This window comes from Paenibacillus sp. DS2015 (genome assembly GCF_050433705.1).
In the GTDB taxonomy this organism is placed as follows: Bacteria; Bacillota; Bacilli; order Paenibacillales; family Paenibacillaceae; genus Paenibacillus_AQ.
Window position 1 is genome coordinate 1 of sequence record NZ_JBNPWS010000015.1, and the last position, 57671, is coordinate 57671.

45 protein-coding genes and 5 pseudogenes (2 of these 50 only partly in view) are annotated in these 57671 nt (G+C 38.1%); 43 read left to right on the forward strand and 7 right to left on the reverse strand.

The window, feature by feature from the left end; genetic code table 11:
• Positions 1–111: 111 nt before the first annotated feature.
• The 18 genes and pseudogenes from J2T13_RS14045 to J2T13_RS14130 form a co-directional block, all read left to right on the forward strand.
• A pseudogene (locus J2T13_RS14045) lies at positions 112–1383 on the forward strand (DEAD/DEAH box helicase family protein); the annotation flags it as partial.
• A gap of 243 nt (positions 1384–1626) precedes the next feature.
• Complete coding sequence (locus J2T13_RS14050) at positions 1627–3864, forward strand: RNase A-like domain-containing protein (protein WP_429372268.1); 2238 nt, start codon at positions 1627–1629, stop codon at positions 3862–3864.
• A 20-nt stretch (positions 3865–3884) separates the two neighbouring features.
• Positions 3885–4166, forward strand: a complete 282-nt coding sequence (locus J2T13_RS14055; RefSeq protein ID WP_429372270.1) for a hypothetical protein — start codon at positions 3885–3887, stop codon at positions 4164–4166.
• A 192-nt stretch (positions 4167–4358) separates the two neighbouring features.
• Positions 4359–4877 (forward strand): annotated as a pseudogene (locus tag J2T13_RS14060) (HNH endonuclease); the annotation flags it as partial.
• 17 nt (positions 4878–4894) lie between these two features.
• Positions 4895–5362, forward strand: a complete 468-nt coding sequence (locus J2T13_RS14065) for a DUF6985 domain-containing protein (RefSeq protein WP_429372272.1) — start codon at positions 4895–4897, stop codon at positions 5360–5362.
• Between the two features lie 198 nt (positions 5363–5560).
• Complete coding sequence (locus J2T13_RS14070) at positions 5561–5815, forward strand: hypothetical protein (RefSeq protein ID WP_429372274.1); 255 nt, start codon at positions 5561–5563, stop codon at positions 5813–5815.
• Entirely contained in the window at positions 5781–6041 is a 261-nt protein-coding gene (locus tag J2T13_RS14075) for a type II toxin-antitoxin system RelE family toxin (protein WP_429372276.1), read from the forward strand. The genes J2T13_RS14070 and J2T13_RS14075 overlap by 35 nt, the downstream gene beginning before the upstream one ends.
• A gap of 281 nt (positions 6042–6322) precedes the next feature.
• Positions 6323–8467 carry an EndoU domain-containing protein gene (locus tag J2T13_RS14080; protein ID WP_429372278.1) on the forward strand — a complete coding sequence of 715 codons (2145 nt, stop codon included), beginning with the start codon at positions 6323–6325 and terminating at the stop codon, positions 8465–8467.
• A 116-nt stretch (positions 8468–8583) separates the two neighbouring features.
• Positions 8584–8997 (forward strand): hypothetical protein, encoded by a 414-nt coding sequence (locus tag J2T13_RS14085; protein ID WP_429372280.1) that lies wholly within the window; start codon positions 8584–8586, stop codon positions 8995–8997.
• A 416-nt stretch (positions 8998–9413) separates the two neighbouring features.
• Positions 9414–12554, forward strand: coding sequence for a DUF3427 domain-containing protein (locus tag J2T13_RS14090; RefSeq protein WP_429372282.1), 3141 nt, complete (start codon positions 9414–9416; stop codon positions 12552–12554).
• Positions 12555–12805: 251 nt separating this feature from the next.
• Positions 12806–13702: a DUF4007 family protein gene (locus tag J2T13_RS14095; protein ID WP_429372284.1), complete on the forward strand. Its 897-nt coding sequence runs from the start codon at positions 12806–12808 to the stop codon at positions 13700–13702.
• Positions 13695–17165, forward strand: a complete 3471-nt coding sequence (locus J2T13_RS14100; RefSeq protein ID WP_429372286.1) for a hypothetical protein — start codon at positions 13695–13697, stop codon at positions 17163–17165. Before J2T13_RS14095 ends, J2T13_RS14100 begins: the two co-directional genes overlap by 8 nt.
• Before the next feature lie 20 nt (positions 17166–17185).
• A complete protein-coding gene (locus tag J2T13_RS14105; protein ID WP_429372288.1) occupies positions 17186–18007 on the forward strand; it encodes a hypothetical protein in 822 nt (273 codons plus the stop codon).
• Positions 18008–18481: 474 nt separating this feature from the next.
• Positions 18482–20323 carry a hypothetical protein gene (locus J2T13_RS14110; protein WP_429372290.1) on the forward strand — a complete coding sequence of 614 codons (1842 nt, stop codon included), beginning with the start codon at positions 18482–18484 and terminating at the stop codon, positions 20321–20323.
• Positions 20316–21854, forward strand: coding sequence for a hypothetical protein (locus J2T13_RS14115; RefSeq protein ID WP_429372292.1), 1539 nt, complete (start codon positions 20316–20318; stop codon positions 21852–21854). Before J2T13_RS14110 ends, J2T13_RS14115 begins: the two co-directional genes overlap by 8 nt.
• Positions 21854–27199 (forward strand): FtsK/SpoIIIE domain-containing protein, encoded by a 5346-nt coding sequence (locus J2T13_RS14120; RefSeq protein ID WP_429372294.1) that lies wholly within the window; start codon positions 21854–21856, stop codon positions 27197–27199. The genes J2T13_RS14115 and J2T13_RS14120 overlap by 1 nt, the downstream gene beginning before the upstream one ends.
• 371 nt (positions 27200–27570) lie before the next feature.
• Positions 27571–29769: an MrcB family domain-containing protein gene (locus tag J2T13_RS14125; protein ID WP_429372296.1), complete on the forward strand. Its 2199-nt coding sequence runs from the start codon at positions 27571–27573 to the stop codon at positions 29767–29769.
• Positions 29741–32158 carry a DUF2357 domain-containing protein gene (locus J2T13_RS14130; RefSeq protein ID WP_429372298.1) on the forward strand — a complete coding sequence of 806 codons (2418 nt, stop codon included), beginning with the start codon at positions 29741–29743 and terminating at the stop codon, positions 32156–32158. Before J2T13_RS14125 ends, J2T13_RS14130 begins: the two co-directional genes overlap by 29 nt.
• A 255-nt stretch (positions 32159–32413) precedes the next feature.
• Here the strand turns inward: J2T13_RS14130 and J2T13_RS14135 are convergent, their stop codons facing one another.
• The gene (locus tag J2T13_RS14135) at positions 32414–33511 is read right to left on the reverse strand and encodes a hypothetical protein (RefSeq protein WP_429372300.1); all 1098 of its coding nucleotides are present in this window, start codon (positions 33509–33511) and stop codon (positions 32414–32416) included.
• Between the two features lie 325 nt (positions 33512–33836).
• Here J2T13_RS14135 and J2T13_RS14140 point away from each other — a divergent pair, with 325 nt between their 5' ends.
• Positions 33837–34598, forward strand: coding sequence for an S-layer homology domain-containing protein (locus J2T13_RS14140; protein ID WP_429372302.1), 762 nt, complete (start codon positions 33837–33839; stop codon positions 34596–34598).
• A 90-nt stretch (positions 34599–34688) separates the two neighbouring features.
• Positions 34689–34862, forward strand: a complete 174-nt coding sequence (locus tag J2T13_RS14145) for a hypothetical protein (RefSeq protein WP_429372304.1) — start codon at positions 34689–34691, stop codon at positions 34860–34862.
• A gap of 245 nt (positions 34863–35107) precedes the next feature.
• Here the strand turns inward: J2T13_RS14145 and J2T13_RS14150 are convergent, their stop codons facing one another.
• Positions 35108–35338 (reverse strand): hypothetical protein, encoded by a 231-nt coding sequence (locus tag J2T13_RS14150; protein WP_429372306.1) that lies wholly within the window; start codon positions 35336–35338, stop codon positions 35108–35110.
• 106 nt (positions 35339–35444) lie between these two features.
• On the opposite strand from J2T13_RS14150, the gene J2T13_RS14155 reads away from it, so the two are divergent.
• Entirely contained in the window at positions 35445–35576 is a 132-nt protein-coding gene (locus J2T13_RS14155; RefSeq protein WP_429372308.1) for a hypothetical protein, read from the forward strand.
• A 122-nt stretch (positions 35577–35698) separates the two neighbouring features.
• Positions 35699–35827 (forward strand): annotated as a pseudogene (locus J2T13_RS14160) (IS3 family transposase); the annotation flags it as partial.
• 126 nt (positions 35828–35953) lie between these two features.
• Here the strand turns inward: J2T13_RS14160 and J2T13_RS14165 are convergent.
• Together J2T13_RS14165 and J2T13_RS14170 are read right to left on the reverse strand one after the other, a co-directional pair.
• Positions 35954–36718 (reverse strand): hypothetical protein, encoded by a 765-nt coding sequence (locus J2T13_RS14165; protein WP_429372310.1) that lies wholly within the window; start codon positions 36716–36718, stop codon positions 35954–35956.
• A 411-nt stretch (positions 36719–37129) separates the two neighbouring features.
• Complete coding sequence (locus J2T13_RS14170; protein WP_429372312.1) at positions 37130–37474, reverse strand: helix-turn-helix domain-containing protein; 345 nt, start codon at positions 37472–37474, stop codon at positions 37130–37132.
• A gap of 87 nt (positions 37475–37561) precedes the next feature.
• On the opposite strand from J2T13_RS14170, the pseudogene J2T13_RS14175 reads away from it, so the two are divergent.
• The 16 genes and pseudogenes from J2T13_RS14175 to J2T13_RS14250 all read left to right on the forward strand — a co-directional run.
• A pseudogene (locus tag J2T13_RS14175) lies at positions 37562–37777 on the forward strand (homing endonuclease associated repeat-containing protein); the annotation flags it as partial.
• Between the two features lie 6 nt (positions 37778–37783).
• Positions 37784–37987: pseudogene (locus tag J2T13_RS14180) on the forward strand (restriction endonuclease); the annotation flags it as partial.
• A 324-nt stretch (positions 37988–38311) separates the two neighbouring features.
• Positions 38312–39133 (forward strand): alkaline phosphatase family protein, encoded by an 822-nt coding sequence (locus J2T13_RS14185; protein ID WP_429372314.1) that lies wholly within the window; start codon positions 38312–38314, stop codon positions 39131–39133.
• Positions 39134–39181: 48 nt separating this feature from the next.
• A complete protein-coding gene (locus J2T13_RS14190; RefSeq protein WP_429372316.1) occupies positions 39182–40315 on the forward strand; it encodes an ABC transporter substrate-binding protein in 1134 nt (377 codons plus the stop codon).
• Complete coding sequence (locus J2T13_RS14195; RefSeq protein ID WP_429372318.1) at positions 40282–41133, forward strand: ABC transporter permease; 852 nt, start codon at positions 40282–40284, stop codon at positions 41131–41133. The genes J2T13_RS14190 and J2T13_RS14195 overlap by 34 nt, the downstream gene beginning before the upstream one ends.
• Entirely contained in the window at positions 41133–41984 is an 852-nt protein-coding gene (locus J2T13_RS14200; RefSeq protein ID WP_429372320.1) for an ABC transporter permease, read from the forward strand. Before J2T13_RS14195 ends, J2T13_RS14200 begins: the two co-directional genes overlap by 1 nt.
• On the forward strand, positions 41981–43012 hold the full coding sequence (locus J2T13_RS14205) for an ABC transporter ATP-binding protein (RefSeq protein WP_429372322.1): 1032 nt from the start codon (positions 41981–41983) through the stop codon (positions 43010–43012). Before J2T13_RS14200 ends, J2T13_RS14205 begins: the two co-directional genes overlap by 4 nt.
• A 10-nt stretch (positions 43013–43022) precedes the next feature.
• Positions 43023–43802 carry a DeoR/GlpR family DNA-binding transcription regulator gene (locus J2T13_RS14210; protein ID WP_429372323.1) on the forward strand — a complete coding sequence of 260 codons (780 nt, stop codon included), beginning with the start codon at positions 43023–43025 and terminating at the stop codon, positions 43800–43802.
• Between the two features lie 2 nt (positions 43803–43804).
• Positions 43805–44809, forward strand: a complete 1005-nt coding sequence (locus J2T13_RS14215; RefSeq protein WP_429372325.1) for a histidinol-phosphatase HisJ family protein — start codon at positions 43805–43807, stop codon at positions 44807–44809.
• Complete coding sequence (locus J2T13_RS14220) at positions 44806–45573, forward strand: MgtC/SapB family protein (protein WP_429372327.1); 768 nt, start codon at positions 44806–44808, stop codon at positions 45571–45573. The genes J2T13_RS14215 and J2T13_RS14220 overlap by 4 nt, the downstream gene beginning before the upstream one ends.
• Positions 45574–45608: 35 nt before the next feature.
• Positions 45609–45755, forward strand: a complete 147-nt coding sequence (locus J2T13_RS14225) for a hypothetical protein (protein ID WP_429372329.1) — start codon at positions 45609–45611, stop codon at positions 45753–45755.
• Between the two features lie 17 nt (positions 45756–45772).
• Complete coding sequence (locus J2T13_RS14230; protein ID WP_429372466.1) at positions 45773–47203, forward strand: ethanolamine ammonia-lyase reactivating factor EutA; 1431 nt, start codon at positions 45773–45775, stop codon at positions 47201–47203.
• Between the two features lie 11 nt (positions 47204–47214).
• Complete coding sequence (locus J2T13_RS14235) at positions 47215–48576, forward strand: ethanolamine ammonia-lyase subunit EutB (RefSeq protein ID WP_429372331.1); 1362 nt, start codon at positions 47215–47217, stop codon at positions 48574–48576.
• Between the two features lie 62 nt (positions 48577–48638).
• Positions 48639–49397 carry an ethanolamine ammonia-lyase subunit EutC gene (gene eutC, locus J2T13_RS14240; protein WP_429372468.1) on the forward strand — a complete coding sequence of 253 codons (759 nt, stop codon included), beginning with the start codon at positions 48639–48641 and terminating at the stop codon, positions 49395–49397.
• A gap of 44 nt (positions 49398–49441) precedes the next feature.
• Positions 49442–51211, forward strand: coding sequence for a glycoside hydrolase family 2 protein (locus tag J2T13_RS14245; protein WP_429372333.1), 1770 nt, complete (start codon positions 49442–49444; stop codon positions 51209–51211).
• Between the two features lie 257 nt (positions 51212–51468).
• Positions 51469–53208, forward strand: coding sequence for an ABC-F family ATP-binding cassette domain-containing protein (locus tag J2T13_RS14250; protein WP_429372335.1), 1740 nt, complete (start codon positions 51469–51471; stop codon positions 53206–53208).
• A gap of 93 nt (positions 53209–53301) precedes the next feature.
• Here J2T13_RS14250 and J2T13_RS14255 read toward each other — a convergent pair whose 3' ends face one another.
• Complete coding sequence (locus J2T13_RS14255; protein WP_429372470.1) at positions 53302–53451, reverse strand: helix-turn-helix domain-containing protein; 150 nt, start codon at positions 53449–53451, stop codon at positions 53302–53304.
• A 46-nt stretch (positions 53452–53497) separates the two neighbouring features.
• On the opposite strand from J2T13_RS14255, the gene J2T13_RS14260 reads away from it, so the two are divergent.
• The 5 genes from J2T13_RS14260 to J2T13_RS14280 all read left to right on the forward strand — a co-directional run bounded on the left by J2T13_RS14260 (position 53498) and on the right by J2T13_RS14280 (position 56506).
• On the forward strand, positions 53498–53701 hold the full coding sequence (locus J2T13_RS14260; RefSeq protein ID WP_429372337.1) for a hypothetical protein: 204 nt from the start codon (positions 53498–53500) through the stop codon (positions 53699–53701).
• A gap of 86 nt (positions 53702–53787) precedes the next feature.
• A complete protein-coding gene (locus J2T13_RS14265) occupies positions 53788–54384 on the forward strand; it encodes a YdcF family protein (protein WP_429372339.1) in 597 nt (198 codons plus the stop codon).
• Positions 54385–54544: 160 nt separating this feature from the next.
• Positions 54545–54955 carry a hypothetical protein gene (locus J2T13_RS14270; RefSeq protein ID WP_429372341.1) on the forward strand — a complete coding sequence of 137 codons (411 nt, stop codon included), beginning with the start codon at positions 54545–54547 and terminating at the stop codon, positions 54953–54955.
• A 28-nt stretch (positions 54956–54983) separates the two neighbouring features.
• Positions 54984–55463 (forward strand): zinc ribbon domain-containing protein, encoded by a 480-nt coding sequence (locus tag J2T13_RS14275; protein WP_429372343.1) that lies wholly within the window; start codon positions 54984–54986, stop codon positions 55461–55463.
• A 458-nt stretch (positions 55464–55921) separates the two neighbouring features.
• Positions 55922–56506 carry a hypothetical protein gene (locus tag J2T13_RS14280; protein WP_429372345.1) on the forward strand — a complete coding sequence of 195 codons (585 nt, stop codon included), beginning with the start codon at positions 55922–55924 and terminating at the stop codon, positions 56504–56506.
• A 128-nt stretch (positions 56507–56634) separates the two neighbouring features.
• On the opposite strand, the gene J2T13_RS14285 is transcribed toward J2T13_RS14280, so the two are convergent.
• On the reverse strand, positions 56635–57671 hold the 3' portion of the coding sequence (locus J2T13_RS14285; RefSeq protein WP_429372347.1) for a HAMP domain-containing sensor histidine kinase. The gene runs 1 nt beyond the window's last position; only the last 1037 of its 1038 coding nucleotides appear in the window; only part of the start codon is in view: it crosses the right edge, with 2 bases visible at positions 57670–57671; the stop codon is at positions 56635–56637.
• Positions 57669–57671, reverse strand: partial view of a response regulator transcription factor gene (locus J2T13_RS14290; RefSeq protein WP_429372349.1) — the end only. It continues 675 nt past the right edge of the window; the window shows 3 of its 678 coding nt (coding positions 676–678); the start codon falls outside the window, past its right edge — the gene reads right to left on this strand; its stop codon occupies positions 57669–57671. Before J2T13_RS14290 ends, J2T13_RS14285 begins: the two co-directional genes overlap by 4 nt.

A 57671-nucleotide genomic window follows, 5' to 3' on the forward strand; every position in this document is an offset into this window, starting at 1 on the left:
CCTCCTTTTTCACTAGATGATAAAGGAAGGCTTGGTGAATGGCACTAAAGGTTTGTAGGATTTGAAAAGCTACCGCGTAGCGGTTTAGTTCAACAAGGACTCTACGAGAAAATCATTAATAATATAACGGCGCAGCAGCTATCTGCCTTGGATCCGGAACGCTATGAGATTGGCAGGGAACCGCTAGATGCGGAAGAAGCGCGGAAGATGTTGTCCAACTATTTAGCTATGGTGACCCGTAGGGCACTTAAAGTCGTGCGAGAACAAAGCAGCGACGAAGAAGCGGTATTCGCGCAGATTCGGACCTGTAATGAGATTATCGACACATTGAAGAACACACTAGGGCAGGAAGAGTACAACGCCCTCTAGTTAGATGAACAAGGTGAAGTACTCACCTATGTGTATTCGAAGTTAAATCATATCCGTGGGATCAAGGAAGAGAAGGTGCTGAGACCGGTCACCCCTCTATCTCAAAGCTCTCTCTTTACCGGGTCTCACGCTGAACCTAATATGCTTCATGAGTTAAAGCGTGAGATTGTAACGGCGGATCGGATTGATCTACTTGTGTCTTTTATCAAATGGAGTGGGTTGCGTTGCCTCATGGAACAGTTCGAGCAGTTTACTGCTAATGGTGGACAGTTACGTGTCATAACAACAACCTACGCAGAATGAACTAAAGCATGTCTTACTGGCTTTAGTTCATTCTGCGTACATGCGTACATGGAAGCAACAGATATCAAGGCCGTGATCGAGCTCAGCAAACTCCCCAATACCGAGATCCAAATTTCCTATGACAGTGATCGGACGCGGTTGCATGCGAAAGCTTATGTTTTCCGAAGAGATAAGGGGTTCACCACCGCCTATGTCGGCTCATCTAATCTGTCCAATCCGGCGCTTACTAGTGGGCTAGAGTGGAACTTGAAGGTAACCGAGAAGGACTCGTACGATGTACTCAAGAAGATCGAGGCGACCTTCGAGAGCTATTGGAATGATAGGGAGTTTAAGAGCTTTTCATCCGAGGATGTGGAGCAGGTTCAACAACTTAAGGAAGCTTTAGGGAAGAAGAAAGAACAGCAGATCCTACAATTTCATTTCGAGATTACGCCCTATGATTATCAGAAAGAAGTACTAGAGAAGCTTGAAGTGCAACGAACGCTATTCGGTAGAACCAGAAACCTGTTGGTGGCGGCTACCGGAGTAGGGAAGACGGTTATTTCTGCTTTTGACTATAAAAGGTTTCTAACCAAGAACCCAAGAGCTAGACTCCTATTTGTCGCGCACCGAGAAGAGATTCTGAAGCAGAGCCAAGATACATTCCGTTTTATTCTAAAAGACTTGAACTTCGGCGATCTGCATGTAGGTCAGCATCAAGCGTATTCTCTGTGAGTGTAGAAGAGCCGATTGTATATGCTGTAGGTTTATATGCTTCATAGAACGGCTCTGATTAATTAATAGGAATGATATAATTTGATGATATTCCCTAAATTTGATAGAATATCAATAATATTCTTGGCTATTGATTACTAATATAAAACAGCTAAGCAACTACCGCGTCCAACCAAATCAGAGCAGAGCGAAATAAGGAACATTCGTAAATGACTATGTCTGAATATATGGAGGTGAAGTATGCTACAGAAGGTTGACCTTGGAAAATTATTAGATTTGGAACAAGGTATGAGACCGCTGAACAGGAAGACCGATGAAGATTGGATTTCTTTGTACAAGGAACTGAAAAGTATGGTAGACGTCATAAGGGGCGATTATTCTGAGTCTAGTGTTGTTCAGTCTTCCGTACGAGAAATAGAGAGTCTTATGCAAGAAATTCATAAGCTTTCGGAGTCTATCAGCAATAAAATAAGCAATAAGCGGTCTGAGTTAAAGAATACGGAGGCGCAGTACCGAAGTAATGAGGAGAAGCTGAAGCTCAGCCTGAATAAACTGATCACGGTCAACTGGAAATACCAGATCCCAGGTCAGTTTACCGGATTTGGAAGTAACGATGGCAAGACACCCGTTATAGATCGAATCAAGACATTTTTGCTCCAGATTAAGGATTCTTCCGTAGTTAACCGTCTAGACCCATTCAAGGACGACCCGAAGATTAGTTCATTGCTACAAATGCTGAACGTGGGCAATGCCCAAGAGCAGAAGTATGCGAGGGAACAGCTCGATATGATTCTTAAAGCATTGGATGAAGTCGCACGAAGTCAAATAGCCTATGGTATTTACAGCCGATACCAGAACGAGAACTATATGCTAGAAGCACATCGTTATGCTGATCTCCAGAGGTCTGAACTCAAGCGATTGGGTGTCTCCGATAAATATTACGATGGTTCTATCAATCTATCAACACATTACAAAGGCTCTCCCTTAGCAGCCTGTTCATATAATCCGCTCAGAACGGATGGTTCAGCGATGCCAACAGAAGGTGAGCTGCGTATGGTCATCGCAGTGGGGATGCTGAATGAGGCGTATCGACAATGGGCCAAGACGAATTATAATCAGATTGAAGCATCGGTATTGAAAGCAGCAGAGCAGAGGAAGGCCATACAGCATACGCTGGACGAATATAACCGAACGATACCAAGGGAAGACATAGAGAAGATGCAACAGTATTTGAAAACGCTGAATATATATCAAGGTGAAGTTACGGGAGAGTACGACCTTGCATTTCTATTGGCGGTTTCAGGCTATCAGCATATATCCAATACGGCAAGTACGCGAGCCGCTTTATGGAAGTACACATTTGAAGTCAATGGTAAAGTAGACAAGAACCTATTGCAGCTGGCATTTGCAGATAGTGCGTCAGGTTATCGAAACAATCCGGATCTGAAGATCAATCCCCATATGACCATAGGTGCAATGACGCTGGTTGGAGTAGGGGATGGGGTGGTCAGCCAATTGGTGGATGACGGAAAAGATATTATCGAATCTGTCTGGAGCACCTCACCAGCTAATCTTAAATTCTGGACCGAAACACTTCCGGAGACATACCAATTGGGAGAAGCGATTGTAAAAGGCGAGATAACGATTACGGATATAAAGGATAGTATAGGAGAAGGATTAGCAGAGCAGTTTGTAACGCCGTTCAAAGATATTGAAAGATTATCTGCAAAAGTGATGAGCGGAAAGGCTACATATGAAGAAAGTGTAGAATATGGACGAGCCCTGGCCAAAGCAGTCCAAGTGGTGATCATCGTGGTTGCCGCTGCGAAGTCAGGCGCACAATTAGCAGCTAAGACAGGCGATAAGTTAGCGAAGTTGGTTCCCGAGTTGTATAAGGGGATCGAGCCGAAAGGATTAAGTACGGTCACCCCAGATGGGGTAAAAATTAAGATGAATGATTCGAAAGTTCCAGACATCGGGGATCTACCAATAACAGATGTACAGAAGAATTATATTGACTTTTATGAAGGGAAAACTGATAAGGGGGTAACTGGGGGGAGGGGTGAAATTGACCCTGATGCAATCCGTAAAATAGATAATAATATTCTTGATAGAATGGAATCTGCTGGAGGGCATACTGTAGATAGGCATGTTTCTAAGACGAACGAGGAATTGATTAAAAGAGCAATACAAGAGGATGTCGAAGCGGCTACTTCATTCACTGATAAAAATACAGCAATTAAAGCCATTCAAGAGAATCTGCGCAAAAATGCAGAAGATATTGCCGAATGGCTAAATGAATCTGATACGGGAAGAAAGATGTTTGATGTTTCACATAAGAATCCAGTAGGTAAAGGGGTTCTTGAAGATAAAAAGCAAGTTATTTATGACCTAAATGATTCTAGAGTAGTTCTGATTAGGGATTCAACTCAGGAATTAGGATTTAAAATTTTGACTAGCTTCCCAATCATTAAATAACAGTAGTAGGTGGTGATATCTTGAATGATGAATTGAACCTTGAAACTTTTGAGTACTTTCTTGAATGTTATTTTAACGTAAGTGCTAACTATGACGAATTGGATAAAATTACGAGTGATTTCAACTCATTTGAAAATCTCAAATATCGTCAAAAGCTCAAAGTAGAGTTAGAATTAATTCTGCAACTAAAGAATTTGGATAATGTTCAGGAATTCGTTAAAAAATATGGTATGAGAAAAATGAATGAAGAGAAACTGAAATGGTTAATTCAATGTATCTTAGATAACTTAGAACTAAGTTAATATCTATTTAGCCCCCTAGAGGCTTGGACAGTACAACAGGCTATCCAGTTTTCGAATAAGGAGATAGGTGGGGGCGATTTGAAGCTCCACCCAGTGTCGAATTCCCACATCATTCAACCAATCACACACTTAACCCATGTAATACCCGTATAATGAATTCGTAATTTCGTTTGAACGCACAAGAAATGCTCGAAATCGAGACTTAATCAAACGCCATCACCTAATAATAAAACGGTTAGTTTTGAGGGGCAAAGGGGCGAAACAAAATGTATTTTAAAACCACCACCAGACCCTGAATTGAAGAAGATATTAGACGAAGCAGGTATTGATGGTATAAATTATAAGAACGGAGTACCTGATTTTTCGCCTGTAGCAAAAGCACAACTGGAAATTGACCATATGATGGGCGGAGTTGGTAGTAATGGAACTAAAGCTAGAGCTGCGAATTTTAAACAAGCAGATATAAAATTGGCTGAGCAACTTAATAACTCACCTGAGTTGGCTAGTTACTTTGGGTTAACCCCAGGAAAAATTAAAGCAGGAGACATTGCAGATATTCGCGAAGAATTAAAGCTAACTTGGCACGAATTAAATGATGGGAAAACAATTCAACTTGTGCCATCTGAAATTAACAGCAAATTCGGACATCTAGGTGGCGTTGGAGAGATAAACGCAGGAGCGTTTGAACCGGGTGGATTTGCAAATAATTAGAAGGGAGATTTCTCAAATTGAAAATTAATGATACAGTTTTCGGTGAACTTGAATTTGATTATGTGTGGAGCAAGGATACTACAATTGAGTTTTTCGGAGGACAAGTCAATATTGCTTTGATGGTAGATGGTGAAGAAGATGGCGAATTTAGTGAAAAACAGTATGCTTCATATAATACTTTGAAAGAAAATTGGGGGGCTATTCAGCAAAGTATTCTGAAACCAATTTTAGATTATTACAAACAGAAGCGATCTGAACTTGGGTATGACGTTTCATATAATGAAAAGTACCCTTTAATTGAAACAAATGATAAACTTCTTGAAAGTATCATGCTAGTTGGGATTTATGTACCATCTGCAAGACGATTTGAAGGCAGATATATTGGACTAACATTTGACTGTACATGGGATGAAGAAAATGGGGTTGGTATACGTCTAATTAATGAAGATGTAGCTAGGGTGGGATACCAAGATGTGGCACTTTGAGTATTTGTGGGGGCTACCCAGTGCCGAATGAACTCAAGGATTATATATTGCGCAACCTCAAGCAAACCAAGAACACTCGTAACAATCTCATTAGCAAAATGAAGTATTTCCAAGAGCACTTGAACCATTAGGTGGCAGATTTAACTATGGAACGCTATAATGAAACTATGAAATAAACTCCACGATGGAGGTGTTTGTATGGCAGTAAATAAAGATAAGATGTTGGAAATGTTCGAACGGTTGCCCGACACCGCGCAACAATCGGCATTTGATTATTTACAATACCTTTCTACAAGGCATACCCGACCTGATTGGGATGAAATTGTAAAGTTAGACCCAGATGATATGCCTCTCAGCAATGAAGAACAGCACCAGTTAACCAGCGATAATGGATTTATGTCTTGGGAGGAAGCGATGAATGAACTCGACTTACCGACTGACACTAAGCCGTGATTCTGTTAAGTTTATTGCTAAACAAGAAAAGGTTATTCAGGAGCGAATAAGGAGAGCAGTACTCGGCTTGTCAACTCGACCACCCATTGGAGATATTAAACTAATGAAAGGTTTTGACAAACGCTTTCGATTGCGAGTAGGAAGTTATCGTATTCTTTTTGAAGTCAATCACCAAGAAAGAAACGTTACCATTCTGACTATCGATAATCGTGGTGACGTATATTGATTTAACAAGGCCTCCCTTCATTGGGAGGTTTTTTCTTGTAATCATATATATACCGTTACTGAAAAGCTGTTGTTGATGTTCTGTATGATGGATGGCAAAGACATTCTAGCTTACTTTGACCATATGATAGCTGCAGAAATACATCATGGAGATGGAAGAAGTGAAGGGGCCGTTCATATGAATTCTGATCTTGTTGTTTAGGTCTATCGATCCATATAATATATCTCCTCAACATGATAAGTTATTTGTATATTTTGTAAAAATTATCTAGAATAAAGCGGGTGAGAAATATCAGCAACAAGAACCAAAGCATAGATATAGACAAGCTCTTACAATTATCTCAAGAAATCAAGCGTCTGGAACGGATGATTGAAGAGCAAACAACACAGATGTACAGTGATTCCAGCGGTATCATAGATGAAGTTAAACGGGGATACCCGGAAGGTGATGTCCAGAGGGCCGCTTATGAAGTCGAGGATATCCTTGGACAGATCCGGAAGGATTCCAAAGTCATTTACGACAAGTTACATGAGCAGAATAAGCTGTTGAATTCAATAGCAGGACAATACATATCAGATGAAGAAAAGCTTAAACAGCTTGTTCGGAAGCCGCAAGTGAAGTTCTCAGTTCGGGGCAGTTCCAATTCATTGTTTACCCAGTATAATGAAAGGGTCATTGGGGATGCCTTTAAGTTACAATCACCGATCGAAATGGTGAAGAGTCTGCTTACTAAGGGACAGGAAGTATCATTAACGCTACGACTAAGCAAATTTAAAGACGATGAACGGATTGGGATGTATCTCGAACTGCTAGAGACAGGAAGCTTAGAGAAACAGCAGTTCGCAAGAGAGCAGTTAACCGCAATTAATGAAGCGTTGGTCCAAATTGCCCGTAACCAAACAGCATATGGACTCTATAGTAAGTATGGCAACCCACTCTATATGGAGGAAGTCCACATAGAAGCCGAGAAAGCCAGAGCTGAATTGGCGGAGTTAGGTGTAGCAGAGAAATGGTATGCTGCAGACGTCAGCTTGATATCTCACTATGTAGGATCGCCCCTGGATGCGTGTCAGTATAATCCACTGAAGCAAGATCGATCCGCCATGCCCACCCTAGATGAGCTTCGCTTCTTCTTACTGGTCGGCTCTAGAAATGAATGGCTTCAAGGTCAGTTAAGAGAGCAGTATGATAGGATGGAGAAGATCGTCATAGCGGCGGACCAATGGCGTACAGAGGTTAAGGCTACACTAGAAGAGTACAATCAATCCACATCTACAGCCCACATCGAGATGATGCAGCAGTTCCTAAAAGACAAACATCTATATGAGGGAGAAGTGACAGGTACATACAGTTTAGCGTTATTAACTGCGGTACAACAATACCAGACCCAATATAATGAAAGTGAACGAGCAACCCAGTTACAGTATACAAGCGAGGTCGATGGTAAAATCGACAACAAGTTAATCAATCTCGTATATATGGATAGAGGACTGATAGGAGAAACTCAGGGAGAACTCGACATGTGCTATGCACCGGAGCAGATGGTGGAGGATACGAGAAATGGATTTCAGAAATCGCTGGATAGCATAGGAGAAATAGGGTCTGATTTCGTAGCGGCTGCAGTAGACCGAAGCAATAAAGCATGGGATTCGCCGGGTGATTTCTTGAATTATCTTACATCGGGTATACCAAAAGGGATCTATGATGCAGCATTTGAGCGTGCGGAAAAGCGAAAAGACTCCGTATTTGATTATCTAGATTACTTATCTATAGGGTTCGCAGGAACAGTCAGAGGTACATTTAATCCCCAAGAAGGGGCCCTGTCTAAAGAACATTGGATGAATAGCTTTGGACTGGCATCTTTATTGGCCGCACCTATTCAGATAAAAATGAAAACATCCAATACAACCACTTTGAGGAATAATGCGGTGTCACCCATAGAAAAGGCAACGCCAGCCGAATTGAAAAAACAAGATGACATAGAGATTAAGACTCAGAAGGTAGATGAAGTTAAACCGCTAAAAGATGAGAATTTGGCGGAGAGCAGTAGGGTTGAGGGGACGGGTGATGTTGGTAAAGTCGTTCCACCACCTAAGACTGTAATAAGTCCAGAAATGGAAACTAAGATATTGGAAGGCCAACGAAAGATTCCAAAGAATGATTTAATAGGTGGACATTCGCCAAGCATTAACAATGCTAACGATATTTTCGTAGTTGAAGTATTATCAACTAATGCTGATGGTACAAAAAATGTAGTTTTTACAAAGCAGTTCCCTGACGGAAATATTTCCAAACTAAAAAGGAGTACCCTATTTCCAGATTCTTGGAGTGATGAACAAATTCTCAAGAACATAACTGATGTTGGTAATACACCTACTATTTCTACAAGAATAAGGGATGGAGCAACTTGGCATAGAGCTCTATAAATGGTGTAGAAATTGATGTAATTAAAGTTGGTGACGATGTAACAAGTGGTTATCCAACAGGTACGATAAATGCGTTTCGCCCATCAGGTTTTTAATTCAAATTGGAGGAATCAAATATGTACAAAGAACTAGATAACCTTCTATCTGCTGATACAACAGTAGATTCGTGGTACGATGATGGCTGTGTCATTGCAAGCGAGATGCTCTCGGAGTTTAACCCAAGTGATTGGGCTGATTTATCTAATCAAGTGCATAATAAACCTATAGAGTGGCAGAGAAAATTAGCGTATTGTTTGGATAATGAGTGCAATGTAAATGAATTCAACATTTTATTATCATTGCTCAGTACGAATGATGAGGAATTATTCGAAATATGTATTGATACACTAAGAAGTTTTGAAAATGAAGAAATTAAGAAAATGATATTAGATAACCCCAAGATACTCGAACGTGTAAATGACTTATTACACACTGCTAGCGTACCAGTAAAGAAAATGCTCCAAGATTTCCTTTCGAAAATCCATTTGTGATTTTGTGTATTAGGATGTTAATTACGTTTTAGACCTTGATTAGCTTAGGTTTTTTAAGGTATTTTCCTCGGTGGGGGCTACCCAGTGTCGAATGAACCCATCACTTAATAAGTAACACATATAACCCATGTAATACCCAGATAAAGATTTCATCATTTCGCTTGTACGTACAGTAATGCTTGACAATGTATAACCTAAATAACGCTATAGCCTTACGTAATACAGGGCAATTATGGTCAAATCCCACCATGATTGCCCTGTTTTTTGTTATCTTCGTTTTCTCTAGTTTTTTCAATGAATGATGATTCCATTGGGGTGAGGACTGTTATTGAATATGCTTAAAGGTTATCCACCCCCCTTGTCGAATCATGACTAAGAGACTTATCACCCTACTCCATCGCAAAAGAGGTAACTTCATGAAACAAGGACTCTACGAGCAAATCATTAATAATATAACGGCGCAGCAGCTATCTGCCTTGGATCCGGAACGCTATGAGATTGGCAGGGAACCGCTAGATGCGGAAGAAGCGCGGAAGATGTTGTCCAACTATTTAGCTATGGTGACCCGTAGGGCACTTAAAGTCGTGCGAGAACAAAGCAGCGACGAAGAAGCGGTATTCGCGCAGATTCGGACCTGTAATGAGATTATCGACACATTGAAGAACACACTAGGGCAGGAAGAGTACAACGCCCTCCAGTTAGATGAACAAGGTGAAGTACTCACCTATGTGTATTCGAAGTTAAATCATATCCGTGGGATTAAGGACGAGAAGGTGCTGAGACCTGTTACCCCTCTATCTCAAAGCTCTCTCTTTACCGGGTCTCATGCTGAACCTAATATGCTTCATGAGTTGAAGCGTGAGATTGTAACGGCGGATCGGATCGATCTGCTGGTGTCTTTTATCAAATGGAGCGGTCTACGTTGCCTCATGGAGCAGTTCGAAGAGTTTACCGCCTATGGTGGGCAATTACGTGTCATAACAACTACATATATGGAAGCAACAGATATAAAGGCCGTACTGGAGCTCAGCAAACTCCCCAATACCGAGATCCAAATTTCCTATGACAGTGATCGGACGCGGTTGCATGCGAAAGCCTATGTTTTCCGAAGAGATACGGGGTTCACCACCGCCTATGTCGGCTCATCTAATCTGTCCAATCCGGCACTTACTAGTGGGTTAGAGTGGAACTTGAAGGTGACTGAGAAGGACTCATACGATGTACTCAAGAAGATCGAAGCAACCTTCGAGAGCTATTGGAATGATAGAGAGTTTAAGAGCTTTTCATCCGAGGATGCGGAGCAGGTCCAACAACTGAAGGAAGCCTTAGGGAAGAAGAAGGAACAGCAGACCTTACAATTTCATTTTGAGATTACGCCCTATGATTATCAGAAAGAAGTATTAGAGAAGCTTGAAGCGCAACGAACGTTATTCGGTAGAACCAGAAACCTGTTGGTGGCGGCTACCGGAGTAGGGAAGACGGTTATTTCTGCTTTTGACTATAAAAGGTTTCTAACCAAGAACCCAAGAGCTAGACTCCTATTCGTGGCGCACCGAGAAGAGATTCTGAAGCAGAGCCAAGATACATTCCGCTTTATTCTAAAAGACTTGAACTTCGGCGATCTGCATGTAGGCCAGCATCAAGCGGAGGCTATGGATCATTTGTTCATTAGTATTCAGAGTTTTAACTCTATGAAGCTAACGGAGAAGACCACGAGCGATTTCTATGACTTCATCATCGTGGATGAATTTCATCATGCCGCTGCGCCTTCCTACCAGAAGCTATTATCCTACTATAACCCGCAGATCCTACTGGGATTGACGGCAACACCGGAACGGATGGATGGCAAAGATATTCTAGCTTACTTCGACCATACAATAGCTGCTGAAATCCGCCTGACCGATGCGATCGATCGTAAATTGCTCTGTCCTTTTCAGTATTTTGGCATAACGGATCATGTAGATCTGTCACGAGTGAAATGGTCTAGAAAGGGCTATGATCTGGCGGAGCTAGAGCAGGTATATACACATAATAAAATACGCACGACGCAAATTATTAATAGTATGAATAAATACGTCACGGATATGGAAGATGTGAAGGGGCTTGGATTCTGTGTGAGTGTAGAACATGCCCTGTATATGGCTAAGGTCTTTGAAGAAGCGGGAATTCCAGCGGTGGCGTTGCATGGGAATTCTAGTGAACAGGAGCGAAGCACCGTTAAAAGTAGACTCATCAGCGGTGAGATCTCCATGATCTTTGTCGTGGATCTCTACAATGAGGGCGTGGATATTCCAGCCGTCAATACGATTCTGTTCCTGCGTCCAACGGAGAGCTTAACCGTATTCTTGCAGCAGTTAGGTCGTGGACTACGATTGGCCGAGGGCAAAGAGTGTCTTACGGTACTAGATTTTATTGGACAAGCTCATCAGGAATATAACTTCCAAGATAAGTTTAGAGCGTTAATGGGCAAGACGAAGCACTCGATTCAGCATTATGTAGAGAATGGATTCTCTTCTCTGCCTAGAGGAACCTTCATTCAACTAGAGAAGCAAGCCAAGGATTATATATTACGCAACCTCAAGCAAACCAAGAACACTCGTAACAATCTCATTAGCAAAATGAAGTATTTTCAAGAGGATACAGGGGTTGAACTGACATTGGCTAACTTCGTTCGCTACCATGGTATGTCTTTGTTCGACTTCTATGGAGGTCGGAGTGGGAACCGATTCTTTAGAGGATTAATGGTAGAAGCAGGGCTACTAGAATCTTTCGAATGGGACCATCCCGAATACGTGAAGCGCATTCCGGCATTGTTGAACTTGAATTCTCGCAGATGGTTGAAGTTCTTAATTAACTATTTGGAAAATGGTGTGCAGCCACATGACGATGAAGAGAACCGGATGTTAGTTATGTTCTACTATACATTTTATCGGGCAGAGCCTGTAAAACAAGGATTCAAAGATATAGAAGAAGGCATTCAAGAAATCCTAGCCTGTCCCCAGTTCCGCGACGAAATTGTGGATATTCTACAATATAATGAGGAACATCTTGATTTTGTGGATAAGAAACACGAGTTTCCCTTCACTTGTCCACTAGATATCCACTGTATGTACAGCATGGATCAGATATTAGCGGCATTTGGCTACTGGAATGGGGATAAAGCGCCTACTTTCCGCGAAGGTGTGAAATATTTCGAGAGTGAGCAGACGGATATTTTCTTCATTACACTGAACAAATCCGATAAAGACTTCTCACCATCGACACTCTATGAGGACTATGCGATTAATGAACGGCTGTTCCATTGGCAGACACAAAGCAGTGTGTCCGAAGATACTAAGACCGCTCAGCGGTATATCCATCATCGAAGCACAGGTAACCGCATTGCGTTGTTTGTTCGAGAATACAAAGAGAGTGATAGATTCACCTCGCCGTTTGTCTTCTTAGGACAAGCGGATTATGTGAGCCATGAGGGGAATAAGCCGATGAGTATTGTGTGGAGATTGAGGGAGGAGTTGCCGCCACAGATGGTGGGGGTGGCTAATAAGTGTATTGTGTAAGACTAATATAAATACAATAAAATGTATTTATATTACACAAAAAAATAAAGTGAAGTTGCTTAAGTATGGTTTATTGAACAAATATATTATGAAGGGTTATAATTAGATATATTTTGAAATTAATATAGTCAGTCTTATAACAAAAATGTTCCTGGAGGATCCTATCCAGGAATATTTTTTATGATATAATAATTAAAAGCGAATATACATTCTCATTATTGAGTAGTAGTCTTAGGAGGTTTACTATAATTATGAAGTACGGACAACATGAAACATTTCACTTACGGTTAAATTGGCTACGGAAGGGTATAAAGATGATTAATTTTGATCCTAGATTTTTCTTCGATAAAAATGCTGCTGAAAAAATAGGACTAGGTAAAAACATGGTTCAATCTTTACGCTTTTGGATCACAGCTACCGACATTGCAATAGAGATAAAGAGTGATGACAATAAGAATATTCATCAGTTAACTCCATTAGGCGAAGTGATAAATACCTTTGATCCGTATCTTGATGTTAGAGATTCACTGTCACTATTACATTACTCGCTAATTGACAAAGGGCATAAGAATCGGCTTTTTGTTTGGTATGGTTTTTTTAATTCATTCTCCCGGACCTCTTTTACGAAAGAAGAAATTGTTGATGAACTTGTTCTTTGGGCAGCTCGTGAAGGTGAAGTAACTTCGGAAAAATCTTTAAAGAGAGACTTAGATTGTATGATTAGGCTATATGTTAAAGATAATAATCTAAAGGATCCTGAGGATGTAACACAAAGTCCATTAGGAAAGCTGAACCTATTATCTGTTTCGGAAGAAAGCTCGAGTGTTTACATAAAACATAATTTAAAATATAAAGATATTGGGATTACTGCGTTAATGTATTCTTTATTAAAGTATGGAGAAAAGAATGAAACTGATAATGTCGCTATAGAAGAAATAGAGAGTAAACCTAATTTGTGGGGGAAAGTGTTCCAACTACAAAGGTCAGAAATTATTGATGCGTTAGAAGAATTATCAGAACACTTAAAATATCCTGTTGTGTTTCAGAGGACTAATCGATTAAATACAATATTATTACCAAGTGTTTCGTCAATTGATTATCTTCGTGAGGATTATAGCAGTAGGATTGGAGAATTAAATCATGTCTAATAGAAATCCCAAATTTCAATCTAGTATTAATATCAGATTTGATCTTGGAGAAGAGGATTTTATAAATAGATTTTTACCTACTACATCTCATATAGCTCCATTTAAAGGTATTTTAAATGGGATATTAGGTGGTACAAAGTCACATATTATTTCAGGACCATACGGATCAGGAAAATCATTAATAAGCACTATCATTACAGCGATTATCTCCAAAAAATATAATAATGATGTATTGATGAATTTAATAGAAAAGTTCAACGTAGTTGACGATCAAATCGGGGTCTCAATAAAAAATGTTGTGAATAATGAAATTAAGTATATACCAGTTATATTAGAAGGTAATGTCCATAATTTTCGTAAAGCACTTATTTCCTCTATTTATAAAGCATTGAAAAATGATGGTACTCCGCTTGTTTTGCCTAGTCTAATTGTTGAAATAATTAGTATGGTGAAAAAATGGGAGATTGAATTTCCTGCTACATATTCTTTATTTATTCAGCAATTAAATAATAAAAATTTTGAATTGGCCTCTTGGATTACACTAATAGAAAACTGTAATGAAGCTGAGATATTGTGGTTTTCAAATATTTATCCTACTCTAACTTCGGGGTCTCCCTTCGTTCCAAGTTTCTCAGGTGAGTTGGTTTCGCAAGTGAACCATATTCTTAGTGAGTTAAAAAAGGTTAATAAAGGTCTGTTTATTGTTCATGATGAGTTTGGTAGATTTCTACAGTCTATTAATCCTAGTGAAGTACATGAGGCTATGCAAGATCTTCAAGATATTGCTGAATTAGCAGATCATAATTCATTCCACAATTTAAGTATATTATTAATTACTCACAAAAATATGAGGCAATATGCGCATCGATTCCATGAAGATTTACAAAAAGAATTTCAAAGAATAGAGAAACGATATTCTCTCTACAGTATAGAAAGTGACCAATCTACATTTGTACGTATCTCTCATATATCTACTCAGCACATGCGTGAGCAATGGGATCCGGAAAAGGATAAAATTAACTTGTGGAACGGTTTAACAAGATATTCGCTTTTTCCAGAACTATCACAGTATGAACAGACTGCACTTATCGTTGAAGGATGTTACCCACTTCACCCAATTTCTTTATTTTGTATGCCAAAGCTAGCGAATATTGTCGCTCAGAATGAACGCACATTATTCACTTTTTTGGAAAGTAACGAAAGTGGAGGTTTGAACAATCATTATGAGATATATAATGATTGGTATACAACTGATGGATTATTTGATTACTTTGAACCTGCTTTTGATGAGTTCGAACAAGATTCAAATATTAAAGAAAGCTATCTCTTATATAAAAGATTGCAAAAACGGCTAATTCCTTCTAAATATCTTAAAGATCAATTGAAAATTTTAAAATTATTGACGTTATGGGATATCGCCAATCTGAACATTCGGGTTATTCCAAACCTTGATTTTATTTCTTATGCTTTATTATTAACTCTAGAGGAAACACAAGATCGATTAGATGAGTTATTCAAATTGAAGGTACTTCGTTATATGAATGATGAAAATCGATTTATACTATACGAAGGTAGTGTGGTAGATGTTAATAAAGAAATAGGGAGTAGACTTCGTTCATCTATATATTCAGTTAAACAAAAATTAGAGATGGGTAATAAGTTATTGGAATCAAAATATTATTTACCAAAACTTTATAATGATGAAAAAAGTATAACAAGGTTTGCAGAAGTAACTCTCGCACATTTATCAGATATTTCTGGAGAAGGAAATCAAATTAAACATAGCAAAGAAGCTGATTTAAATATTATATTTATTGTCACGGATATCGTAGAAGAGGTTGAAGCGATTAAAAAGAAAGTTGATGAGCTGACATCCTCTATTAAAAATGTTATTTTTGTGACTCCTAACGGTCCGTCAAAAGGTATCTTTGGAAATCTCGAGAAACTGCTTATTATTGAAAGTCTAGAGCAAGATAAGGTCTTTTTGATTCAGGATCGGTTTCTAATTGATGAATTAGCATACCTAAAGAGATCATTACTTCATAATATTACAACAGAATTAACTCCATATTTGAATTTCACTAGTGATTGTGAATGGATATATGACGGAAATACTCTTAATATTTCTGATGAACGGTCATTGAGTAGTAGTCTCTCAAAAATTATGTATAAGCTCTATCCCTTTACGCCTGAAGTCCGTAATGAGTCATTTAACAGAAGAAATATTGCAAAGGTTCAAGAAAAAGGTGCATACAAAGTTATTGACAAAATAATAGAGAGCATCCAAACAAATAAAGAAGAGATTGAAATTAGTGGTTTTGGTCCCGACTATTTGATTTATGCAACTGTTCTTAAAAATAACAGGATTCACCCGTTGAAACCAGAAGAGTTACAAGACGAATCTTTACTACAATTGCGTGAGGATCTTCTCACCGTTTTAAACCAAGAGCAGGGTCCTTTTACAGACTTACTTGATGTATTGAGAAATAGGCCATTTGCTGTGAGGCTGCCTATAATCCCACTTCTTTTACCGGCTTTAATCGGATATAAATGGAAATATTTGCTTTTCTATAATAATGATATTTTTATAAAGTCAATCAACGGCGAACTATTGTGGAAAATGGTATCCGATCCAAGTAATTATACTTTTGTATACCAATCGATAGAAGGTAAATATAACGAACTCATTCCATTAGTGGATAAGTGTTTCTCTTCATATATCTATGAAGAAGATAGAGGATTACAAACTCCTGTTTATGTGAGTAACATTCTAGTTCGTTGGTATCAGTCAATTTCTAGATTGTCTCGTATATCCACTAAACAATCATTATTATCCAATCAATTACGTGAAATAATAAGAATATGTGAAGTTCGACCATTAGATGCAATGGAAAGGTTACTAGAATTCACAAATGGTGGACAGGGATCCACAAAAATCGAGAGTGCGAAAGTTGAAAGTGAACAATACATCAGTATGAAGCATGAAAAAATTATAGAAAAAGTGATATTTGCTGCAATTGATATTAAGAGCTATAGTGATCTATTAACTTGGGCAGAAGGGCATTCGAAGATAACTAGAAAAACATCTAAATTGATATCTTCAATATTAACTTCGGATTCAGTGAATTATATAGATGCTATTTCTCAATCATTAGTTGGAGTAAGGAGAGAGGATTGGTCCGATGCAACAGACGAGGTATTTGAGACTGAATTATCAAATGAATTAAATAATATTAAGAATCAAGATACGACAAAAGACTATATTGAGTTTAATCTTAGCAAAGAATCAATTGTTTTATCAAAAGTTGAACTATCTAGGAAGTCTCATATTATCTATGATGATATAAAAAGGAAACTTAAATATACCGGAAGAAATGTTACTTCCGAGGAGTTATTAATTATCCTCTGGAAACTGATGAAAGATATTTCTAAGGCTGATAGTTCTGATGCTGCTGAAGACTAATTGAGAAGGTGGATACTAGTATGAACAGAAAACCAGTACACGTAGCAATGTTCAGTGGTGGCGCTGCAAGTGCGTATGTAACTTATCAAATGGTTCAAACACATGGGAAAGAAAATAGTATATTATTTTTCACAAATACATTGTGGGAAGACGATGATAATTATCGGTTTATGTACGAAGTAGCTGATTATATTGGAATTGAAATCACTGAAAGAGTTGATGGAAGAACTCCGGAAGAAGTTTTTGAAGATACAAGGTTTTTGGGGAATTCAAGGCTTGCTAAGTGTTCTTCAGAGTTGAAAGTTAGACAAACAGTTATTTTTATTGAAGACCTAAGGGACCAAGGCCTTGAACCTATACTTTACTTCGGTATTGGCGCACACGAAAAACAACGTGCAGAGAACCTTAAGGATTTTTACGGACACCAATCGTTAGAATCTGTAGAAACAAGATTCCCGATGTTTGAGGGTAATATAAAGGATGTCGATGCTAAGAGAGTTATTATTGAGGAATGGGGAATCAAGTTACCAAGGATGTATGATTTGGGATTCTCACACGCTAATTGCGGTGGACGCTGCGTACGAGGTGGATTTAAGCACTATGCAGATCTTTATAGAATTTGGCCGCATAAATTTCAAGAGCAAGAAGAGATGGAAGAGCGAATGAGAGAGACATTAGGCGATGTAAGTATATTGAAATCAAAGGATACCGGAAAAGCTTATACCCTTCGTGAATACCGGATGTATTTGGAAATCATTAATAAGGGAATTGATGAAGTAGCTTCAGCTAGCTTAATACCTGAAGAAGATGATATGGTGCCATGTGTATGTGTATACTCATAATTCCGGATATTTAATAGTAGCATAAATGAATTATTGAAATAGAAAGATAATATATGTAGATTTATTCAGTGATATATGTAAGAGCCTAAACTGCAAAATAGTATAGCTACATTTATAGTATCCCCTTTTAAGAAAATAGTAAAATGTAAGAATTACTGTTAACTTGGAGGGGATTTTTCATGGGTAGAATTTCATTAAGCCCATTGTATATAGAATTATTGGGTTGTTTTCATCAGTGTATTTATATTCATGTCATGATTAAACTACTGCCTCTATTAAACGGAAGTTCACATGAATTTGATTTTGATTCTAGATGACGAACCAATATGAATTTATAGATAACAAATGAATTATTTTCCATACTTTGGTATGATGACATTGGTTCTAGTATTTTGCATACAGATATAGAGGTATAAGAATGTGATTGTCGAATAATACTTTAGACTCATTTATAATATAAGGTGGTAGTTCAAAATGACTATTGTTAAGTCTCGCTGGATTAGTTTTCTTCGTCAATATGGCCCCATCCCTAGAAATGACAATATGTACGATGAAGCTATAAGTAGGACGCTAAATCGCAAGAATATCAAACCGATAGTAATAGAGTCTGGTTATTTGAATGAGTTAGTAGAAAATTATCAGGGAACTAATCCTAAATCGATTATATTAACAGGTACTGCAGGGGATGGAAAGACATATAATTGTAGGGAAATTTGGTTGTCTCTTAATGGTTCACTCCAGGATTGGCAAAATGATGACAAGATTAAAAAAATTGTATTACCAAGCTTTAAAAAACTGTATGTAGTCAAAGACTTAAGTGAGCTCAAAGATGAAGAACGGGGAATACTTAAGGACTTTGCAGACTCGGTAATGAATCCTGATGATAGTAGTGTTTTTTTAATTGCTGCTAATGATGGACAACTAATAGAGGCTTGGAAACATATTGATTCTGACAATAATTCAGACTCCGTAAAACATTGTGTAGAGGAATTACTTGTTAATGAGATTAAAGAAATGACCGGCTTTAATCTAAAACTATATAATTTAAGCCGAATTAGTGCGGCAATACTCTTTCCGCAGATTGTGGATGCTGTATTGCAACACCCTGACTGGAGTGAGTGTAATAACTGTTCTCTAAGGGAAAATGAACAAACAGATAATATTTGTCCTATTTGGGAGAATCGCACTAGACTTGAAGGTACCTCAGATGAATATTTAATCCGTTCAAGAGTTACTGATTTATTGAAGTTATGTGAGTTGAATGGGGTACATTTACCCATAAGACAGTTACTGCTCCTTGTCTCAAATATGATATTAGGCCACCCTGAAGCTAAAGACAGACTTATGTCATGTTCTGATGCTGTGAAAATAGTTCAAGATAAAAGAACTTTCTATGCTAGTATTTATCGCAATATTTTAGGGGAAAATCTCACAGAAAGACGACGAGAGTCTACAGACGTGTTCTCCACATTGAGTGGATTTGGAATTGGATATGAGACAAGTAACACAATTGATAATATTTTAATCTTTGGTGAAGATGATCCGGATCTAAATGAGTACTATAATGAGCTAGTTCTAAATGATACATATTACGGAGCAGACCAAACATATCGTGCAAATCAAAAGGATTATTTAGAAGGTGTAATTACAGAGGCTGGAGATTCCTTTTTATATTCTCTACGTTCCCAACGACAGAGACTCTTTTTTGTGATTCCTCGTGAGAAAGAGGAAGAACTAAAACTCTGGAAACTTACAACATTTCAATATGCTGGTGAGTTTTTATCCGAAGTATACATGGTAGCACAGTATGATAGGGTAGCTTCACATATAACGTCTCGAATTGCACGTGGTTTAAATCGTATATTTACTGGTTTACTCGCAAAAAATAACAACGAGTTAATATTAGCTACCTCTGGAAGCCACTCGCAGGCAAAAGTAAGTAGAATTTATGAAGAAAGTATTTCTGTTCCTAAAAAACGTGGAGAAAGTATGCAACTTAAAATAAATGATCTAGGCAAACTTGTGATGGAGGTTAAACTTTCATCTTCAGTGGATGCTGAGGAGTTACCTTTACAATTAGTTAGATATGAATTTCTGTCTCGTGTTGCAGAAGGTGCACTCCCAGGCAGTTTTTCACGAGAATGCTATGAGGATATCTTGGGTTTTAAAAGCAGACTTCTTAAAAAGTTAGAACTTCGTCGTAAAATAGATGAGGAAGACACAGATAATGAAAATGACTTGTCATTTAGAATTATTCGTTTAAATGATGATGGAATTATTACTCATAGACCTGTGGAGGTAAACTATAATGCATAAAAGACTTCCGCGTCCTGTTAAAATTGATGCAGATATGTGGGTGGATGAAGCGATCTGGGGGCATAGATTATACGATGAGCAAACCCCGTGGCTTTGTTTTATGGAGTTTTTAAATGTGCTTCAATCAGAATTTGAAGCAGGTAGAGGATTTATTGAATTAGAAGCAAATAAGTTAGCATATTCACCAAAGTCTAGATTGTATTTGCGCAATATATTATTCAACAACCCGCAGTTATCCTTAATAGCTAGTAGAAATAGGCATGATGACAAAGAAGCTTGGTCACAATGGTTTGAAATTATGGATAAGGGACAAGCAGGTATTGTTAACGCTGACTTTAGTTACCTTGAAAAACGATTCCTGAAGTTTGAAAACTTCGCTGCTGTTGTTCAATTTCTTCGGGAAACCACTATAGAAGGTGAAAATAATAAAAGGTGGAGTTCACAATTCATCTTTCCTTACGGTCCCGATTGTTTGTATGAGGATCTAAAGGTTAAAGAAGGCAGCTACACTAATGATCGAAGATTCTTTGGGAGGACTGGAGAATTATTATATTTAATGTTAACAAGAAGTGGAAAGGGAGACCAAATTCTTCCCTTACTTAACAAAAGCGTGTTGAATCAAGCAAATAAGTTCAATCGGCTAGTTGCAGCATTGGAGCCTAACGAAACAATAACTTCATCTGTTTTTAGGTCTGGAGCGTATTTACCATATTTGGATTTGCCGGAATATCAAGCAATAGCTGATGATTGGTTAGGTTTATTACAAAGCAATATTCCGAATTATGATGCAATACCTCATCTTGTGAACATTACGGGATTACATTTCATCATATATAGTTTGAATCGTGCTAAAGCGCTATTAGGGGAGAACGAGAAGCTAACATTTGTTCTTGAGATTGTCTCTCAAAAGAAAACAGTTATTCGGGATTTATCATCTGAATTATATATAGAACATAACAATTTATCTCGAAGAGCAGTAGAGGTGTATATTAGAGAAGTTGTTGAGACAGATTTGTGGAGACAGATAACAGATATAACTGAAGCAAGGGACATCTTGAAGAAAGAATATGATTGGCCAAAGGATAATAAAGAGAGTGAAGTGGAGTTCGCTAGTACACCAGATGAATTGATAACTAAATTTATTGCAGCTGCTATTAAAAGACATAAACAACATGTAGATAAGTTTCATGGTGTCTGGAGCAAAGAAATCGGACTATCTTCAAGAAGAGGAACTAAAAGGTTAAGATATGCTCCACAGGATATGTTGATTAAATCTCTAGTTCTTAGTGTGGTTCCTAAGAGAATGGAATTTCAAGATTTTTTAGAAAAATTATATGAGAAATATGGTTTTATAATAGGTGATAAGCAGGCTCAAAGGCTAACAGACTCTGGAAGGGCTGATATGGAAGCATTTTCGGATAATGCAAGGAGACTTGAACAACGTTTATCGAGTATGGGGTTATTACGTAGATTATCTGATGCATGTGCATATGTAGAAAATCCCTTTGGAATCCGGGAGGATGGTAACTAATGAATAAACTTGAACTTACAGGACAGGTAGCAACAGAATATCTCCGACGTCAATTACAGACTGGCAACCTTGAGGATGGAGTGGCACGTTTTCTATTAGATCGTCTTACAGCTGATCAGGTTTCATCTATTTGTAATACTATTAGCAAGGATAGCTTATTATCCTCATTATTATCTATTAAGGTCCCAAGAAAGCTAGTTGAAGGCAGGGGTTTGTCTGATGATATGATCACGGATGAGAAGACGACTTATTGGAGAAATGCTTCTTGTGACAAACCGGCTATTCTATTAGCGAATACGAACGATGATCAGGGTCAGTCATTAAGGGATATTGCAAGAATTGGAGCCGGAGATTTAAAAAATCTGCCCGAAGTCTGGGTTCAGGTAGCTAGTAAGGACTTACCCCTAACGGATGATCAAAAAAAATATTGGCAACAATCTTTAAGAGGCTTACAACAAGCAAGTGAATGCAGCCTTGATGAATTTAGTCAGTTCGTAGTTATGGTGCGCGAAGTGATACTTAAGGATAGCGTTCCCGTAGTACGTGCACTGGGGTGGGCATTACCTGCCCTTCGTATACCTCGTGATTCTTATTATTTCGATTCAATTCCAGATAATGCATTAGGACATGCAATTCGCTGGAAAAAAATGTTTTTGGAAGCTTATAGTAAAAGATCATGTTATTTATATAAGCAGCATCCCAACAGACAATTAATAGAGAACAGTGAAATTCAATCATCTTTTGATAAAGTAAGAGATCAAATTGATCCATCTGTTCAACCTATCATGGAATTATTTATAGAATCAAGTATAAACTGGTCTAGTGCAGCAGAAAACCTTTCTAAGTTAGAGTGGGAAGCGGATAAAGTAAATCTTTTATTTTTTGAGTTGAAAGAAATGAAAATCAATTTGGCTGTGAGAACTCGTCAATTATATGATGATGAATTCCCCGAAACTCTCACTGAAGATGAAATAACTTATTTAAGCAACCTAGATGAATTTTTTGAAAAAAAGAAAGCAAAAGAAGCTACGGATGAGGACAAGGAATTCTATGATAAACATAGACAAAACTTAGAAATAGATAAACCTTTAAAAGCTGAGTGGGATCGTTACGTTTATGGAAAAGCGATTGAGTGTAATGAATTTTTAGTAGGATTTCTTGAAGCTATTGAAAGACTTTTTGCACAATGCGATAGCGTTACTGGTGAGAAATCCTTAAAGATACGTACCCAAAAAACTACCAGTAAAAAATCATGGTTGGAGTTAAATGAAGATGTAGCCTTATACTTCTGTAGTGCATATAGAGGGCTGGAAAAATTAACTAACTGGCAAGTCAAGTGGGAAACTCATTACTTATTTAAGTATGACCAACTTGCTGATGAAAGAAAACAAAAAGAAAATAAGAAGAATTCATCAACTGCAAAATCTGCTATTCAAATTGCATTTTACATAGAGCTAACTTATCACAACTTGCAGGGAACGAGACAAACAAATGAGGTTAAGCTAATTTGGCAGGGTAATCCGTCCTCAATTGGACTTGAACTACATGATGACTTAAAAAGACTAGCTGAACATCCTTTTTCCTATTCATCTGTATTTCAAAACCCTGTTAGTAAGAAAGGGAAAATTCAGGGTATTTCATTGAGTGATGTTGGTACTTTACAAGCTGTATTTGGCCAAAACCGAGGATCACTAGTTGGAGTGTATGCTAAAACTACTGATCTTCAAAAAGATTTATTGAGTAACCTAAAAAGGGCATTGGAAGATGGACGGATTTCTCAACGGAATTACGATTATGTTAAAGAAGCTTGGATAGTATTCTCTGAAAAATACAAATTAGCTATAAGTGAATGGTTACATGAAGGAATTAATGCGGATTCTATCATGGAACAATGTGATTTGTATGATAAACTTCTCCGTACTTTACAAGAGTGTGCATTGGGGGATATGAATCGGATTAATATTCTTCAACCTGTTATGAGTATAGGTAATGTAAAGGTTGAAGGGGATAAAAACAAGTCAGTAACTATTATATCTCCTTGGCATCCTATGCGTATGGTTGCAAAGTCCGTTAAGGCACGACAAGTAATAGGATTAGTTAATTATGCCTTAGCTACTGAGAAAGTTGACTTTGGTGATCAAAAATTGTTTTTTATGGATTTGAAAGAGGAGATATTAGATCCATACTATCCGGAAGTAGCATTAGGTTATAAAGGACAAGAACCTATGTTACTTGCTGTTACAGATTCCAAAAATGACTACACTTTAATGGAGTCACCGATTCATGATGATATTGACATGCAGACAAATGAAGATCCTAAAGATGCAAGTGATAAGCTTCTAAAACTTGTTAAACGTTATTTAGATCTTCAACCGCATGAAAAAACTAATCTTAGTTTAGTATTATATAACTGTGATTCAACTAGATTACCAGAGACCATTGTAAATTCACTAGCTACTATGCACGAGACCGAAGAGGAAGTACGATGTCAAGTCATCTTGCGACATCGTGATACTAATAAGTTGAATGACTTGTATATGAAGATGGTCGAAAGCGCAGATAATGATGCGGATTCATTTATAGCAAGTGAAGTAACTCGCGATTTCATGGCGAGACTTCGTGTGGAGGTTATGGCACATGAAGCTTCCGTATCAGATCCCAAGGAAGGAAAGCTTGCTGATATTGTGTTTCTTCAAGATGTTATTTCAAGACAAGCAAGTCTTGAGTGGGAGCAGGTAGAAATTAGACAAATGCCGGAGCTTCTAGATCATTATCCGCCACGGTGGGCAAAAAGACGCTCAACAGCCAAGGATGAATTAAAATCAACTGTTTATCTCGCTTGTCCAAGCCAACCATCTGTTGGGTGGTCTTATCTTACGATAGTTTATTCGGTGGTAAAGGGAAAGGATGTTCCTAATGGGACATTCTACTTACCAGCTAGGCAAATATCATTCCAAAATGAAAAAGTGAAGGCGATATTTGACGAGGCTCATAAGCTTGGAGAATGGGTTGTCAATTATGATGAACTATTGGAACGCAGACAATTAAAGAATTTAGGCGTAAAAGTAATAAAGTATCAACATAATAAATCCCATGGATCTAATATAGTAGTTTCTTCAAAATCAAAGTTGAACTTGCTAAACGTATTAGTAAAAAGACGATTGAATGCATTAAATTTAGGTTTAAATGATGAAGAGTTGGTTCAATTAACGGAGCGCTTCATTGAAGAAGCAAATACAATCTCTGGAGACATTGTTCTGCGTGCTGCTAAACGTGGGGTGTTTGCAGGAGAGCTAATTGGAGTAGTATTAAGCAAAGCGATTCTCCAGTCCGAAATTGATACAGAACAGCCAACTTGCTGGTTTCTCTTGGATGACTATGCAACTTGGCTTGGTCAAAAAGAAGAGCAAATTGCTGATATATTAGCCCTTAGTCCAAAAATGGTTGAAAATAAACCTCATCTTCAGGTATTTGTATCTGAAGCAAAGTATGTTGATGCGAAAGGTGCTTCCGAAGCGAAAAAAAATTCATTAAAACAGTTACGAGATACTGTTTCAAGAATGGAAAATGCTATTTTTGGAAACCCTGGAAGACTTGATAGAGATCTGTGGCTCTCCAGGATAAGTGACATGCTAAATGATGGAATTGAATTACCCCCTAGTTCACCACTTTCGGTAGAAGAGTTACGAGAGGGTGTTCGTAATGGGTCAATCCCAATAGAGATTAAAGGTTATTCTCATGTATTTTTATCTACATTACCCGATTCTTCCTTGGAAAGTGAAAGGTTTCCGATTGCTAATGCTAAAAAGTGCTATCAAGAGATGTTTACTAGAGACTTAGTAAGAGATTTAGTGTTGGCTTATCACAAAGGGGAGTCTATTATCTCGATTCGAGAAAAATTAGATGACAGTAAACCGTGGAATACCTCTGAATCTAACTTGCCTGCTCCAAGAGTTAATTTCGTCTCTGCTAGTAATAATAGTATTACCTCTGTTGTTGATAAATCCACTAGCGGTGCACAATTCGAAGTAGGTTCTACCTCTACTAGTGTCACGGCTGAAGAGAAAATAGATGATGGAGGAGATACTGTTGCTGCAGAAGAAGGAAGTAATTCGGATGAAACAACTTCTGTAACAACTGTAAACAACATAAAAGAAAGGGAGAGCTTTGTTTCTTGGGCTAATCCTTCATTGTCACGTTGGATCGAGAAAAATGCTCAATCTATAGAGGAAAATAATGAGGACAAAACTTGGGTGAATGAAATCGTTAATAAATTGAGAATGGCACTAATAAGTTATAACTTACAGGCTAAAGTTGTGAGCCATCGATTGACACCTAATGCAATCGTAATACGTTTAAAAGGTTCTGACCAATTAAAGGTTGATGATATCGAGAAAAGAAGATCCATTCTTCTTACAACACATGCCCTTGATGTTATTAATATAATGGCACAACCTGGAGGAATTGTAGTCTCATTGGCGCGTCCACATAGGCAAGGTATCTCATTAGCAGATGTGTGGAATGCGAGAAAAGTACAAAACGATGCCTCTGGATTGAATATGAGTTTTGTTATTGGTATTAATGAAATTGACGGTGAAATACTTTATTTAAATCTGGGCGGTGAATTTGAAGGTGGAGCACAGCATGCACCGCATACACTCATAGCAGGAGCAACTGGTAGTGGTAAGTCAGTTTTACTACAGAATCTTATACTAGATATTTGTGTAACCAACAGTAAGGAATTGGCCCATATTTATTTAATAGATCCAAAGTATGGTGTGGATTATATGCATCTTGCCGATCTACCGCATCTCGTAGAAGGGATCATTGATGATCAGAATAAAGCTTCGAAGATATTAGAAGACCTCGTAGCTGAGATGAATAATAGGTATCAGAAGTTTAAAGAGGTCAAAGTTAATAACCTGAAAGACTTTAATACCAATTCAACTTCTGCGGAGAAATTACCTCTTATTTTCTTGATTCATGATGAGTTTGCCGAATGGATGCTTGTAGATGAATATAAGAGTGCTGTATCCTCTATAGTACAACGATTAGGGGTGAAGGCACGTGCCGCGGGAATACATTTAGTTTTTGCTGCTCAACGTCCTGATGCTAATGTGTTGCCTGTACAACTTAGAGATAATTTGGGTAATAGACTTATCCTTCGTGTGGAAAGTGTGGGAACATCCGAGATTGCACTAGGGGAAAAGGGTGCGGAAAAGCTTTTAGGTAAGGGCCACTTAGCCGCGAGATTACAGGGGGAATCAGGATTGATTTATGCTCAAGTTCCATTTCTATCTAGTAATCAATTAACTGAGTTAGAGTTAATTATTAATGAAATGTAAATTAATGGAGCTCATAATCTTGAATGGATTATGAGCTTTTCTTTTTCTGGTTTTTATATTTATGATGAGACTAGTTATAGAAAAACAACATAGCCAGATAGGTAGTCATATTCACCTTCGCACCATTCTGATTCTACCTTAAAATGAATTGAATCTAGGAATATAAGCACTTATATGGCTTGTAATAGCCGACTCTGTAACTCCTGAATGGGGGGCTGATAGAGTGACTTAAGAGCTTAAGGTTAATGGGACTCAGTGGTGTGTATTTCGTTCATTTTCCTAACAACATTTATTTGAGCTATTCTTTAAATTAAAAAGGCAAGGGTATTCTACTTTCGAAAATAAAAAATTAAACTAAACAGGTGACTCCGATGACATTACCTATAGAACTATCCAATATATTTACGAATAAAGAAAAATCTTATAAAATGGTTTTTATTGTGTCTATATTAAATGAAATGTCAGAATATCAAGGTGTAAGAGAAATTTCTCTGGAAAACATAAAGGTTAAATTTTTGGCAAGTTTTAAGGCAAGGGAAGCTAAGGGGTTGAAAGTAGACAAACCACCTGCAGCAATAGCTTCTGAATGGAATCAAATCGAAGTTAATCAAATTCAATCTATTATAATAACTCCAATTAAGGCACTACTAAATATACTAGAATACAACAAAGAACAACAATCCATAGGATTCAACTCAAATATATACAATCAACTAAACGATGAAGTAATTCATGAACTTTATAGCTATGCGGAGCAAGAACTAGAGAACTATTACAATCAGACGGATAGTTCTTTTTCGCTGCATGATGCATTGCATTCGGTGATGTCTAGTTACCTTGGGGCTAAACAGGAGTCTTTCGGTGGGCATCCATTGGGTAACTTGCTTAGGCAGACCATTCCTAATGGGCTTAAGGAATTATCCTTTATTGGTGAGAATCTGAAGGTGCAAGGGTCTGTGGGACAAGGAAATTGGGCAAATATCCCTTGGATTGCTATTATGGATAAAAGAATTACAGGAACAACGCAGCATGGTGAGTATATCGTATACTTATTTGCTGAGGACATGAGTTCTGTATATTTGACACTAGCTCAAGGTGTAACGGTTCCTAAGAATGAAATGGGCAAAGTCCAAGGATATCAATACCTCCGTAATAAAGTAGCTGAAATTCGCAATCTTATCTCGCTAGATGGAATGGTTCAGGATGATCAGATCTATTTAACATCTGGAGGTCTCGGGCAAGATTATCAAGTATCAACTGTGGCGTATTATCGGTATGAAGCAGATCAGCTACCTGATGATGAGCAGCTTGTCGCAGATTTGAATAAAGTGGTTGAATACTATAATCAGTATGTAGATATCACGTTACATTTGGCTAAAGTGATTAAGCCCGAGGAAGTGGAAGCTGTGGATCCAATGACGACGCGAGAACGCTTAGATACAATTAAACAATTTATTAATCGCAAAGGATTTCATTATCCTGATTATCTGATTGAGAACTTCTATCTATCTTTGAAGACCAAGCCGTTCGTTATTCTAGCTGGTGTGTCGGGTACTGGAAAGACGAAGCTGGTTAAGCTGTTTGCGGAAGCGCTTGGGGCAACGAATGAGAATGGACAATTCAATCTGATTCCCGTGAGACCGGATTGGAGCGATCCATCGGACCTCCTCGGATATAAGGATCTATCGGGTACTTTTCGACCCGGGCAACTGGCTGAGGTTCTTGTTGATGCAGTGAAACCTATAAATCGAGATAAACCTTATTTTATTTGTTTAGATGAGATGAATCTAGCGAGAGTTGAACATTATTTCAGTGATTTACTGAGTATATTGGAGACACAGAAATGGCGTGAAGATCGAATTGTTACATCGACGTTGATTCATGCTAAATCTCTCTCATCAGAAGATGATCAGATGCGATATGGAAATATGTATTTACCAGACAATGTGTATATCATCGGTACGGTGAATATGGACGAGACAACGCATCCTTTTAGCAAAAAGGTACTGGATCGGGCTAACACGCTTGAGTTCAATCACATTACCCTTGGGCAGTATCCGGATATGGAGTTAGTGTCCAAGAGTACTGATTCCGTACTGTCTACACCCAATTCATTCCTACGTAGTGATTATCTACAGTTGATTGATGTTTTTAAAGAGAATACTGAATTGGTTAAGAGGAATACGGAACTGTTAGTGAAGATCAATGGCATATTAGAGAATATTCATTCTCATGTGGGTTTCCGTATTCGGGATGCAGTCTGTTTCTATATGATTTACAATGAACGATCGGATTTATTAAGCGAGGATATAGCATTCGATATGCAGCTTCTTCAGAAGATACTACCTAGAATTCAAGGAAGCAGTATATCTGTGAAGCGGGCACTACTTTGTTTAATGGAGATCGCTTTAGGTACTAGCCTAAAAATATCGGAATTAACAGATGATGCTTCGAGTTTATATAAACCTACCAGTCTAGAAGGTGCTAGATATCCGCAAACAGCACGGAAACTAGTATTCATGATCAGGAGGTTAGAAGAAGATGGGTTCACCTCTTTCTGGCTCTCTTAATCAAAGTGTAGAACTTCTGCGTGTAGAGACGAATCTATTTAACTTGTATATTCAAGGTAAGCCATTCCATCCAACGGTGGAAAGATTACAGCTTCATCGAAATGAGCATGCCGAGTGGCTGGATGCTCATTTTGGCGTGGAATCGATTCGATCTTCGGTTCATGTGGAGAACATCTCAATCTTTTCTCCAGAAGAAGGAACGTTGATTCCATGGCAGAGAGGTGATAAGAGTTACCCTATATTTTTCGAGACACAATCTTATGAACTCGTTATGGAGAAGAAGCAGGATGTGGCGATTACATTTCATCATGATAATATGCATCTCAGGAAAGCAATTAAGCCGTTGGGGAAGATGATATTGTCAGGTATCTTGAATTTTCAAAATGAAGTTGGTTATTCAGAGTTAGAGATCCATGTGAGTGGAGAGGCAGCATTTCGTTTACAGCTTGAGATCTTCCCTTCTAAGATGGATTATAAGCAAGATTATCAGATGATTCTGAAGGATGTTAATGAGCAAATATATAATCTTTCATTTGATTTTCTACGTAAAACTTATAATCTAACAGGATTGAAGGAGACCAATCATCAGAGCTTAACTGAATTCTTCACGATTCTTCAACATGTGTTCAGTCAACTCGTGCAAGCAGTGGAACGTATTAAGAACTCGCCCCATTCTAAGCTGCAGGTGGAGAACCGATTAATGGAAGCGGCACGTGTGAAGAAGGTAGGAAGAGAAAATGTGGCCTATTTAAGTAAACATCCTCATCTTCTCTCCTCCGATCCTATAAACGGTGCAATTCAATCAGGAAATGATAGATATACACCAAGTCATCTTCTAGAGAACAGACGATATGTTAGCTATGATACGGCAGAGAATCGATTTGTCCGATGGGTATTGAGCCGGATTCAAGTGAAACTGAAAGATCTGAAGATGCGACTAGCGAGTAAAGAACAAATGACAGATCCACTACTCACTAACAAAATCAATATGATGCAAAGTCAGCTCCAAAGACTGCTCCAGCAAGACTTTCTAAATGTTGGAGAAATGAAACAGATGTCAGTATCGTTAGTATTGCAAATGGCTCCAGGATATCGTGAGGTGTACCGCTATTATTTAATGCTTCTGAAAGGCTTATCTATTCAAAGTGATCTGTTCCATCTCTCTATGAAAGATCTGGCTCAGCTATATGAGTATTGGTGTTTCTTAAAGATTCACGATTTGTTAGGTCGTAAATATGAGCTGCTCAAGCAGGATATTATTAAAGTTGATCGCGATGGTCTTTTTGTTAAATTGAGCAAATCGCAGGCGGCAAGAATGAAGTATCGTAATCCCAAGAATGGTGAGATATTCACGCTGTATTACAACACCCTTCCGCAGGGAGATGGGAACGAGACGTTACCGCAACGTCCAGATAACGTTCTAACTCTGAAGAAAAATGATTCTAACGTGGAGTACAAGTATATTTTTGATGCTAAATATCGTCTTAACCCTGCTTATGAGGGTACTAGCTATCATCGAGATTATAATACACCGGGACCCGAACTGGATGATATTAATACCATGCATAGGTATCGGGATGCGATTGTATATAAAGGTGGGAAACAAGGAGAAGTTGAACGTAGTATGTTCGGCGCCTATGTATTGTTTCCGTATCATAACGAAGAAGAGTTTCAGGAACATAAATTACACAAAAGTATCAAGATGATGAACATTGGTGCATTTCCATTACTTCCAAACTCTACAGGATTACTGGAGAATTTCTTAGATGAGATTATTATGGACAGTCCGGAGAAAGCATATGAACGTTCAACTCGACCACGAGGGACTAAGGAATATTACAGTAATAAATTAACTGGAAAGAATGTGCTGATAGGTTCCTTAAGGACTGTTGCTCAGTTAGAAGTGGCTAAAGTGAAGGGATTCTATCACATTCCTCTCGAGAATATTTCAGATCATCAAATTTTGACGCAGGTTGAATATGTGGCACTTTGTCAATCGCGTAAAAAATTCGGTTCAGAAAAGGAAACTGGAATTCATTGGTATGGCAAGGTTATAGATTGGAAAGTGGTACGACGTAAGGAGATTTCAGAGATTCCACCACGCCCAGGAACAGAAGAAAAGTTATATGTGAAGTTCACGGTAGAGCAGTGGCAGAAGAAGGATAAGCCTATTGCATTAGGTGGACAAGGGATTTATACCTTGCTCTTTGCATCGAAATATATGTTCGATCGCGCCGAAGAAATTGCAGAGCTCAAGCTAGAAGATGAACAGCATTTAATAGAATGGCGTGAGAAACGCCGACTAGGGAAAGTCAAAGTTACAGTGGATAACAAAGATATTGATTTAGCAAATAAGGTGCTGGGAGTAGAGCTTAGTTCAAATATGTAGTGAAAGAATAATGGGAATAATGGATTTAATAAAAAAGAAAAAGACACGGATTAATACTATCTTAGTGTCTTTTTGCTAATCCCTGTCGTGTTACAACGATATGGTGAGCAGGGTGAAATATTACTGTTCGATCACGGTTCCTAGGAATAGCCCAAAGGGAAGCGATATTTTTACTTCTACAGCTATGCATGATGGAAATGGTTATTGAATATAGGTTGATTATTGTTAACTTAGATGGGGTAAAGCGGCTTGTAATTATTTTGTTTGAATATGAATTTGATCTGTATATATGTTATGAATATTGTCTTCTTTATCTCGGATTACGATGTAATTTTTTTCTTGATAGACTCGAATACCGTCCACTTTTTGTACTACTCCATTGAGGTTATATTCTACTGTTACGAAGTCAGTATCGAATTGGGTAAGGTTTTTTCCGAAACTACCCAATTGGTAGGCAGTATGCGAAATGAAAAGTGTAAGCCCTATAAAAAGAAAAATGAAAATAAATACACCATTGGAAAGTGAGGAAATTATTTTTTTAACTTTTATATAACGCATTAATGACTCATATTTTAATATTTCCCAATATGACTTTTTATAAGTTGCTATATCGATATCGTGAGAGGTAAATTTTTGCTTATTGATTTGATTAGTTTCACTATTTTTATAATAGCGGGTGTACATAACAAATAAGAATATTAAAAATATTACTGCCATGTTTCCAGATTGTAAAGAAATAAAGACTTCTTTTTGAAAAATCGTAAGCTCCAAAGAGGAAGTAAACCATTCAAAATCTTTTGAAAAGGCAAAGTACTTGATTGTCATTTCCCAAAATGATGGGTTTTTTGATGTGTAGAATAAGTAATAAGGGATTGGGGATACAATTTGATATAGAAAAAAGCAAAAAGCAATGCCTGCAATAATCCAGCCGATTACCGATAGAAAGAGATCAGTTTTTTGGGGTTTATATTTTCTGAGTAGATAAACTCCATAAAATAGATAGAGACCAAAAGGTATAATAGTTAGAATGGTAATAAATAAATATACAAAAGCATAGTAAAGGTATAATCTGTCTGAAAAATTTATTGGATTTTGAAATGCTGTTATTAAAGATAAGACTTCGTTTTTTGCTTTGCTTTGGAGTATTATAAATCCGATTATGTAAGTTAATCCATGAGAGAAGCCAAATACAATAAGAGTTAAAAGTAATCTCGCAGCTAATGGCATCTTTAGATACATAAGGAAAAACTTGCTGAATGGTATTTTCTCATGATGTCGTTCAATATAGGATATAAATGCTGAATATTTAGCTCTAATCCAATTATAAGATTCCAAATTTTGCATTCCTTCCATAGGTAATTTTATACAAATTATACTATGTATTTCTATAGAAGATCAGCATAAATATTAAATTTAGTTGAATATGGAGTGATCAATGGGCACTTTGACACGATTTGAAGATGGGTGTCACGCTCGGATCTGAAGTCAATGTTGCTGCGCCTATGGAGCGGTGAAGATTTGTTTGTATCGGATAGCATTTGAAGTTAGTATTGGTGGGAAATATTTTACGAGTTTATAATAAGAGATATACTGCAAATGTCAGACTTGATAATAGAAGAGACTAAAGTACATAGGGTAATTACAACAATATGTTATAAAAGGGAGAAGTGAATTTACAATGGCTAATCAAATGATTGCGTTTGGGATTGTGTGTATGATTGTGGCTGGAAGCTTAGCAGGTGGAAGCAATGCATATGCGCTTGGTTTTAAGGATATTAATAATCATTGGGCTCAGTCTACCATTACGTTAGCGATCAAGGATGGCTATGTTAAAGGCTATGATGATGGGACATTTAAACCTAATGGGTTAGTAACACGTGCGGAGTTTGCTAGTATGTTAACTCGGGGTGTCAAAGGTGTGGAGGGTGACTATGGTAACAGTTTTTCTGACATACCAGAAGGTCATTGGGCATCAGAATCTATAAGCAAGGCTGGGGTTCTGGGTTTTTTTAACCCAGAGGATTTTAGAGATGGTAAGTTTGCACCAAATACAGCTATGACACGTTTTGAGATGGCTAAATGGTTTTCTAACGGATTGGTGAATAGTGACCCAAGTTTCGCTTTAGCTTTGAAAGAAGTTGAAGGCACTATTTTACCATTCACAGAGTTTTATACAAACGGATTTAGCAAGGAACAAGTTAACGATTTGAGTCTGATGTTAGGTACGGGAGTGATCAGTGGCTACACTGATGGTAGCTTTGGTGGGAACAGGAATGTGACACGTGCTGAAGCCGTTTCTATGCTGTATAGATATTTAGCAGTTGAGGGACAAGATGCAACTCAGTATCGTGAATTGAACGAGTTACGCGAAGTTGGGTTGACGGGTACCAACTTGGAGGCTTCGACTGATTATGATTATTATGATAAAGATGTTAAATGAAATGCCGACAAAATATAAGGAAGTGAGTGTTAATTCCCATATATGTTTGGTGTATATGAATGGTAAAAGAAGAATCAGGAGGTGCCTTTTGTGAGTATCGAGGAAAAACTTATTCAAGACTTTATGAGGTTACCAGATGATAAGAAACTAGAGGTTATTGATTTTGTTGAGTTGTTAAAAAACCGTACTAACAATGACTTAGAAACATTAATGGATGAGATTATTATTGAAAATCATGAGGCTTTGAAGGAGTTAGCTGAGTGAAGAATACGAGACAATAGGTTTGTCTCTCCGACCTGGTACGCCACCACTGTTCTGGGCACCTGGGTACCACATTCAATGACGACAAGCGGCTATCTTGAATAATTCAAAGTAGCTTCTTTTTATTTGCAGTATTGAAAGAAGTAATAGGTGTAGGACCATATAATGAGCGGACAGTGTTGCACCGCTGGAGTAGAGAGATTTGTCTGTATCGCCTGCATTTGCATTTTGAGAGGCGAGATCGCAGGTTAGGCTAAGAATGAAGAAACTGCGCTAGAGAGTTGAAGCGGCTCGCACTTTAAAGTCTGAAACAATAATTGAATCTCATGTTCATCGTGAGCAGTCTTACCATAACGAATATACTTACCGGAAGCATCCTTTCCTACATTAACTGTTAATCTCCACGAGGTGCCCCTCCTTTTTCTAAGCTTACCATTTGTAATTCCCTCTAAACGAAATAACATTCCAGATATGTCCATAAGTGATTTTGGGGGATACTGTGAACATCAATTGTAAAATACCTAATATCGGCAGCTGAAAATCCCCCACAAATAGCCGACATACTCTCCGAGAGGAGAGTAATATATGGTCAAGGTCAAGAATGGGGAGTTTTTTATGATCAAGGAAATGCAGGCGAAGGGTATATATCTCACACATATTGCTAACGAATTAGGAAGAGATCCGAAACCAGATTCTACGGAAGGCAAAGGTTCATAATTTTGCTTGATGTAGGGAATTTTCAACTGCTACTTTTGGGGATTATTAAGTTGGTGTTGACATCACATCCTAAAACAGAAAAACTTTATTTACAGTAGCCAGATAGCAAGGAAAGTGCTCGAAAACTCATTGCCGAACACATCGAATACTACAATAAAGAGCGATTCCAGAAAAAACTAGGCGGCCTCTCCCCGGTAGAATTGGGCAGAACATCTGTACCCTGGCATGGAAACAACCATCACCAGCAGTAATAATACTTGCCTCAACAGTCTAATGTACATCCAAAAAACAGATCCTAATGTATCTGGGTTGACGAATCTGTATTAATTATTCTTAAAAAATAAATGCACTACCACTTGGTAGTGCATTTCTTCCAACTATTCTGATTCCGCTACAAATAGTTTTTGGGATAAATTTAATGTGTATGTTATCTTTATAAGTTCTGATTCAAGGTTTTGCAATTCATCATTATTTCGAGTAGTCACAACTAATTTCTCATTTTCATTTTTAGGAAAGTGATCCACCGCATAATTAATTGTTTCTCTCTCATTTTCACCTTTTTTAAAGGTTATAGGAAAAACTTCTGCATTTTCTTTATTAATACCAAAGGCATAAGAGTTATAACCTCTAGAGGCCATATATTCTGGAGTAAGTAGATAGATATCTACCGTCTCAAAGCTAATCTTTTCAAAAGAAATTGCTTTATCGGTTTTCTGTACAAATATGAGATCGTTAAATTCTTTGATTACTTGTTCGGAACCATCATGCTTGTAAACCACATCATAATGACCTCTAGAAGTGAAGTCACCTTCTGCACCGAAGACACTTGGCAGTCCGATGTGGCCAATTTCTTCTTTATCTTTAGAAATAACAAAGAGTTCTCCTACCTCTGTATCTACTTGAGCACGAACGGTGGGATTCTCTTGAATAGCATCCAGATCAATGCTGTATGCATTATCAGGAAATTGAGATTTTAACTGTTTATTATTTTCAGACTCAGGACTCGGGGAAATTGGAGGCTGCTCATTATCACAAGCTACCAACAAGGCACTACACAAAATCACGGCTCTTAGAATCAAGATAGGTTTTTTGTAAATTTTAATTCCCTTCTTTCTATTGATTATCGATTTAACAAAGCTCATTATACATGATATATAAACCAATAAGCTGATATAATGTAACTTTATATTCAAAAATTAGTATCTTTTGGAATTAATTAATATGAAAAAGAGCGATTAAGATGGTTTGTCGAGATCATTTGCTTAAAAGTATTCAAGCCGTACACAACGCAGTTAACACGTATTCCAACTGTATATCTAGCGATGAAGGAAATGTTACCAAAAAGCAAGAGCAAGAAGAAATTAAAGCAAAATGAAGCTTGCCGATTAATGGCGAGCTTCATTTTAAATTGAGTGTATGAATTTATTCATCTAATCAATAAATTAATCAATAAACGAAAAGGTGTGTAATCTATAAGTTATTGATGCTTCGATATGGTTAGTTTATAATTCGTACAATAATCCATATGATAAATATAAGTAGCATTCCCTAAGTTACTTCCCATCCATTCTCCCAAAAATCTCAGTGAGTACATTCCTCGCCATCTCTAGATCTTTCAGATCACGTTCTCTTAGTAACGATAGTATATCTTTCACTGGCGATTCTTCAATCAGTCCTTCTTGTTCTTTCAAATATGTGAAAAGTTCATAAACGCCAACGTCTAACGCGCCAGCAATCTTCTCTAGGTTCATCATGGAGATATTGCGTTCCGCTCGTTCAATAAATCCTATATAACTTTGATTGAAGCCAGCTTTTTCTGCTAAAGCTTCTTGAGACAGTCCTCTTAATTTACGAATATCCTTTATACGTTCGCCGACTAATTTTAGAATTTCTGACATCGTTACACCTCTCTTTAATAGAAGTGTAGGGAATGTTTCCTAATCCATTCTTACGCGTGTTTCTAAGAAGGCATTTCTAGGGGCGCCAACTTCCTGCAATTGAAGCAGGAGTTGGGACGAATTCCTACATACCTAGAACTTCATCTGCACGGGAACTCGGGTAGCCAACAATACCGCAATGAATTCGGTTCTTATATCGGATTTCTACATTGGGCGGAGTTGTTAAGTTATGAAGCTTGGCTTCGCGATGTGGAGAAAACAGTGATGACGAAGAGTTACAAAATGATCGTATTGCTCTATATGCATGTACAAACCGTTCGTGAACTAGTAGGAGCAAAGCGAAATCATGATTGTATTCTGTCTTTGATAGTTACAAACTCTGATTTGACGAGTACTGCTAAGGATGAGGCGGAGAAATTAAAAGTGGATTATTGGCACGGCGGTTTAGTTGAGCGGAAGCTTCAATCTTGGGGTGAATGGCAACCCTCTAATAAGAAGGTGAAGAAAATTTAAGCAGTACGGGCGAAACCGAATTAGTCAAATCTGTTAATGTAATATTCATATACAACACTTGTGTTATTGAAGTTAGGTTGTAATATCTCATTTATAGAATAAGCAAAAAGAAGCTTGCCTTATCAATGGCCTGCTTCTTTTTGCTGTAAGTATATAAATTTCTTTATTGTTGGTTCTATGTGGCTTTGTGAAATTAATAACATATAAATGTGGGATGTGACACTTAAAAATTTGGAATGTTGTTGACTTTAAGTTATGTAAGCGCTATATTACAATATATAACAACACAAACAACATGAAACCAAATAAATGGGGGTCTAGCACTTGTCAAAAGTTATTTATATTGTATTAGATGGATTAAGGTATGATACTGCAATTTCACAGCTTGGGTATGTGTATCATCTAGTAGAGAAATCAAAAGCAGCGTTGTATAAAGTCAAATCAGAGCTACCGAGTTTATCCAGACCGTTATATGAGGTTCTATTAACAGGAACACCTGCGTGGGAGAATGGAATCACATCAAATCAAGTTGTTCGTTTATCTAACCAAAAGAGCATATTTCATAACGCTCGTGAAAGTGGTCTGAAGACAGCGGCAGCAGCTTACTACTGGGTAAGTGAACTTTATAACCGAGCTCCTTTTAATCATGTAATGGACCGAGAACAGCATAATCTTGATAGTCCAATCCAGCATGGCAAATTCTATTTTGAAGATACCTACCCAGATTCTCATTTGTTTTTGGATGCCGAGTATTTGAGAAGGACATATGATCCCGACTTATTATATATCCATTCTATGAATATTGATGACACGGGTCATAAGTTTACGTCTGATTCGGCTGAATATAGAGGTCGCGCATTGTTGATCGATAATATTTTAGCTCAGTTTTTGCCGATGTGGATGGAGAATGACTACCATATTATCATTACAGCGGATCACGGTATGAATGAGGATGGACATCATGGAGGAACAGGTAATGGGGAAAGAGATGTTCCACTATTTGTGATTAGTTCCGCGTTCGAGTCTGGTGTATATACAGATGAGTACGTTCCTCAATTAGCGCTTGCTCCTTTAGTATGTAAGTTGCTAAACATAGCACCAACAAAAGCGATGACACCAAGTGATATTAAAGGTTTTAGGTGTTAATCAAGTTGGACATATATTGATTTTCTATACTAAAGAGGGGGTTAATTAATGTTTAAGATGAATCAGGGTAAAAGTTTATTAACAGTGTTGAGTTTAGTATTAGCGATGTCTTTATTACTTGCTGCATGTGGTGATTCTAATGAAAAACCGAATCAAGATGCTGCTAAAGGTAATGACGAGGAACAAGTAATGCTCACGCTTGAAGAACTAGTGCCGCTAGCGCAGGCAGAAGGTAAAGTAATCAGTGTAGGGATGCCGGATGCTTGGGCCAATTGGAAAGACACTTGGACTGATCTGAAAAGTAATTATGGTCTTGAACATTCGGATACGGATATGGGTAGTGTAGATGAAATTAATAAGTTTGATGCAGAGAAGAAGAATCCTAGTGCGGATATTGGTGATGTAGGTATTTCATTTGGACCAATGGCAGTGCAAAAAGGAGTTACCCAGCCGTATAAGACAGAATATTGGGATGAAGTTCCAGACTGGGCAAAAGATGAAGATGGTCACTGGATGGTAGCATATACAGGCTCGATCTCATTGATTTGTAATAAAGATCTGGTGGACAAGTGTCCAACAAGTTGGCAAGATGTTGAAAATAATAATGGTGCTTACAAAATTGCCTTAGGGGACGTTTCCGGAGCTGCACAAGCGCAACATGCAATTCTAGCGGCAGCTATTGCATTTGGCGGAGATGAAGGAAATATTCAACCAGGTATTGAGTATTTCAAACGTTTAGCAGAGAAAGATCTTATTTCTAAGGTTGACGTAACGATTCCGAACTTCCAAAAGGGCGAAGTGGCTGTTGCTGCAATGTGGGATTTCAACTCCCTAGCCTTCCGTGAAGAAATTGGCAAGGATAAATTTGAGATTGTTATTCCTAAAGATGGCAGTGTTATTAGTGGCTACGCTTCAATTATTAATAAGTATGCTCCGCATCCAAATGCTGCAAAACTTGCGAGAGCCTATATATTTAGTGATGAGGGTCAAATCAACCTTGCAAAGGGTTTTGCTAGACCCATTCGTACTAGCGTAGTTCTTCCTAAAGAGGTTGAAGAAAATCTAATTCCACTTGATCAATACGAAACTGTTAAGCCAATTGGTGATTTCAGTGTTTGGGAAAATACAGTGAAGGGGATTAGCGCATTATGGCAAGAAGAGGTTCAAGTACACATAAAATAATGCTACTGTTTCTTGTACCATTCTGTATATGGGTTGTTGCATTTCTAATTCTGCCTGCTGCAGGCATGTTTATATCCAGCTTTCAGAACGAGGGAGGTCAAGGGTTTACCCTTGACCAATACTCCAAAGTATTGACGCATCCGCTATATCAAACCGCCATTGTTAATAGTGTTTTATTATCATTGATATCCAGTGTTATTGCAATCATTATTGCTGTATTCGGAGCGTATTCCTTTACGACTTTCTCCAATAAAACTCGTGACGGTATGCTGAATGTTTCAAATGTAATGACGAATTTTGCAGGAATTCCGTTAGCGTTTGCTTTCATGGTCATTTGGGGATCAAATGGTATGTTCACACTGATATTCAAAAAGATAGGGCTGTCTTTTTTAACATTTGATCTTTATTCTTGGACAGGGTTGGGACTTGTATATATTTATTTCCAGGTTCCACTTGCAATTATGCTTATCTATCCGTCCATGTACGCGATTCGAACGGAATGGAAAGAGGCTGCCTCACTACTTGGAGCAGGTACGTGGCAATTTTGGAGAAGAATCGGCATACCGGTTTTGCTACCTGGGATTGTTGGAACACTTAGTGTTTTATTTGCGAATGCAATGGGTGCTTATGCAACTGCCTATGCGCTGGTACTTCGTAATTTCAATCTGCTTCCTATTCAGATTGGTTCACTTGTTAGCGGAGATGTGTTCCCAAGACAAGAGCTTGGTAGTGCAATGGCGACTATTCTATTCATTATCCTATTAATTGCTATGTTAATTAATGAGAAAATGCTGAAGCTAGCAAGGAAGGGGAACTAATGCAGACATACTCAAATAATAAGAAAAAAATTGGAAACAAGGCTTGGCATATTATTGTCATCGTTGCACTTTTTTCTTTTTTGCTTACTCCCTTGCTAGTTACTTTACTATTCTCATTGAGCACTGATTGGCAGAATACGATTCTACCTAAAGGAATAACCTTAGAATGGTATAAAGTGTTATTTACAGATGAACGCTTTTTATTTGCAGTTGGAAGATCTTTTTTAGTTGCGATATTGTCAGTTGGCATATCCTTAATTATTATGATTCCCACAGTTTTTATCATATCGGTTTATATGCCGAAGCTTGAGAAGTATTTGCAAATTATTGTGCTTTTACCTTTTGCTTTGCCAGGTATTGTAGCCGCGGTAGGACTAATCAAATTATATTCATCTGGACCGATAGCAATATCAGGAACAATTTGGATTTTGATCGGAATTTACTTTATCGTACTTATGCCATTTATATATCAAAGTATTCGCAATTCCTTAAGATCGGTCAATGCAATTGAATTGATGGAGGCAGCCGAAATACTTGGTGCAGGGAAGCTGAAGGGCTTTGTTCGTATCGTGTTACCTAATATTATGCCTGGTGTAATTGTAGCAAGCTTATTGTCCTTCTCAATTATTTTTGGTGAATTTGTACTAGCAAATATGTTGGTCGGCGGAAGCTATGAGGTTGTACAGGTGTATTTGTTCCGAATTTTATCGCAAGATGGGCATGGTTCAAGTGCAACAATAATCACTTTCTTCACCATTGTTTTCATACTATATTCCCTCGTGCTTAAAATCGGCAATATGAAACCCAAAAAACAATCTTTATCTAATGCTGAAGAGGAGGAGACAACATGAGCTTTGTTCAAATTGAGAATGTGACCAAGTCTTATACTAAAAATAAGGTACTTGATAAAGTATCTCTAACGATAGAAGAAGGCGAGTTTATTACATTGCTTGGACCAAGCGGCTGTGGCAAAAGTACATTATTACGTGCCATTGCTGGACTTAATGATATTGATACGGGCGCAATCATTATTGGTGGTAAAGATATCACCTGTATGCCACCTAAAAAAAGAAATATTGGAATGGTATTCCAATCGTATGCACTTTTCCCTAATATGACAGTATATGATAACATTGCATTTGGTCTGAAAATGGATGGGCTTAGTAAAAAACAGATCATTCCTTTAGTGGAAGAAATGTTGGACGTTATCGATTTGAGAGGAAAAGAAAACCATTATCCTAACCAATTATCTGGTGGTCAGCAGCAGCGTGTTGCTTTAGCGAGAGCGCTTGTGAAAAAACCGACAGTATTGCTGCTAGATGAGCCACTTAGTGCGTTGGATGCGAAAATTCGTCGCATATTACGAAACGAAATTCGACGGATTCAGCAACGTCTCAATATGACGACTGTTTTTGTTACACATGATCAAGAAGAAGCATTGTCTGTATCTGATCGAATCTACATTATGAATCATGGTACAGTTGAGCAGGTAGGCACGCCGAATGAAATTTATAATAAGCCTAGAACTGAGTTTGTAGCAAGGTTCATTGGTAATTATAACGTGTGGAGCCGCGATCAAGTGGAGTCAGCTTCGCTTAATGGTGCGCCTGTTCAAGGGAATATGTTCGCTGTTCGCCCAGAGGCTATTCAATTGTTTGAACTAAGGGATGCTGACCCTCTGACTGATTATACGGCGAGTGGAACTATCACTTTTATGACAATTTTAGGAAATGTAATCCGGTATGAAATTAATGTAGATGGACTTAATGTGAAGGTAGACCGGCTTAATGATCTAGGTTTGGATAGCTTGAATGTAGGTTCGGTTGTAAAGTTGAACATCCCTTTAGAGGAATGGAAACATATAGAAAAAACAGTTTAGGGTGAAAAATATGTCATTGTCGTTTGAAAAAAGAAAAAAGAAAATATTGGAATACTTAAGCAAGGAAGGCAAGGTTGAAGTCCATATCCTTGCTGATGAATTTGATGTATCGACCGAAACGATTCGCCGTGACTTGGAACGGTTGGATAGTGAAGGAAAATTGAAGAAAGTATACGGAGGGGCTATTAAGGTAAGAGCTGATTCCTCAGAGCTTCCTTTTGAACAAAAAACACTACTTCATACATCTGAAAAGGCTGCTATTGGAAAATATGCAGCTTCACTTATTAATCAAGGCGACACCATTATGCTTGGGAATGGGACGACTGCATTAGAAATTATTCGCAATCTAACGGATCGTTCTGATTTGACGCTTGTTACCCACTCTACTCCCGCTATGTTGATGGCTTTGGAGCAATTTCCTGGTCGAATATTTTTTGTCGGGGGGGAAGTGAATAGGCATCAAAAATCAACATATGGTCCGCTCGCAGAGCTTATGTTAAATCAGTTAAGGGTTAATAAGGCATTTATATCAGCTGGCGGTATCTCACTTGTTGACGGAATTTCCGATTATGAGATTTCAGAGGCTACTATTTCTAGAAAAATGATGGAACGAGCAGATGAAACTATTTTCTTAGCTGACTCCTCAAAATTTGGGAAGCCGACTTTTGCAAACATTTGTTCCTTGGACGATGTTTATGCTGTAATTACTGATGGGAATTGCAGCGATGAATGGAAAATCTACTTGGACGAGCGTGACATCACATTATACATCGCAGATGAGGAGGGATAAAAGTGAAGGTTGATTTTCATTTTCATCTCGAGGAAGGTCCGTACTCCTTTGGTTGGTTGGAAAGAACAGCAAGAGCTTTGGAGGTAGTTCCGGGGGAAACAAATCCAGAAAGCGAGCGAAATACGCTTGATTGGCTTAAACATAAAGTAAAGCGTTTGGAAAATAGATTAGCTGAAGGCTGTTTCACGGAGCGTTGGCTAGAAGCTTATTTTATAGAAGGACAGAAAAAAGGTATTCAAAAATTCGGGATTGTCGATCATCTCTATCGATTTAAAGAATTTCGCGGCTATTACGAGAAATACATTGTAATGGATGATAGTAGACTTGGTAAGCTACAAAGACATTGGTTTGATGGTGTTCAAATGTGTTCTATTGAAGATTATTTGCAAGTCGTTCGCAGCATGCAAGATAAAGGCTTTCCAGTTGCAGTTGGTGTCGAAGCTGATTATTTCCCAGGCGGGGAAGAAGAGTTAAAAGGCTTATTAGAACAATATGAGCTTGATTACGTCATTGGCAGCGTTCATTTCATTGATGGTTGGGGTTTTGATAATCCGGAAGTTCAGGATATATTTGAAACCAAAAATTTAGTGGAGTTATATAGGTATTTATTTGAGCATGTAAAGGGTGCTGCCAACTCTGGTTTATTCGATATCATTGCTCATCTCGATAATTTGAAAGTATTTAATTATAGACCAGAAGAACAGGAATTACTTGAAATGTATGATGATGTAGCTGCGACGCTAAAAAAAGCTAATGTAGCTTCAGAAATTAATACAGGACTTGCCTATCGCTATCCAGTAAAGGAAATGTGTCCAAGTCCAACTTTTCTTAGCAAGCTGTACGAACACGGTGTACCGATTACGTTAAGTTCTGATTCTCATTATCCCGATGATATCGGCACATTACTAGATGAGGCAGCTACTCTAGCAAAGCAGACAGGATATAAAGAAATTGTGTATTTCGAAAAACGTCAAAGAATGTATAGTGCGCTAGAGGACAGAGGGTGAATCTAGTGAATACACCTGGTATTTGGGAGATTAGCCAAGCAGAATTAACAATACGAATCGTGTTCGCATTGATTGTAGGCGGTTTAATTGGTTTGGAAAGAGAATGGGGAGATCACGCAGCTGGTTTTCGTACTCATATTCTAGTTTGTTTGGGCTCTGCTCTTATTATGCTTTTATCTATTTATGGTTTTAGCCAATTTGCCTACGAGGCTAATGTTCGAATGGATCCTGCGCGGCTGGCTGCTCAAGTTATTAGTGGAATTGGATTTCTAGGAGCTGGAACCATTTTACGGACAGGAATGTCTATTTCAGGTTTGACGACCGCCGCTTCTTTATGGGTTGTGGCGGCCCTTGGCTTGGCCGTAGGGGCAGGATTTTATTATGGAGCCTTTCTAACTGCTTTTCTAGTTCTGATTAGCTTGTTCGTATTGAATAAATTCGAAAAGCACTTTAATCGCAATAGAAGAGAGGTAGAAATTAGGATTGCAATGGTAGATTCACTCGGTAAGCTACCGCTAATTATTTCTCGGGTAGAACATTATGGAGCAAATATTCTTCTTATATCGACGGATACGATAAAGGCGCAAGACGATGCAAATCTGCTACTATTAAAACTAAAAGTGAAATTCAGAAAATTCAGAAACTTACCTCATTTATTAGATGATTTGCGTATACTTGATGGGATTCACCAGGTTGAACTCGAGCAGTTCGAAGTTAAATCTCGGCGTGATGTGCTAGATAGAAAAGTAGAGCAGAATGGCTAGCAGTTGAATCATATGAATGCTAGGATGTTGTGACTATGGATAGGAAAATACGAGCAACAGCATTAGCCATTCAGCTTATACCTCATGTTGATAATGCTTTAGCTACAGCTTTGGAGTTGTCTCCTGCAGTAAGAAGTATAGGTATACTAACAACTACAATTGATATATCGATCCCTAAGTAAGGGGGTAATCTAGGTTGATGAATAAACAGGATGAGCAATGGATTACCAGCGTTGGCATAGATCTTGGTACAAGTACGACAAAAATGATTGTAAGTCGTTTGCGTTTGTCACGGAGCTCTAATTCTTTTAGCTTACCAAGATATGAGATTGCTGACAGAATACTTATGTACGAAAGTAAGGTGCGAACGACACCCTTAATAAGTGAAAATGAAATCAATGTTTCGGAAGTTATGAGTTGGCTTCAGGAAGAGTACCGCATGGCGGGGATTCAATTATCGGATATTAAGAGTGGAGCCGTCATCATTACTGGAGAAACTGCTAATAAAAATAATTCTAGGCAAATACTTCACTCTTTGTCTGACAAAGCAGGTGATTTTGTTGTGGCTGCTGCAGGTGCTGATTTGGAGTCATTATTGTCGGGCAAGGGATCTGGAGCATCACAACGCTCTAAGCTGACGCGTCAAGTCATATGCAACATTGATATCGGTGGTGGCACCGCTAATGCTTCATTTTTTTACCGAGGGAAAATGATAGCTACTATAACCTTTCACGTCGGTGGAAGGTTGATTCGTATGCATCCAAATGGTGAGATTACGTATATATCTGAGGCAATTGTTCCTTGGCTAAAAGCTAGTGGCTTTCACTTACACATTGGACAGACCCCATCTCTTGCTTATATGAAGCAAATGATGAGAGGGATGAGTCGTTGTATGTTGGATTTTTTGAGCGGTAGAAGTGGAGTGGGTGGATGGCTACTAGTAACAGAATCCCAGGGATTAAAAATCAATCTTCCAGATTTCCAGGAAGTGATGATTTCTGGGGGAGTTGGAAGTATGCTGCATTGCCATGAACCGTCTTCTTTCAATGAGATAGCGATCTATGGTGACATTGGCCCATTGCTTGCGTATAGCATACGTGAAGAAATTAATCTTTACTCTATCGAACTTATTTCTCCCGAGCATACTACACGAGCTACAGTTATAGGTGCTGGTATGCAAAGTACAGAAATTAGCGGAGCTACTATTTATTTGACAAAAGGTGTTCTTCCATTAAAAAACATACCCGTCGTAAGGTTAGAAAATGGTGATGTTCGGAAGGCAATTGCATATGGAATGCAGATTTATGATGAGACGATGTGTCCTCCATTTGCTCTTTTTATCCCAGCGATACATCAGGTAACCTATGCTTACATTCGTCAACTTTCCGACTCACTTCTTTATCACTATTCAGAAATGGTAAACCATTGCAGTACATTAGTTGTTATATGTGAGAATGATATGGGAAAAGCACTTGGACAGGCGCTACAGCTACGTGCGAGCGGTGAGCGGACAATTATATGCATAGATCAAATTAAGGTGGAATTCGGAGATTTTTTGGATTTAGGTGAACCAATCGAGGATACAATGATTCCGGTGATTGTGAAGACGCTAGCTTTTCACAGCGGGTAGGAGGAAACGTCATGAAGCTTACAACAACTGTACTTGGTCAAACCTATCAATTTAAAGAGCTGAAAGAAGTGTTGGCGAAGGCTAATGAAGAGAAGTCAGGTGATCAATTAGCAGGCATTGGAGCAGAAAATGCTAAGGAGCGAATGGCTGCAAAATGGATTATTTCTGAACTGACATTAGCAGATATTCGTGAAAATCCGCTTTTACCACCTGAGCTTGATGAGGTTTCGCGAGTAATAGAAGAGGATTTGAATGATAGAATCTATAATCAAATCCGAAACTGGACCGTTGCAGAGTTAAGGGAATATCTTCTTGCATCGACGACTGGTACTGATCAAATAAGAAGAGTGTCTCGTGGAGTAACTAGTGAGATGATCGCGGCAGTTGCAAAAATTATGAGTAATTTGGATCTAATACAGGCAGCTTCTAAAATTGAAGTGGTTACCCATTGCAATGTATCAATCGGACAAAATGGTGTACTGTCAGGTCGAGCTCAACCTAACCATCCTTCTGATGATGTGCTAGGTATTAAGGCGTCCTTATTTGAAGCATTGAGCTATGGAATTGGCGATGCAGTAATCGGTATTAATCCCGTTATTGATACTGCGGACAGCGTTAAGGCAATTATGAATATGACGAAGGAAGTAATAGATAAGTACAACATTCCTACGCAAAACTGTGTACTGGCACATGTGAAAACACAGATGCAGGCAATCCAGCAAGGTGGTCAAGCAGATCTAATATTTCAAAGTCTTGCAGGAACACAAGCAGGTAATCAATCATTTGGCATAGATTTGGCGCTTATACAGGAAGCAGATGCTTTAATTCGTAGTCAAGGAACAGCCACTGGGCCCAACTTATGGTATTTCGAAACGGGCCAAGGTTCTGAATTATCTGGAAATGCGCATTTTGGCATTGATCAAGTTACGTTAGAGTCTCGCTGCTATGGTCTAGCGCGTAGATTTCAGCCGTTCCTCGTAAATACAGTCGTTGGTTTTATTGGCCCTGAATATTTGTATGATAGCAGACAGGTTACAAGAGCAGGCCTAGAAGATCATTTTATGGGCAAGATGCATTTGCTGCCAATGGGTGTTGATGTTTGTTATACCAATCATATGAAAGTGGATCAGAATGATATGGACAATCTATCAGTGCTACTCACTGCTGCAGGTGTCAATTTCATTATTGGTGTTGCAATGGCAGATGATTGCATGTTGAATTATCAATCTACTAGCTTTCATGATATTGCTACATTAAGAGAAACTTTAGGACGAAGACCAGCTCCAGCTTTTGAAAAATGGTTGGAAACGATGGGGATTATGGCTGATGGTAGACTTACCGCATATGCTGGCGATGCTACGATATTCCAATAGGCTGGGGATAGGAGGTAGAATATATGAACTCAGTTGATATACAACAGCTGACCGATAAAATTATGAATGAATTACAGCAACGAATGCAGATGAAGCCTCAGTCCAATATACCTAACCCGAATTCTTCAGAGATGCTGGAGGAACTTCTTAGTTCGACACCGGCACGTATCGGCGTATGGCGTTCAGGTACAAGGCCGCTCACTAAAGATATGCTAAAGTTTCGTATTGATCATGCATCTGCCGTAGATAGTGTATATAGTGAAGTATCTCAACAATTGCTGCAGCAATATCCCTTTGTACAAGTGGAGACTAGGTATGAAACTAGAGAAAATTATTTGAAAAGACCTGATATGGGCAGAGTGATGACCTTAGAGAGTGAAGAGCAACTTCGAAAGCAATGTATTAAGGGCACCCAGGTCCAAATCGTCGTTTCTGATGGACTAAGTGCAAACGCAATTGAACAGAATCTAGCAGATGTGTATCCTTCGCTGCTTGATTCCTTGAAGGTATATGGATTAACAGTCGGTACTCCAATCTTTGTAAAAGGTGGACGTGTGGCAGCAATGGATCATATCGGGCAAATATTGGAGCCAGAGGTACTAGTTATGCTAATTGGAGAACGTCCAGGGCTCGCATCGTCTGCTTCGATGAGCGCATATATGTGCTATAAGCCTCGTATAGGGATGATGGAATCCAATAGAACGGTGATTTCTAATATTCATCACGGAGGTACACCGCCTGTAGAGGGCGGCGCACATATTGGTATGATATTGAAAAAAATGATTGAGCAGCAAACAAGCGGCGTAAATCTAGTTATTTAAATACAACAATAATGAAGTTACATCTAAGGAGAGAAAAATCAGTTATGCAGAGAAGAATGGAATATCCCCGACCACAGTTTGTTAGAAATGAATGGCTAAATTTGAATGGGGCTTGGGATTTTGCTTTTGATGATAATGACGAAGGATTAGCACAGAAGTGGTACTTACAATTTCCTGAACAAAAGTTAGATATTCAAGTACCGTTTGCCTATCAAACAAAGTTAAGTGGCATTAATGATCCTTCGTTTCATGATGTTATCTGGTATCATCGGATGATTGAGCTCCCTAAGGCGTGGGAGCAGAAGGAGGTTATTCTACATTTTGGTGCAGTCGATTATCGTGCTTGGGTTTATGTTAATGGTGAGCTAGCAACTTATCATGAGGGTGGACATGTAAACTTCTCTGTTAATATTACTAATTTATTAAAGGATAAGGATAATTGTGTGACACTGCGTGTGGAGGATCCGTCCTCTGATGAACTTATTCCTCGTGGAAAGCAATATTGGCATGAGCAATCCGCATATATATATTATACTAGAACCTCAGGTATTTGGCAGACAGTATGGCTTGAGTCAGTAGATCCTGTACACATTCAGCATGTGAAATTTACACCAGATATTGATAATGGTGATATCGTAATGGAATATGAGCTTAATTGTCCGAGAAGTACGGATTACACGCAGTATGAGCTGCAAACGGAGATTTCTTATAAGGGGAAATTACTTGTCTCAGAGTCCTTTAAAGTGCTTGAGATATATAATAAGCGTAGTTACAATTTACGCAATCGCTTTGCCGACAGAAGTAATATTCATACTCATGGATGGTACTGGACGCCAGAATCCCCTAATTTGTTTGATGTTACCTTCCGTCTAGTGCACAAAGATCACGTTATCGATAAGGTGGATAGCTACTTCGGCATGAGAAAAGTTTCTGTTGAGAATGGAAAGTTTATGCTTAACAATTTGCCATACTATCAGAAGCTTGTCCTTGATCAAGGGTATTTCCGAGATGGCCTATTAACAGCGCCCACGGATGAGGATTTGAAAGAGGATATTATTCTTTCTAAGGAAATGGGCTTTAATGGCGCACGTAAGCATCAGAAGGTTGAAGATCCTCGTTATATGTATTGGGCAGATCAGTTGGGCTTCCTAGTATGGGGAGAGGCAGCTAACTGTGTAGAATTCGGACCTGAAGCAGTAGAACGATTGACTAAGGAATGGTTTGAAATTGTGAAACGTGATTACAATCATCCTTCTATTATAGTATGGGTTCCGATCAATGAAAGCTGGGGCGTATCGCGTGTGATGATTGAAGAGAAGCAGCAGCACCATGTTACCGCGATGTATCATCTTGTGAAATCGCTTGATTCCTCTAGAATGGTCATTTCTAACGATGGATGGGAGCATACGATTTCAGATCTATGTACGATTCATAATTATAAGAATGGTCAACAGCTTCGCAATGCTTTTTCATCCATTGAAGCAGCTATGACCGCTGAGCCTGTAGGTCGTGCAGTGTATGCCAAAGGATATAGTTACCGAGGTGAGCCGATATTGGTAACGGAATATGGCGGTGTAGCTTATCAAATAGATCAAACAGAGGGCTGGGGCTATTCATCTGTAAAATCAAGTGAAGAACTAATTGAGGCTTATGCGGCAGTGACCAATGCATTAATTGAAAGTCCAATCGTTCAAGGCTTCTGCTACACTCAAATTACAGATGTTGAGCAAGAAATTAATGGACTATTGACCTATGATCGTGAGCCGAAATGTAATATGGCTGCGATCAAAAAAATTAACGATCAAATCAAATAAATTATAGTATGAAGCTCGAATGAATGCATGAATTGCATAATCATCCGAGCTTTTTTTATGTGAGGTGACTAATTGTCGAGATCGGAGAAGCAGTGTTCCAAGTTGTATTTTTCCATGTCACGAACAACTTTAATCTGATATGTTTGTAGTTGGCTGTAAACAGTGTTATTCTAACAATTCAATGGTAAACTCACAATCGATACTCCTCCATACATCTAATAATAATCACAAATTTAGTTATAAAGAAAGGTAACACTATGATAAAAGTTGAACATTTATCCTTCTCATTTCCGCAAAAAGAACTATATAAGAACATTTCCTTTACGCTTGAAGAGGGACAACATTGCGCTTTTATAGGAACAAGTGGCAGTGGAAAAAGTACATTGGTCGATATATTGATGGATCCAGAAAGACATATGTTCGATGGCCTGTTAGAGATGGACCCAACTTGCACAATTGGGTATGTAAGTCAGTTCTCGCAACTGGACAACACGAAAGATACAACCGTTTTCGAATATATTGGTGAAGAATTCATTAAGATACAGAATGAAATAAATGCTATTTGCACTGAAATGGAAACATCTACGGATATTGAATCGTTACTAGAAAAGTATCAATTCGCTTTAGACGCATTTGATTCAATGGGTGGGAATGATTTTGAGAGCAACATTAATAAGAAACTAAATCTAGCCAACCTCATGAAGCTAAAAGATCTTAGGGTATCCGACTTGAGTGGTGGGGAATTCAAACTTATTCAAGTCATCAAGGAAATGCTTAATAGTCCAGACTTAATGATTATGGACGAACCAGATGTGTTTTTAGACTTTGGAAACCTAAATGCGCTTAAGAATCTTATTAATTCTCACAAAGGAATACTGCTAGTGGTTACGCACAACAGATATCTCTTGAATCATTGTTTCAACAAAATATTACACCTTGAAAACATGGAGCTCCAAGAGTTTGATGGGCGATATATTGATTATAACTTCTCATTACTTCAGACTAAAATTGAGTTACAAGAACTTGCAATCATTGATGATGAAGAAATTGAGAGAAACGAGAACTTAATTATTAGATTTAGAAATATCGCAACTTATAATGCAGATGCATCTAGAGGGAAAGTGCTAAAATCTAGAGTTAAACTTCAAGAAAGATTGGAAGCTCGTAGAATTAAAACACCGTTTGTAGAGATTAAGCAACCGAATATCAGTTTCGGTATTGATAATGAAATGGAAGACACCACGGTTATAAAAGTTAATAATTATAGCGCTGCCTTTGATGAGTTGCTTCTAGAAAATGTTGATTTTGAGATAAAATCTACGGATAAAGTAGCCCTTATCGGTCCAAATGGTACTGGGAAAACGACTTTACTCCGAGATATCTTTAACAATAATCATGAATCCATTGAAATAAATGCTGATGCTAAAGTGGCTTATTTATCTCAGCTTCAAGGCGAAGTTCTAAAGGATTCTAATACCATACTAGAAGAATTCATCGATGCTGGGTTTGAAACTTATGAAGAGATTAGATCATATATTTCAGACTATGGTTTTGAAGGAGAAATCGTTAATCAGAAGATAGAATCTCTATCTGGCGGAGAAAAAAATATGCTTCAATTGGCTAAAGTTGCTGCCAGTAAAGCAAACGTATTGCTGCTTGATGAACCGACAAGTCATTTAGACACCTATACACAACTCGCACTAGAGAAAGCCATTGAAGAGTATAAAGGTGCGGTTCTCATGATTTCTCATGATTTCTATTCTGTGGTAAATGGTATGGATTATGTGTTAATTATTGACGATAAGACGATTAGAAAAATGAAAATGAAAAAATTTAAACAGATGATTTATGCTAATCATTTTGATCGAGACTATTTAGAAACGGAACAAAACAAAAAAGCAGTTGAAACGAAAATAGAATTAGCTTTAAAAGATAATAATTTTGAACTTGCAAAAGGTTTGGTTGATGAGCTAGAAGAGCTGATTAAGTTGCTTTAAATCACAACCTAGTTGAGGAAAGTGAATAATGGATACAAAAAAGGCTGATTGGAAATCCAATCAGCCTTTTGCTAGTTACATAGTATGAAGTAGCTACTCTTCCAACTCCATCTCGAAATTCTCTATGAGAACGGATGGTTTAATATGTAATGCTTTGGATAACGAAATAATGGTGAGTAAAGAGGGAGCCTTTTCTCCATTCTCTAGTTCACTAATATAAGACCGATCAACTCGGGAAGATATGGTAAAGTATGTATGGAGTTAATATGGATACGAGAGGAGTGTTCTTTTGGAACAAATTGCACCATTTGTAGTCGTATTGGTGTTGTTGATAGCGGTAGGATGGATATTAATCAAAACAACAAAAACACCCAGCACGAATAGTAGACTATTGCGATGGACAGGTTATGGACTTATTCTCCTGACATTTGTTCTTATTGTGTTTGGAGTGCTACATTACTTCGATGCGGAAACTCATCGCCGTGGACATTAGTTTAGGAAGTCTTTATAGCACATGACCAACTCCCAAGGAGAATATTATGGTGAAAACATATACAGCTGAAGGAAGCATGGTTTAGAATGACAAAAAAAGCATTAGGTAAGTTAGCAATAGTTCTGATAGTCATTATTCTTGTTCTTATAAGTTACTTAGCATATAGTATTTGGTCTTTCGGTGATAAAGTTGAATTAGTTAAGTCTGATGCGGCTATTGTACTTGGTGCGGCAGCTTGGGATGGTGAGCCGTCTCCTGTTTTACGTGAAAGGATAAATCACGCGATTTGGCTTTATGAGAATGGCTATGTAGATACAATCATATTTACAGGTGGCAAAGGCGATGGCGATCAAGTTGCTGAATCAGAGGTAGCGAGAGATTATGCTATTAGTAATAATGTCGATGTGGAAGACATACTTATTGAAACCCAATCGAAAATTACAGAAGAGAATCTCAAATACGCTTATGATATGGCTACCAAGCATAACTTGGAGACATTCACGATCGTAAGTGACCCATTGCATATGAAACGTGCCACTTTAATGGCAAAAAGTATGGGGATGAAGACATACTCATCACCGACACAAAGTTCAGCATATGAGACATTAAACAGTAAAATCCCTTATATATTTCGAGAGGTATTCTTCTATATTGGTTATATTCTAAGTTTACCATTTCGGTAAACTTTAAAGACTTAATACCTATATTTCCTCTGATTAACGAATAATCTATTGACGATCTGTAGTCGGAATAGTATCGTTGACATGGGAATAGATAAAAATGGCAATATTTTGAATCGAAGGATTTGGTTCCTTTGTACTATTTTAATGAGGAGGTGTATGTATGCAAAAGACAAAGCTTGGTATATCCGTGGGCATGCTGGGTGCGGCATTATACTTTTTAGGACTGATTAATGTTCTAGGGTTGCTGCTGGTAGGTGGATATGTATTATTGTTTGAGAGCAATGAATGGCTGAAGAAAAGTGCAATCAAGGCAATAGCTATCGTTATAGGGTTTGCGCTTCTAAGCATTATCATCAGTTTTGGCAACGACATTATCAGTATTATCAATGGCATTCTTTCGTGGTTTGGTGGAACAGCTTATGTATCTTGGCCGTTGAACTTCAACGTTATTGCTAATGGGGCGATTGATGCACTAGAGAAAATTGTATTGGTTATTCTTGGGTTTAAGGCATTTACGCAAGGGGATCTAAAGGTTTCTGCAATTGATAAAGTCATAGATAAGAATATGTAGGGAATTAACCTTTGGGAAGTGATTGATAATGAGTTTCTTTGGAAAACTCGGTGATAAAATTACGAGTACTAGTAAAGATGTAGCGAAAAAAACAAAAGATCTTACCGGCATTGCCAAAATCAACATCCAGATTAGTAGTGAGGAAGACAAGATTAAGAACAGTTACCATGAGCTTGGAAAGCTGTACTATGAACGATTTCACGGCGCTCCAGATGAGGATTTTCAACTCTTATGCGATGAAGTCACAGCTTCCTTACAGGTTATCGAATCCTCTAGGCTGCAAATTCGGAGCATTAAAGGCGTGAAAATCTGCTCGAATTGTGGGGCTGAGAATCCGTTAGATACTTCATTCTGCGGTTCCTGCGGGACTAAAGTAGAAGAAGAGCAACCTCAGATGGATATAGCCGAAGATGAATTGCAGCAGCTCCATTGCTCGCAGTGTGCAAGTGTGATATCTGCGGATTCTGTATTCTGTATAACTTGTGGAGAAAAGGTAGTACATACGTAATGAATTGACTCATAGGTCTTATTATTAAAACAAAGTAATGTAGAAGATAGTTGTAGTTGAGGAAAGTGAATAATGGATACAAAAAAAGCTGATTGGAACTCCAATCAGCCTTTTGCTAGTTACATAGTATGAAGTAGCTACTCTTCCAACTCCATCTCGAAATTCTCTATGAGAACGGATGGTTTAATATGTAATGCGTGATGTAATACATATACTGGTATACCATGTACATAATCATATAATTCTGTTGTTAGATCATCTATATTATCAAAATGAAATTATAAGGGGTGCACATACTACTCCAATTAATGGTATAATAAGGAATTATCGGGACTCTTTCAATCAAGGTGTGTTCGTTTATTCAATCGTATCCTGTAATTTCACGAAACTCGTGAATATTACGTATACGCAATAATTGTACTTAATAAATCAGGCAATTAGGAAATGGGGGGTACCTATTGAAGAGGTTACTTATTACTGGCCTTATTGTATGTATCGTCCTGCTTGGTTGGTTATATGGTTGGCGTCTTACCGAATCCAGTGCTATACCTGGGAGTGTTCGGGTAGTAAGTTCTCATAATACGGTGTATGGAAAAGCGGTATTGTTTGAAGATAAAGTTCATGATACATTTGGGGGAGCAAGGTTAAAACAATATTTAGGTATTTTATATCAATATGATGGGGGCTCTTTTGGAAACTTCATTGAGGAAGGCAAACCTTTTGCAGCTACTGGGTTTGGAAATGATGACACTGAAGATAGCCTTTTAGTTGTTGTAAAGACAGCGGAAGACTCTAATATCAAATACATTGCACTTGGTAACCATATGGAAGGATTAACAGCTTCGGATACCTATAGTTTTACTATTGAGGATGTTAAAGAACATATTGATAAATATCATTTAGCCGAGGTTGATAATAATTACACTTTATTTGTATTGGATAAATATACAGAGGATGCTTGGACTATTCGAGGTTTCGATGATGATGGGAAGTTAATTGCTGATAAATTATTTGGGGGAGAAATCCGTTATATCCATTGGTAATGACTCAACAATGCCTACAGCATAACTACTACAATGAAGAGGCCGGTATCATGAATCAATGTTACCCCGATCCATTCGCCGCAGTGTTCCACCCCTCCGATAGCCCCTTCATTGCAGTCACTTCCCTCTCAATCCACAGGCAACTTGACCGTAAAGGTCGAGCCTTCTCCCCATTCGCTTAGCACTTCAACTTTACCGCCACATAAGTTGATAATACGACTGACTAGGGGCAGACCGAGTCCGTTACCTTCCGCGAATCTGGCATGATCTCCTTGATAAAACTTCTCGAAGATGTGCTTCCGCACACTCTTTTCCATCCCTATGCCGGTATCGGATATGATTACGACTATGCAGTTATCACTAGATGTAAGACCAACCGATATTTCCCCACCTTCTGGTGTGAATTTAATCGCATTTCCTAGCAGATTCAACCACACTTGCATCATCAGTTCTTCATTTCCGTAATACACACACTTCTCAAGCTCAATGTTAAGGGACAGTTGTTTAGGAGTCCATATCGATTCTAGCAGTAATAAGGCTTGGCGGATTTGCTCATCTAATCGATACTCTCCTTTGTCTGTGATCACTTCTTGATTTTCGAGTTTGGATATTTTGAGAATATTACCAGACAACGTAGACAATTGCCGCGCGCTATCCACAATCATCCCTGTATATTCTTCATGCTCTTCCTTCGTGATGTTCTTATCTTGCAACAGCGTGGCATAACCTTCAATGGCTGCAATGGGCGTCTTAAATTCGTGAGATACATTAACAACGAAATCATTTCGAAGTGTTTCTATACTCCGTAGCTCTTGAACCATGATATTGAAGTGATGTGCAACTTCACTAATTTCACGGACGCGATGAGATTCATTCAGCTCAATGTCGAAGTTGCCTTTGGCGATCTCTTTAGCCGCATTGCTGAAATCTGTAATTGGGGACAAGATTTTCTTTCCTACAAACATGGTGATGATGTTACCGGTGACCAGACTAAACAACATAATGAATAGAATGGGTGGTAAATGACTCCTACCGAGTATATTGAAATTGCCGTAGCGAATATAGATAAACGCTAAGATCGCCATGAGAAAAGTGGAAGCGAGTACACTAAAGAAGACTAACGATACGAAAGACCACCATAGACTTCTATTATTGGTCTTGATCA

Bases quoted from the DNA above. Each gene is read 5' to 3' on its own strand.
- J2T13_RS14205 (WP_429372322.1), top strand. From the start codon at position 41,981: ATGAGCTTTGTTCAAATTGAGAATGTGACCAAGTCTTATACTAAAAAT.
- J2T13_RS14165 (WP_429372310.1), bottom strand. From the start codon at position 36,718: ATGAGCTTTGTTAAATCGATAATCAATAGAAAGAAGGGAATTAAAATT.
- J2T13_RS14095 (WP_429372284.1), top strand. From the start codon at position 12,806: ATGAAGTACGGACAACATGAAACATTTCACTTACGGTTAAATTGGCTA.
- eutC (WP_429372468.1), top strand. From the start codon at position 48,639: ATGAATGAATTACAGCAACGAATGCAGATGAAGCCTCAGTCCAATATA.
- J2T13_RS14200 (WP_429372320.1), top strand. From the start codon at position 41,133: ATGCAGACATACTCAAATAATAAGAAAAAAATTGGAAACAAGGCTTGG.
- J2T13_RS14265 (WP_429372339.1), top strand. From the start codon at position 53,788: ATGACAAAAAAAGCATTAGGTAAGTTAGCAATAGTTCTGATAGTCATT.
- J2T13_RS14115 (WP_429372292.1), top strand. From the start codon at position 20,316: ATGCATAAAAGACTTCCGCGTCCTGTTAAAATTGATGCAGATATGTGG.
- J2T13_RS14210 (WP_429372323.1), top strand. From the start codon at position 43,023: ATGTCATTGTCGTTTGAAAAAAGAAAAAAGAAAATATTGGAATACTTA.
- J2T13_RS14235 (WP_429372331.1), top strand. From the start codon at position 47,215: ATGAAGCTTACAACAACTGTACTTGGTCAAACCTATCAATTTAAAGAG.
- J2T13_RS14230 (WP_429372466.1), top strand. From the start codon at position 45,773: ATGAATAAACAGGATGAGCAATGGATTACCAGCGTTGGCATAGATCTT.
- J2T13_RS14275 (WP_429372343.1), top strand. From the start codon at position 54,984: ATGAGTTTCTTTGGAAAACTCGGTGATAAAATTACGAGTACTAGTAAA.
- J2T13_RS14190 (WP_429372316.1), top strand. From the start codon at position 39,182: ATGTTTAAGATGAATCAGGGTAAAAGTTTATTAACAGTGTTGAGTTTA.
- J2T13_RS14085 (WP_429372280.1), top strand. From the start codon at position 8,584: ATGTACAAAGAACTAGATAACCTTCTATCTGCTGATACAACAGTAGAT.
- J2T13_RS14090 (WP_429372282.1), top strand. From the start codon at position 9,414: ATGAAACAAGGACTCTACGAGCAAATCATTAATAATATAACGGCGCAG.
- J2T13_RS14110 (WP_429372290.1), top strand. From the start codon at position 18,482: ATGACTATTGTTAAGTCTCGCTGGATTAGTTTTCTTCGTCAATATGGC.
- J2T13_RS14250 (WP_429372335.1), top strand. From the start codon at position 51,469: ATGATAAAAGTTGAACATTTATCCTTCTCATTTCCGCAAAAAGAACTA.
- J2T13_RS14125 (WP_429372296.1), top strand. From the start codon at position 27,571: ATGACATTACCTATAGAACTATCCAATATATTTACGAATAAAGAAAAA.
- J2T13_RS14195 (WP_429372318.1), top strand. From the start codon at position 40,282: ATGGCAAGAAGAGGTTCAAGTACACATAAAATAATGCTACTGTTTCTT.
- J2T13_RS14120 (WP_429372294.1), top strand. From the start codon at position 21,854: ATGAATAAACTTGAACTTACAGGACAGGTAGCAACAGAATATCTCCGA.
- J2T13_RS14225 (WP_429372329.1), top strand. From the start codon at position 45,609: ATGGATAGGAAAATACGAGCAACAGCATTAGCCATTCAGCTTATACCT.
- J2T13_RS14270 (WP_429372341.1), top strand. From the start codon at position 54,545: ATGCAAAAGACAAAGCTTGGTATATCCGTGGGCATGCTGGGTGCGGCA.
- J2T13_RS14135 (WP_429372300.1), bottom strand. From the start codon at position 33,511: ATGGAAGGAATGCAAAATTTGGAATCTTATAATTGGATTAGAGCTAAA.
- J2T13_RS14140 (WP_429372302.1), top strand. From the start codon at position 33,837: ATGGCTAATCAAATGATTGCGTTTGGGATTGTGTGTATGATTGTGGCT.
- J2T13_RS14130 (WP_429372298.1), top strand. From the start codon at position 29,741: ATGGGTTCACCTCTTTCTGGCTCTCTTAATCAAAGTGTAGAACTTCTG.
- J2T13_RS14150 (WP_429372306.1), bottom strand. From the start codon at position 35,338: ATGGACATATCTGGAATGTTATTTCGTTTAGAGGGAATTACAAATGGT.
- J2T13_RS14105 (WP_429372288.1), top strand. From the start codon at position 17,186: ATGAACAGAAAACCAGTACACGTAGCAATGTTCAGTGGTGGCGCTGCA.
- J2T13_RS14245 (WP_429372333.1), top strand. From the start codon at position 49,442: ATGCAGAGAAGAATGGAATATCCCCGACCACAGTTTGTTAGAAATGAA.
- J2T13_RS14170 (WP_429372312.1), bottom strand. From the start codon at position 37,474: ATGTCAGAAATTCTAAAATTAGTCGGCGAACGTATAAAGGATATTCGT.
- J2T13_RS14070 (WP_429372274.1), top strand. From the start codon at position 5,561: ATGGCAGTAAATAAAGATAAGATGTTGGAAATGTTCGAACGGTTGCCC.
- J2T13_RS14050 (WP_429372268.1), top strand. From the start codon at position 1,627: ATGCTACAGAAGGTTGACCTTGGAAAATTATTAGATTTGGAACAAGGT.
- J2T13_RS14100 (WP_429372286.1), top strand. From the start codon at position 13,695: ATGTCTAATAGAAATCCCAAATTTCAATCTAGTATTAATATCAGATTT.
- J2T13_RS14075 (WP_429372276.1), top strand. From the start codon at position 5,781: ATGAACTCGACTTACCGACTGACACTAAGCCGTGATTCTGTTAAGTTT.
- J2T13_RS14155 (WP_429372308.1), top strand. From the start codon at position 35,445: ATGGTCAAGGTCAAGAATGGGGAGTTTTTTATGATCAAGGAAATGCAG.